This window comes from Bacillus sp. 7_6_55CFAA_CT2 (assembly GCF_000238655.1).
Classification (GTDB): domain Bacteria; phylum Bacillota; class Bacilli; order Bacillales; family Bacillaceae_G; genus Bacillus_A; species Bacillus_A cereus.
The window spans coordinates 13801-63008 of the sequence record NZ_JH414715.1 but is presented as its reverse complement, the minus strand read 5'-3'; the positions used below and the strand labels follow the sequence as shown (position 1 = coordinate 63008).

The window sequence follows — 49208 nt, the reverse complement described above, 5'->3', positions numbered from 1 at the left end:
TTCTTCTTTTATTACAAAACTTCTATTATACTAATACGCTTGATAAAAATACGATTAATGCTGTTAATACTACCGCTCCACTTGCTGATCCTACGAAGTCACCTTTTGTTACTTGTAATACTTGCTCTTTCATATCTTTCATTCTCCTCCCTTTTTCTTTTATTACAAAACTTCTATTATACTAATACGCTTGATAAAAATACGATTAATGCTGTTAATACTACCGCTCCACTTGCTGATCCTACGAAGTCACCTTTTGTTACTTGTAATACTTGCTCTTTCATGTCATTTATCCTCCCTTTTTATAAGTTATCTATATGTAATTTCTAAGAAATGTTTATTTCATAGTTTTTATGTTAACGTTACATTGAATTTAATAACGTAACGTTTGTAACATTAATGTAACATAACTATTATTACGTTGCAATATAATTACGTAAAATTTATTACACTTTTTTACGTTTTTTTATAATAACCCTCAAAAACCTTTATTTAATGCGTTTTTCACTAAGTTCACGTTTGTAACATTCGTGTAACATTACAGTCATAAAGTGAAATGTAGTCATATTCCTCTCTATTTTTGTTGCAAATTGTTTATTTAGTGCCACTAAACCTATCTAATCTTTACTTACTTTTAATATGAGATAAAATACCGTCTTTCCAAGATAAGTTTATATGTTTCCTCTATATAACTATGTATAATAAAAACAAAGAGGTGGTCATTTTGAAATTAATCGCATTAGATATGGATGGTACACTACTATCATCTAATCTTGAAATCTCCAAAGAAAACCTACAAGCAATCCAAACTGCACAAGAAGCCGGTCATATTGTAATGATCTGTTCTGGTCGTGCGAAAGAGGATGCTTTAAAGCTATTGGAAGAATATAAATTATCTCTTCCAGTCGGAGCAAGCAATGGGGCTATTGTTTATGTGGATGGAAAAGTAATTAACTCGCGTTGTATACAAAACGACAAAGTGTACAAACTTGCAAAATTACTAGAATCTGAAGGTTTCCCATATAAGCTATATACAAATAAAGGAGTTTATTCTCCATATACATGGCAAGATCAAGTGATGCAAGCATTCGAAGAAAATAAGCATGCGCTTGATGTTACATTAGAGGAACTTGAACGAATTACAGAAAAACAAAAGAAATCGAACCTAATTACTGATTTCAAAAAAATAGAAGATGTTGTAAATAACCAAGAACTAGAAATATCTAAATTCTTCATTTTAACGTTTAATGCAGCGCATCGCGCACAGCTATTAAGTATATTACAAGAAGATGCTGATATTATGGTTACAGCATCGGCTCCTACTAACTTAGAAATTATGGATAAGAATGGACATAAAGGAAACGGGATACAGCAGATGGCAGCTCATTTTAATATCCCAATTGAAGATACAGTTGCTATTGGTGATAATTTTAATGATGTACCAATGTTAGAAGTAGCAGGCTTATCTGTTGCAATGGGCAACGCTGAAGAAGATGTAAAAAAGCTATGTGATGTTGTAACACTAACAAACAATGAACATGGTGTTGCTCACGCAATCGAGCAATTTGTATTGAAACAAACTTCATCTAGTAGATAAAAAAAAGGGACTCTTTCAATCTCTGAAAGAGTCCTTTTTTATACGTGATGACAAGCAACAAAATGCTCTGCACCAACATTACGGAATTCTGGTACTGTTTTTTTACAAACATCCGTTGCAAATGGGCAACGTGTATGAAAACGACAGCCCGAAGGTGGATTTGCTGGACTTGGAATATCCCCTTCTAGTATAATTCGCTCTCGCTTCACTGTTGGATCTGGTATTGGAACAGCTGATAACAATGCTTTCGTATAAGGATGTAGCGGATTGGTAAATAACTCATCACGCGGTGCTGTCTCCACAATCGTACCTAAATACATAATTCCGATTTTCGTACATAAATGTTCTACTACACTTAAATCATGCGAAATGAATAAATAAGATAATCCCTTTTTCTCCTGTAACTCACTAAATAAATTAATAATTTGTGCTTGGATAGATACATCTAGTGCCGCCACAGGTTCATCAGCTACAATGAATTCTGGATTTAATACCATAGCTCTTGCGATTACGATACGCTGACGTTGTCCACCAGAAAACTCATGGGGATACCGGTCAATATGATAAGGAGCTAATCCACATAACTCCAATACTTCAATTACCTTTTCACGAACATTTTCTTTCGTCGCTAATCCGTGGGCCAACATTGGCTCTCCAAGCGCTTCTCCAATTCTCATTCTCGGATTTAATGAACTAAATGGATCTTGGAAAACGAGCTGCATATTAGGGCGATGTTTTCTTAATTCATCCTTGGATAAAGAATGAACATCTTTCCCTTTAAACTTCACTTCTCCCTCCGTTTTTTGAACGAGGCGTAAAATTGTTTTTCCTATTGTTGTTTTCCCGCTCCCTGATTCACCAACGAGACCAAACACTTCACCTTTATTAATAGTAAAACTTACTCCATCAACTGCTTTTACATGCCCAATTGTTCTACTAAATACGCCACCCTTAATTGGAAAATATGCTTTTAGGTTTTTCACCTCTAATAATGGTTCACTCATTGTTCCGCACGCTCCTCATATAACCAGCAAGCTACTTTATGATTTTCATCATTTACATTTAGATTTGGGGCTTCTTTTTCACATATTTCCATACAATGCTCACAACGCCCACTAAAGTAACAAAACTCACCTAAACCAACTAAATTCGGAACTTGCCCTGGAATAGAATATAGTTTATCTATTCGTTTTCCCATTACTGGTTTTGATTTCAATAATCCTTTCGTATAAGGATGTTTTGGATTTTGGAATATCTCTAGTACTGGGGCTTCTTCAATAACTTTCCCGCCATACATAACGACAACATAATCAGCCATTTCCGCTACGACACCTAAGTCATGTGTAATTAATAAAATCGACGTTTTAAATTCTTCTTTCACTTGTCTTAGTAGATCCAATATTTGAGCCTGAATGGTAACATCAAGAGCTGTTGTTGGTTCATCTGCAATTAATAACTTAGGATTACAACTAAGCGCAACAGCAATCATAATACGTTGTAACATCCCACCGCTCAGTTCATGCGGATAAGAATGGACGATTTCATCAGCGCGGGCTATGCCAACTTTACGAATTAACTCAATTGCCTTCTTATATGCTTCATTTTTACTAAGTAATTCATGCTCTCTTAACGTTTCTACAATTTGCTCCCCTACAGTGAAGACGGGGTTTAGCGATGTCATCGGTTCTTGGAAAATCATTGCAATATCATTGCCTCGTAAACTACGAAGTTCTTTCTCTTTCATTCCTAAAAGACTTTTTCCTTCATATAAAATGTCTCCACCCACTACACTACCAGATTCAGCAATAAGCCCCATAATAGATAAAGCTGTTACACTCTTTCCGCAACCTGATTCTCCTACTACACAAACTGTTTCCCCTTCTCGAACCGCAAAGCTAACATGGTTCACAGCCTTTACTGTCCCCTCGTCAGTTTGAAAATGTGTTTGTAAGTCTTTCAGCTCTACTACCGCTTTACTCATATCTTCTCACCTACCGTCTCATCTTTGGATCTAACGCATCACGAAGTGCATCACCAAGTAAATTAATTGATACAACTGTTATAAAGATTGCAAAACCGGGCGGAATCCATAACCATGGACGCTTTTGGAAATCGATTAATGAGTTAGCTGCGCTAATCATGTTCCCCCATGATGGTGTAGGTGGAACGACTCCAAGACCTAAGTAACTTAGTGCGGATTCTCCCAAAATAGAACCTGCAACACCTAATGTGGATACAACAATTAAAATGGGTAAAACATTAGGTATTAAGTGATATATAATTTTCCGGTAATCTTTTATTCCTAACACATCCGCAGCTTGCATAAATGCTTGCTCCCTAAGTGATAAAATTTGCCCTCTTACAAGGCGTGCAAGCCCTGGCCAACCTACTAGACTTAAAATAATCATAATGACATACAAACGATAATCAGACGGTACTTTCCACTCTGATAAAATCGCACCCATTATAATAAGTAACGGTAATCCTGGCATTGACATTAAAATATCTGCAAGCCGCATAATAATATTGTCCACAATCCCACGATAAAAACCTGCAATCGCTCCTAATAAAGCTCCAAGTATAACCGATAAAACCATTGAAGCTAAACCAATGGTTAATGAAATACGTCCCGCTTGCATAAGCCTTGTTAAAATATCTCTTCCTAATTGATCTGTACCAAGCCAATGAGAAACACTAGGTGGTTTGTTAATGAGCGCAACTTGTATTTTCCCTGATGCATATGGAGAAAAGAACGGACCGATAAAACAAAATAAAAACATAAAAATTAATGCATAAAACCCTACAAGTGCCATCTTATTTTTCTTTATCTTTTTAAAAGCTTGTCGCCATGGTGATGATTCGCTTCTGCTCTTTTTTTCTTTTTTTTCTGTAATTACTGTAACAGTCTCCATTTCTTTCCCCCCTTACTTCAACCTAATTCTTGGATCAACAACTGCATATACGATATCTGCTAAAAAGTTTGAAACGATTGTTAAACAAGAAAGAAACATCGTAAATGCCATCAATACTGTATAGTCACGGAAATTTAATGCTTCTAATTGAATATTACCAATCCCTGGCCAGTTAAAAATTTGTTCAATAATAATTGCCCCAGAAAACAATCCCGGTAATTCAAATGCTAATAACGTAATTGCTGGTAATATTGCATTTTTTAATGCATGCTTATAAATAACCGTCTTCTCCTTCAAACCTTTCGCTCTTGCTGTTCGTATGTAATCTTGTCTTACAACCTCTAACATACTTGTTCTAAAATACCGAGTTAGCGAGCCGACCCCAAGAAGTGTCAAAATAAATACTGGTAAAATCATATGTTTTGCAACTTCTATCACGTAAGCAAATCCTGTTGAATTACTGCCAACATCAATCATTCCACCTATCGGTAATAACTTAAAGTCAACCGCAAACACCTTAATTAAAAACAAGCCGATAAAGAATGAAGGGAATGACATTGCTGCAAAAACACCGATTGTTACAAGTTTATCGAATAAAGAATGTTGTTTCGTCGCCGAGAATACACCGATAATAAGTGCAATTAGCCAAATAAAAAACAATGCAATAATTGCTACACTAAAAGAATTCCAAATAAATTTATTTAATAATGACGTTACAGGCTCTTGATATTGAAGCGAGAAGCCAAAGTCCCCTTGCAATGCATTACCTAACCAATGAAAATAACGCTCAACAATCGGTTTGTTCAACCCATATAATTCCCTCAGTTCAGCTGCTCTTTCCGGTGTAATTTTCGGGTTTGAATCAATATAATCCCCAGGAAGAAGTGCGAACAGGACGAAGATAATAATTGATGTACCAAGTAGTGTAGGAATCATTTGTAACAACCTACGAACAATATATGTTTTCACCCTTTTTCTCTCCAATCTTATGCTTAAAATAGAAGAACATTTTTTCAAAGCGGCACATTACTAACCGAATGAAAAAATGTCTTCTACTTATACATTCTTATCGTTATTTTTCAAATGATAATACTGGTAAGTTTGCACTAATACTGTTGTACTTTTCGGGATCAATTCCTTTTATATTCCCGTTATAACCAGTAATTGTTCTACGGTAGTTTAATAGAATTACTGGTGGATCATCACTTAATTCTTTATACAATTCTTTATAAATAGGTTTACGCTTTTCGATATCTACAGTTTCAATACCTTTTTGAATTAGCTCATCTACTTTTGCATTCTTATAACCAAGACTAGTTTCATTTGCAGTAGACAAATATTCACCAGCTGTTTCACTCGGGTCACTTGTAATCGGTGTCGAAACAGAAGCTAAATCATAATCTCCTTTGTTTACCTTAGAAAGCATCGTATTAAAGTCCATAAATTCAGGATTAAACTCTACACCTATTTCTTTATAATTCTCTTTCGCAATCGGAATTAATAAATCACTATCTTTAGCCGAACTTGGACCGAAATAAGAAAGTTTTAATTTTTGACCATCTTTTTCACGAATTCCATCCGAACCAACTTTCCACCCTGCTTCATCTAATAATTTTTTCGCTTTTTCTTTATCATATTCGTATTTATTAACTCCTTCTTCCGTATAAGCCCAAGAAGTTGGATGAATTGGTACATTGGCTACTGTACCATATCCTTTTAACGCTGTATCAACATATTTTTTGCGGTCTAATCCGTAAATAAGTGCTTGGCGAACCTTTTTATCCTTTAAGTAAGGCTTATTATTATTCATATAAATATAACTAAATGACGGCGCTGTTTCGATTTGGATATTTGCGAATTCTAAAGCCTTAGCCTGTTCAAGAACCTCATCACCGGTACCTAAGCCAGTATGGTCAACTTCTCCTGTTTGGAATAACTGAAGCTTCGTATCACCAGAAGTAATTTTATAAATAAAGTTTTGAATTTTTGGTTTACCCGCATAATAATTTTCGTTTGCTACAAAACGAACTTCTTGACCTGGAATATACTTTTCAAATTTATATGGACCCGCAGCTAATGGCTTTCCATATAAATCTTTTAAGTAATCTAAGCTTGTATTTTGCTTATAATCTTTTCCATAATAAGCTTTTGATAGTACTGTACCTCCTAAAACAAATATAGCTTGTGAATTCACTTTTTCAGTTGTAATTTTAATTGTTTGTTGATCAACAACTTGAATACCTTCAATTGAAGTTGCTTTTCCTTCTTTATATTCTTTACCACCTTTAACGGCATATTGAGAGATATCTACTTCACCTTCATATGCCTTATCATGTAAAAGCGTCAATGTGAAAGCTACATCATCCGCCGTTAATGGCGATCCATCACTAAATTTCAAATCTTTACGTAAATGGAATGTATATGTTAACTGATCAGAAGAAACGTCCCACTTCTCAGCTAATTCTGGAATTGGTTTCCCTTGTTTATCGGTTGATACGAGAGATGCAAAAATAACTGAAGTTACGTTTCCATCCCAACCATTTTGTTGAAAGTATGGTAAAAATACGCCGCCTGGCTTACTAATACCAACTACTAACGTATCTTTTCTATTCTTCGCCTTGTCTGGCACTTTCGTTTTATCTGTCGCAGCAATCTTTTCAATTTTCACACTTTTTAAATCCTGCTGTTTAACCGGCTCTGTAGAAGCCGCATCCTCCTGTCCCCCACAAGCAGATAACACAAGCGAACTACTCAGTAATACCGAAAATACACCAGCCCATTTTTTTGTCTTTTTCTTCATTGTTCCCACCCTAACTTTTCTTTTTTTAATAATTAAACCTTATGAACTGCTTGCCTTATGTATGCCTCCCACAGCAACATTTTATAGCCAATCGGAAAAGTCGGTTTTAATCGTAAAAAAATAGATGTTTTTGAGGGGTAACAATCTTATTCCGACTTTTCCGGTAGACTTTATGGTTATTAGCTTATATCTTCAGTTATATTTTGTCAATTCTTTCTAAATAAATATTTCAAGAATTTTTTTAAAATTATTATTCTATCTTTAATTTAGGTAAACTTAATAAAACTCCGTTATAGTCACCTTCTTATAATCCTTGAATTCGTGCATGATGTGTAGACACCATTTTGCTATTATTCAAGAAGATTACAGGCGGGGCTTCGCTTAACTCTTGATATAATTTTTTATAAATTTCCTTTCGCTTTTCAATATCCAACGTTTCTAATGCTTGCTTAGCTAATTCATCTACTTTCTGATTATAATATCCATCATAATTTCGTTTACTTGTTGAAATAAACTCTTCAATCGCTCTCTTTTATTTCTTATAAAAAAATTAAAAATTCACTTCTATTCCTTCAGCATGAAACATAGAATACTAATAACCAATTACCAAAAAGGGGGCGAAAATATGGACAACCTATTCCAATACGTCCTGCACTACGTATTATTAACACTTATGATAGTCGGAGCGCTATTACTATTCCCGTTCTTCCCAAAGTTCGTCCTCTTTTTAGCTTTTTTTATCATGCTCGGGATCGCTATTATAATTTCAACGAGAGAAGATGCCACGCAAAAAGAGAGCAGAGTTCAGCGCGTAAAGCTGTAACTTTGCTCTCTTTTTGTTTTCATTCACTAGTCTCTGTTACACATATTTATCCCGCTATTTGCCGTGCAGTAAGACCCCCACCTCAAAATTCAGCGAAAGCAAAATAAGTTAGGTCAGGGTCGGGGTGCCCGTAAAAGCCCTCACTTTATCTCTCGGGAAATAATTAGCCTTTGTTTTTGTAATTACTCCTATCGAAAAACCACTAATGACATTTATTTTTCACCTTATCATTTTCATATGTTTCACAAACTATGCAAATTGAGGAAAATGGATTTATCTAATTTACTGTTTCACGTGAAACACATCGCTTCATTTAACCTTTAAAGCAAAATATCATTATGAAAAAAGCCACTTCCTCCAGCAAAACTGAAAGGAAGTGGCTTTCTACTCATTACTCCACCATATTCTCTAATTCATTATATAAATCTGCTCGTAACAACTCTTTCTTCGTTTTTTCCTCATACAATTGTTCAAGCATTTCAACATCAACTACTTGTTCCATCTTACACTCAAGTGTATATATATCTTCTTCTACATGCATTAACTCTGTTTCGATCTCTTCAACATTCCTAGATTCTTTCTTTTTTACAGGAGCTGTTTCCACACCTTTTCTTCCTTGGTGCTTCTGCTTTGTTACTTGTTTCTCGAGCTTTTCCTCCCACTTTTGACGAGCCCATGCATAGTTCCCTGCAAACTCAAATAATTTACGCTCATCAATCCAATACGTCTTTTCAAATAACTTATTTAAAAAATAACGATCATGTGAAACAGCTAAAATCGTTCCATTATATTGTTCAAGAGCTTCCTCTAAAACTTCCCTTGATTCAATGTCGAGGTGGTTTGTCGGCTCATCTAAAATCAAAAAATTGATATCTTGATACATAAGTTGCGCAAGTCTTAACCTCATTTTTTCTCCACCACTCAGCTGCGTTACTTTCTTAAACACCGCTGGACCATAAAATAAAAACTTAGCTAATATATGTCTCGCTTCTCCCTCTGTTACAGCTACATATTCTCTAAAAGCCTCTAATACATTACTCTTCATATTTCCGTACGCATGCTGTGATAAATAACCGATTTTCACACTACTACCAATTCGAATTTCTCCCGCGTCTGGTTCTATTTCTTCTAATAATAATTTTAGTAGCGTTGTCTTTCCTGTACCATTACGACCAACGATGGCCGCACGCTCTTGAAAACGAACATGTAAATTCACTTCGTTAAATAAGGGGTGGTCAGCAAATCCTTTACTCACTTCTTTCATTACAACAACATCTTTCCCACTTCTCTCTTGGCCTTCAAACTGAAGTCCCATTTGTTTTCGCTCTAAAATAGGTTTCTTTAGTTTTTCCATGCGCTCGAGTGCACGTTCCATACTTCTCGCTCTCTTATGCAATCCTTCATTCGGAGGATTCGCCTGATTTGCCCATTCACGTAGTCGCTTAATTGCTTCTTTCATTTTCTTTATTTTCTTTTGCTGTTCTTGATAAGCTTGAAACTCCTGAAGCAACCGTTCTTCCTTTTCCTCAACGAACTGAGAATAGTTTGTATGATACACGTGAATCTCTCCATCTTCTAAATCAAAAATCTTCGTTACAACTTCATCAAGGAAATAACGATCGTGTGAAATAACCATAACTGTTCCATTATATTCTTTTAAAAATTTCTCTAACCATTCAACTGCAAACAAATCTAAATGATTTGTTGGTTCATCTAATAGAAGTAAATCTGGTTTCTGCAATAGCATATATGCAAGGCTTACTTTCGTCTGTTCTCCTCCACTTAATTCCGTAAATACTCTTGGAAATAAGTCTGTTACTTGTAAGCCATTTGCTACCTTCATTATATTTGCCTCTATTTCATAACCACCGAGAAATGCAAATTTTTCTTGAATTATTCCGTATCTCTCCATTAGCTTTTTCAAAGAAGATTGTTCCTGCTCCTCCGCCATATTTTTTTCTAGAGCATGCATTTCTTTTTCTAATTCCTTTTCTACTTTAAAAGCGGAACTCAATACATCATATACAGTCATGGCCTCATCAAACTTCGGAATTTGTGCGACATGACCAATACGTGTACCTTTCTTCATATGAATGGCTCCTGCATCCAAACTCTCCATTCCCGTTAGAAGCCCAAAGATTGTTGTCTTCCCACTACCGTTACGACCAACTAACCCAACACGTTCACCATTCTTTATTTCAAGCGATATATTTTCAAATATGATGTTTCCACCAAAAGATTTCGTTACATTATTTACACTACAAATAGTCATTTTCCGTACTCCTTTCAATATAAAAAACCATGAGAAAGAAACATTCCCCATGGTTTTCGGCATAGAAAAAGGAAGCCAAATAGCTCCCTTTTCACACGTTTATTAAAAATGGGTGAAGAGATTTCTATCGTTCAATAGTCACTATGCAATTGTTAAAAAAGGGCATACGTATCCCGTTAACAACTACATCATGAAAAATCGCACGACAAAAATAGATAAAATCTAAAAATTTGGCACGCGCAGCTAAAGAACGTTTCATCTCATTCACCCCTTTCGTACGGAATTTAATACTTACTTCTTTATTATACTTTCCAATTTCATGTTTGAATAGTCATTTTTCTGAAAATAATGAAGATAGACTAAACATTTCAATAAGTGACATCAAATCTTACAAAACTGTTATGTTCACGTAATGGAAAGCGATAGTACGAAAAGATGCCTCCCTATACAATAAAGATGTAAAACAAGAGTGACAAACACAAGGAGGAAACAAACATGATGAAAGAAATCGTAAAAGCAATCTTTGAGGTATTAGTGAACGGACAAGCAGTTGTAAAAGAACTAAATGAACTATAAAAAGGAGTGAAGAAATATGATGAACATGGTGAAAATGATTTTACACGCTTTAGTCGATGCAAAAGCAGTTAGCCAAGAATTAAACCAACAATAAAAAGGGGTATATGAATATGAAGAAAGCCATTATTATAATTGCAAGCACAGCAATCACTTTATACACAATAAAAAATAGAAAAAAGAAAAACAATGAAAATGTTCTATATTATCCATACACACTATTAGAGAAAAAATAAAAGACAAGGTACCCTATCGTAATGAGGATATCTTGTCTTTTATTTTTTCCATATTGTCTTTAGAGGATTTCCTTCTCCTTTTCCCGAATGTATTAAGCGGGATTTTTACACATATTTTAAAGGGGCATATATACAAATGGATACACAACAACTATATTTTTTAAACGATATCGGTAAACAAAAACCAGAAAGTATTCGGAATAGAAGCGCTGCATGTCCATTTTGCGATAAAGAACATTTAACGGATATTTTAGCAACTGATGGTTCTATTATTTGGTTAAAAAATAAATTTCCTACATTACAAGATACATTTCAAACGGTGCTGATTGAAACGGATAATTGCGAAGATCATATCGCAACATATACAGAAGAACATATGCGAAAATTAATGCAATTTTCTATTCAACATTGGTTACACTTACAGAAGAACGAAGAATTTGCATCTGTAATTTTATACAAAAATCACGGTCCATTTTCAGGTGGAAGTTTGCATCATGCACACATGCAAATTATCGGAATGAAATATGTAGATTATCTTGAAAATATTGAAGAAGAAAATTTTCAAGGGGTAATTGTTCAAAAAAATGAACGCATTGAGCTTAATATTTCAGAGCGTCCCATTATTGGCTTCACTGAATTCAATATAATCATTGATAATATTTCATATATAGATGAAATGGCAAATTACATTCAGCAAACTGTACGTTACATACTGATAGATTTCCATAAAGGATGCAGTAGTTATAACTTATTCTTCTATTACTTAAATGGAAAAATCATTTGTAAAGTTGTACCTAGATTTGTCGTTTCACCATTGTATGTAGGATATAAAATACCGCAAGTTTCTACAAAACTAGAAGAGGTGAAAATACAACTCACGCAGTATTTCACGAAAGAAAAGGATGAAATTATTCATAAAAAAACAGAGTAGGTATAGAAAACCTACTCTTTTACCCCGCATTAACGAGCAGTAAAACTTCCACCTCAAAATCCGGAAAACGCTAGAATTTAGGCGGAAGATTAACTGCTCGTAAAAGCCCGATTGGTGAAGACTAATAATCAGCGGGGGATGAACAGACTCCCCCACTGATTAAAGTTTCACTTTATTACACCTTTATTTCGATAGTACACATCTTCTAGTCCGATGTTATACTTCATGTTATTATCCGTCCACTCTGGCCCTAAATTCCCTGGCCATCCAGATGTATTCGCTATATATTTCAGTAATGCAAAATCAGTCAAACCTTTTTGCACCCCACGCTTATATCCTTTCATTAAATGCGGCATTGCAATTTGCGCATTTGTACGTGGATCTTTCAGCTCATCATCAGTTAAATGTTCTGGTGCAAGCCCGCCGCCGCGGTGTAGTTGAAACAATCCAAATGAAGTTCCATTATCTCCAACACTTCTTGGATTTAATCGACTTTCATGCTCGGCAATTGCAAGAGGTATCCATTCCGGAAGATTTACTTTCTTCGCTTCCTCTATAATGATTTGTTTCATCTGTTTTGCTTCTTCTGAATCAACATAGCTTGTTCCATTCACTAGCTTATCCATTCCTTCAGACTTTCCTTGGAAATATAAATATACTCCAAGAACAACTAAAAATCCTACAAAGAATTTCTTCACTACCTCTACCTCTTTCTCCGCTGAAATTTGTCCCCTTTCAGCCTTCCCTTTACAATTACCTACATTCTATTACTCTTTTATCATAGCAAATAACTATACGTATTATCATCATGCTTTAGACCGATTTTGTGAAAAAACAGCTGGTAAATACGTGCAAAAATGTAACTTTCATAGACTATAACGCATTTATTGTATATAATTGTAAACTGAACTCTATATATAGAATAGGAGCGTACAAAATGAAAAAATGCCTAACACTCTTGTTCAGCATTTTACTACTCATCCCTACCTACACCTCTGCACAAACATCATCAAAACCAAAAGTACTTGTTTTGTATAGTACACAAGACGATAAAGTTTCAAATAATGTCCAAATCCTTAATACTCAATTAGGACATTTTACAAATGATATAACCGTAAAAAACTTAAAAGAAGCAACTTCAATTAATAACGTATCCTCCTATACACATATTGTTTATATCGGTGAAACAAAAGAAGCGTTTTCTGATGAAACGAAACAATTTCTAGAAAACTTCTCCGGCCCTGTATTAGTATTAGGACAAAATGTTGAACAATTATCTAAGCGTTTTTCTTTCATTACATTGAAGAGTGACAATATACGAGTTAATAAAATTGAATATCCAGAAAAGAAGCTAAAAAATACCTTAGAAGAGGAACGATTAATTCAATCATTTGATACGAATGGAACTGTGCTTGCTAACGCTTTAAGCTCAAATAACACTAACCCACTAATCGTTCAGCATGAAATATCTTATTATGTTGCAACACCTAACCTCTTTGACTGGATGTCTCATTACGTCGGTGAAATGTTATTTTCTTATTTCAGCCAAAAACCAACGAAAAATAAAGTTGAAGCTTATTTACGTCTTGAGGATGTTCACCCAGCAGCAGATATAAATCAATTGAAAGAAATTGCTGAATTACTAAAAGAGAAAAAGATGCCTTACATGATTACTGTTATTCCGGTATATAAAGATCCAGATACAGGAAAGATAATACATTTAAAAGATAAACCAGAACTAGTTGATCTTTTACGCTCTATGCAAGATGATGGTGCAGCAATTATTATGCATGGTTATACTCACCAATTTTATGACAGTGAAACAGGTGAGGGCTTTGAATTTTGGGATGTCAAAACAGATCAACCAATTCGCCAACCGAAGCATGAAAAACCGAAGACAAAAGATGACTTTCCAAATATAGAGGCATATAACCAATATAGTAAAAAAAGGGGAAGAATTCGAGGAAAAATATACGAAAAATCATATTGAAAAAGGAATTCAAGAACTTGTAGATGCTAAACTATATCCTGTTGCCTTTGAAGCACCTCATTACACGATGTCTCAAAAAGGATATGAAATATTATCAAGGTACTTTTCAACTTATGTAGGACAACTACAGTTAAATGATACAACTTGGAAATCCATGCACTCACCATATTATACAAGTACTCCGTCATTTTTACATGGAATGAAACTATTGCCTGAAACAGTCGGATTTATTGAAGAAGATACGCCACAAACTATTGCTAAAATGAAAGAACGTGCTCTATCTGTTTCTAAATTATCCGATGGGATTATTGGGGTATTTTATCATCCTTACTTAGGTGTGAAACCATTAAAAGAAGTATTAAAGGATCTAGAAAGTATTCCAAATATAGAGTGGATTGATTTACAAAAGGAAAAGAATGAAGTAAAAATGAAAGATATTCATATTACGACAAATAAAGACGGCATTCACGTTGAAAAACCAACCAGTGCGAATGACATAATTGATTATATAAAGCAATATGGCTTCTTCCTTATACTGGGGTTCGTTATCATTGTCTTTCTTTTATTATTAAAACGTGCGAAGAAATTAGAATCCTAATACAAAACCACCAAGCATTCTGCTTGGTGGTTTTTTTAACTTAAACCAAAACGTGGCATGTTATTAATAACCCATTGATTATTTTCATAAATAAATTCAACTTCTACTTTTTCCGTTACATTATCATAGTCATTATACGTTTCTACCTGCGCTTTTATTTTCCCATCCTTTAACTCGGCAGAAATAATTTTTGTAAATTTAGTTGCTGCTTTTGACCCTGGATCTCCAATAGCATAGTGCATTTTTCCATTTAACTCTTTAATATATTTACTCTTCATATACTGTGCTATAAATGATTTTGAAAAGTACGTAGATAGCGTAGTCTCTAAATTATCTTTCTTATTATAAATAGGGTTCACTAATTCCCCGTATGAAAAATCCCCTACTCGTTTTGGGTTTCCTGTTAGTGCAGCCATTTGAACATTAGTCAGTTCCTTCTGTGCATTCCATACTTTCTGTAACATAACGTTATCTGCTAGCTTCTTATCTTTTACTTCATTTGATTTCTTTGTATCCAAATTCATGATAGTTCCATTATCCGTATAGAGATACATATCTCCTGCTACAAAATATAAATAGGATTTAGTTGGTTCAACCGCTTTATTATAAATTACCTTTTCATTTCCACCATTTATTTTCTTCTTATATACTCCATCCTTTTTTAAATAATAAAAAGTATCCCCTTTCACATTCATCTGCAAGGCATCCTTTACCAATAACTTTTCATTATTTTGTTGAACGTCTATTTCATATATGCCATGCTCAGCTTCATTTGTTTCAAAAGGTAACGAAAAGTCGACAACAGCATATAATTTTTCATTATTATACGTAGCACTAGATATTGTTGCATAATTTTCTTTTGACCAAGTTTTATTATCTTTTGTCATTTGTGTTCCACGATTTTTATTCCAATGTAGAATACTATCATCTATCGTTCGAGACCAACCAGAATTTTTAAATGCCGCTTCTTCTTCCTGTCCCGTCTTCAAATTGATTTTTGCGATCCCTACAATATCAAAACCACCATGCTCAGAATATTTTTTCGGATAAAATAAAGTTTGATCTTTTATATAAACATAATTTGTATCCGCTTTTAACGTATCTAACTTTTTATTTGATATATCATACTTCATTAAAGAAGATAATCCCGCATTCTTCTCTTCATCCGTATGAATAAAATATAAAGCTTTGTTTTTTATATTTATGTAAGAAGCATTTACACCTTCCACTACACGTTCCGAAGTCTGAAATTGATCTTTCGTACGATAAATGCCTCCTGTATTTTTATCACCATTTACCGCATAGTAAACCCATCCATTACTCTCTGCCATCTTCCCTTTATTAGAACTGTTTCCAACCGAATTCCCGTTTTTTTCAGTTTCTTTCATCTGTTTTTCAACTACTGGATCAATTTGTTCTTCTTTACTTTCTTGCGTTGCGTTGGGATTTATAGCCTTCTTTTCTGCTTCACAACCAAACGCTGCAACTGAAAGTGCACCGATCATCATTGTAATAGCTATTTTTTTATGTGCTTTCCCCATTTTCTCCCCTACTTCTTTCATCAAATTAAACATATCATAAATTATAGAAAAAATTAGAAAAAATATCCATAATAAAAAGAATAAGAGTACCTCTCCTATCCTTTCAAATAAAGCGAAACCTTAATCAGTCAGGGTCTTAATCCCCGGCAAATAGCGGGGTAAAATCGAATGGTATTTTCATATATTGTTTCTGCAACCTGATCAACAGATATGTTTTTTATAACACTAATTTCCTTTAATACATCTCGAATCATTCTCGGGTGCGTCATAACATCGTCTTGAAATTCCCACGGTCCATCTGTTTCTACCATCACATATTCAAGCGGATAATACGAAACAATTTTTCTAATCTTCTCCTTATGTAAAACATCCGGTGTAATCGAAATATAATAACCATTCTTCATCATCCGTTTCATTGTTTCATCACTTCCTTTAAACCAATGGAAATGTGCACGTGAAACTTTATATTTCTCTAGCAAATCACATACAGTGTCAGCATCTTCATAAACTGCGTGTAATATAATCGGCAAATTATACTTACTAGCTAGTTCTATAAATTTTTTCAATACAGCTATGTATGGATCTACAGCAATGCTTTCATCTTCTTTCCTCAAATAATAGGGCAAACCTACTTCACCAATCGCAACAATTTCCTCTGCGTTCTGTTCAATAAGTTTATAAATCTGTTCACACTCTTCTTTATGAATCTGTTGCTCTGGATGAAACCCTATCGCTGGATATATAAAGGGATACTTCTTAGCTAAAGATAACGTTTCCTTACAAGATTGATAATTCATAGATACAGCAATAAACCCCTTTATTTCATTACTATTTTCCACCTCTTTCAGTAATCTGTTCTTCTCTTCATCCTTATATTGATCAACATGTATATGACTATCAATCCATTTCATCTTTATGCCCCCATAAAAAAAACAAGAAAGGACTTCCTTTCTTGTTTTATCATCTATATTATTTAACAATTAAGTTTGTTATGATATCAAATAATCCAATACACACTACGGCAACAGTAAAGTAGCTACAGAAATCTTTAATTGGTAACTTCACTACTTCTTCTTTACGCATCCCATTTTTCTCCCTTCTTACTAGATCCCTAATTATTTTTCTATCTGTATCTATTATGCAAAAAATATGACAAATTTACTATCGAATTAACTTACGTAAACCTTACAATGTTGTAAGGTTTAAAAAAGGATCCTCATCTTTATTCAGATGAGGATTATTAAAAATTAGTTGGTTTTTCATTCTTCATTACAAACAGAAAGTAATACATTAAGACTTTCTAGTTACACTATATGAAAATTACTATCTTTTAACTATCGAATTACATTACAGAAGACTTACATGTTTGTAAGTTATGTGTAATGTAATTCGATAGTTTCCCTTACTTATATTTCGTACAATAAAGTTAGAAAGTAAGCCAAATAAGAAGAACAATCACATAACCAAATTGCATTGCTAGTAGCTACTCTTCTTATACCTTTCACCCATGCTACTACAATGTACCCCCTTCCCCTTTATATAATAAAAAAGCCTTAGTCTATATGGACTAGCTTTTTTGCTAACCCCTAAAATACCCTTACCTAGTATTTTTATTTTCGACAAAAAATAGCTGGGGGTATATTTCACTATCTCATCGTTAAAAGTTTACTCTTCGCATTTATAGGAATATTTGCAACCTCAATCTCTTCAATCGATTCACCGTAACGTCCTTTCGCAAAAACCTTTAATGCTTCATCTCTCTTTAACATATGCTTAACCGTTTTCTTTATTTTCTGCTCTCTACCACGTTCATCGAATGCAATAAATTCATATTCATACCACTCATCACCAATATGCTGACCAATTGTATTCACAACCGTATAGTATTCTTTCGTCTTATAAAATGGATTATATTTATCGATAACCGGTCCAAGTTTCGTAGGCAGTAACATTACTACTATCACTATCATCGCTATTATAGTAGTGATCATTTTTTTCTTCATAATAAACATTCCTCCTCTGCAGGATATATATACATCCATTTTAAAAAGGGGGAATAAAATCTACTATTGAATCTCATTACATTACACTTACATTTTTGTAAGAATTAAAAAAGGTGAACGAATTTACTCGTTCACCTTTTAGCTTGCTTTAAAGCCACCGCCAAGTACATCACGTACATCATGTATAACAACGAAAGCATCTTCATCTACCCGGCTAATAACTTGTTTTAACTTAACAAGCTCTTGTTTATTAATAACAACATATAAAACTTCTTTATTTTTACCAGTATATCCGCCGCGCCCTTCTAATACAGTAACACCGCGTGTCATATTTTTCGTAATAGCTTCACGAATTAAATCTGGTTGATTCGAAATAATCGTAACAGCCGTTTTTGTGTCCATTCCTTCTACAATGAAATCAATCACCTTCGCTCCAATGAACACAGCTACAAGTGTATACATTGCCTTTTCTTGCCCTATTATAAATACAGAACCAGCAATTACAACAATATCAATAATTAGTACGCCTTTACCTACACTCCAACCTAAATATTGATTTGCTAACCGAGCTAAGATTGCTGATCCTCCCGATGTACCTCCGGCTTTGAACATACAGCCTAATCCAATACCCACAAATAAACCAGCAAATAAAGCCGCTAATAATGTATCACTATTTACATGATACTCAATATGTTCTGTAACGTATAAAAACAAAGATGTTTCTACAATCCCTAAAATTGTATAAATCATTGTTTTCTTATCAAAAAATTTATAACCAATAGCTAGTAAAATTGCATTTATAGCAAAGTTCACAATTCCTGGTGACCAATCAAATAAGTAGTACGTAACAACCGTTAAACCAATAATTCCACCTTCCGATAAACGGTTTGGAATTGCAAAGTAATTAATACCAATTGCGAATAATAATGAACCAATTGTAATTAGTGTTATTTCCTTTATACGTTGATTAACCATAGTTCATACCCCCCCCATTTGACATTGTATCACTATCTCCTAGAGGTTTAGAAGTGGTTTTTTATTCCGCATTTTCCCTCTTAAAAATTGAAATATTATGTTTAAACAGAGGGTTGATTAATTATTCATATTTGCCCTAACTGCACGGACAAATTGCTCCACATTCCCTTTCTGAATATACTTAGCGCGAATGCTTTCATGACTACAAGTAAATTCAAAATACGGATGAAAATCTATGTTATCTATATGCAAATATGAATACTCTTTAAATATTGAAGAATAGTACGGGAATTTCCCGTAAAAAAGGAGACGTCTAGTAGTGGCAACAAAAACCCCATGTTGATACGATAATATAAAATTATCCTTCTTAAATATCCCTACCACAAAAGCCAGAATCTTTTCATCATCATCTACATACTTTTTCATACTCGATAAAAGTTCATTCATGCATATTCCTCCAAATTCTATTCATTGCATTAACACTTGAAAAGAATCCATGGATTATTACAAACCGGTTTAACTCCTTTATAAAGTATGAAACGCGTTTCCTGTCAAAGATATTTCAAAAAAATAATCCGTTATGCGATTATACACATAACGGATTAAAATTAAACCGTAGAGCGTTCCACAAGTTCGTATGGAATTTCCAGCTTTTCTTGTTTAGAACTCTCGTCATTCACTTTTCTATGCAACATTTCAAAAGCAGTTTTCCCTATCTCCTTTAAATTTTGATCAATAGTTGTCAATTGTAACACTTGCGAGATAGGTTGATTATCAAAGCCAATAATCGCTAAATCCTCAGGAACTTGAATCCCTAATTTTTCAACCTCTGTCATAACCCCAATCGCAACTTCATCACCTGCTACTATTAATGCTTCAGGAAGATCCTGCATCTCTTTTAACTTATGAGCCACTTTTACACCATCTTCTAGTGTAAAACATTCTGTAAAAATCCATTCTTCATTAACCTCTTCGTCTATAGATTGTAATTGCTGTTTATAAACATCAAAACGCTTTTGACTACTCGGCCCTAATTTTCTTCCCGTACAATAACCAATTTTTTTATAACCTTTCTCAATCAAATAATCCATTCCTAATTGAAAGGCCGCTGAATGATTCGTATATACACTTGAGATGTTTGAAATATCATTGTCTTCACAAGCAATTATTGCGCCGTAAGAAGCATACGGTTCTATCGTTTCCCAATCATTTGCACGTGAACAAATAATAAGACCATCCAATTGTTTTGTTTTTAACATATGTAAACTTTTCATTTCTTCTTTTTTATTATAATTCGTTTGGCAAAGTAGCACCCTGTAATTATGCGCTAACGCAGTCTCCATCATTCCGCTCACCATCGCATCAAAACACGGATGATTAATATAAGGTAAAATCACACCAACAATATTCGTTTTTCCTTTTGATAAATGAACAGCATTTGCGTTTTGCGAGTAATTCAATTTCTCAACTATCTCTATAACCGCTTTCCTTTTTTCTTCACTTACATATGGGTGATCATTCAACACTCTCGAAACAGTCGTAACTGAAACTCCCGCCATCTTTGCAATATCTTTAATATTAGCCATACACTCACCTCTACCTTTAAGTTAATGAATCTCATGAACATATGTCAAATCTTCTTATCATTACACCTTCATTCGTTTCTCTTACAAAAGTGTAATTTTTCTGTAAGCTAATTCGATAGTGAATTTCCGCAACATTTCATACAATTAAGTCAGAGACAAGGTAACAACTATTCGAAAAGGAGCGGATTAATATGATGAACAAAATGAAAACGAACAATTTCTTACATACAATGGGCATGATATTTTCCGCTCTTATCGACGCAAAAGCTATTGCTTCTACATTAAACAAGTAAGGAGAATATATTATGAATAACATCACTTTTAACAAATTAGATTTTTTAGGACTAGCTAGTGGCTCGCTTCTTCTTACTGCTTTTATTTACGCCGCTACGCTTGTATAACTTTGTGTCCCCTTTCCCCTTTATTATAAATAGTAATAGAAAAGACGACCGTCTATGCCCGGTCGTCTTTTCTTATTTTTGATTTGATTGCAAAGCTTCTTTTAACTCCTCAAACTTCTCATTTAATTGATCTGTCATCATTTTCATAACGGTTTTTCGATCTATTTGTTCTCCACCCTCAATTTGAATTGGATCTCCAAAAATCAATTGTGCCTTTTTCCCCTTTATTAATTCTTTTACACTTGATGGACCAACATAAGCTGCTGGTACTAACGGAACATTAGAACGCATCGCAATTGTCACAGCACCCGCTTTTAATGAAACATCTTCCGCTGATCTTGTTCCACTCGGAAAAATCCCTACTACCTTTCCTTCTTTTAATAAACGTGATGGAATTTTAAGTGTACTTGGTCCTGGATTCGCACGATCTACAGGGAATGCATTTACATTTTTAAAGAACCAATTTTTGAATTTCCCTTCAAATAATTCTTTTTTTGCCATGTAATGAATTTGAGTTGGGTACATCCCTGTAGCTAACATTAATACATCCATAAAACTTGTATGTGTACACGCAACAACATACGGACCACCTTCTGGTAGCTTTTCTCTTCCTTGCACTTCTACTTTCCCAGCTGTTTTAAATATATATTTCAACAAAAATGTAATTGGTTTATACATTTATTTCGTTCCTTTCTAAACATCCGAAGTATAATCATATTCTTACAACAATTATAACACTAAGTTTTAGGAGTTGGTAATAAAAATAAGTATGAATTGTTAAATTTCAATTCTTACAAAAGTGTAATTTTCTTGTAAGCTAATTCGATAGTTACTTCTTACTATATTTCATACAATTAAGTCAGAAACAGGGCAACAATTATTCGAAAAGGAGTCGATTAATATGATAAACAAAATGAAAACGAACAATTTCTTAAATACAATAGGTATGGTATTATCGGCTCTTTTCGATGCAAAAGCTGTTGCTTCTACATTAAACAAGTAAGGAGAATGTATTATGAATAACATCACTTTTAACAAATTAGACTTTTTCGGATTAGCTAGCGGCTCTCTTCTTCTTACTGCTTTTATTTACGCTGCTACGCTTGTATAACTTTGTGTCCCCTTTCCCCTTTATATAGAAAAAGACGACCGTCTATGCCCGGTCGTCTTTTTATTTTTTTCTTTCTTTCAACTCTTTTAAAAGCTGTATCAGCTCAGCTTGTTGTTTTATCTTTTTACGACCATTTCGATTAATTGCTGCAAGCTCACAGGCAACTCCGACGGCGAAGAAAAACAATAAACTTTCTAACATGTGAAATCCTCCATTTGCCTATTAAACAGCTTGACGTAATTGTTCTTCTTGTAAAACTCTATTATTTATATTTTCTTCTTTTCTCTGGCAAACGTTATTGCGAATAAGTGCTGCAATAACAAGTACAGTCCCTATAATATCAAACATTGTGATCTGATACCCTTGCATCATCATAATAACTAAAGTCGTAATTGGTACAAAATTAATAAATAAAATCCCATTAATGGATGATAAAATTTTCACACCGTAGTTCCAAGCAAGTAGCGCTACAATACCTGGCAATGTCATCATAAATAACAAATCATATTTTACAATAGAAATCGTTCCCATACTAGGAACTGAAACATATCCAAGCCACGTAATAATTACCGTTATAATTCCTGTAACAGTCGTACCGAATACACACGTCAACGTAGAATAACGTAATGTTGACCAATCACTACACGTTTGACCACCCATCGTATAAATAACCCAACCTATAACACCAATAAATATAAATGCTATTGGGAACATATTATCTTTCAATGTTACAAAGAAACTCATGTCACCTTTTGTAATAACAAACACAGCTCCTACAAAAGCAATAACCATACTCGTTATCGTATACTTCTTCGGTTTTATATGCTTATATCCCCATAAAATACAAATAGAAATCATCGGCATAAGTGCTTCCATAATGGAAGCTACCATTACACCCGACTTACCCATCAACATTTGCCCTAAAAATATGAGGACATTATATACTGTAAATGCCATCGTTCCAAAAAAGACGAGTAACTTTCCTCTTCCCTCTAAACGAAATGCCTGTTTTCCTTCTTTCATTAACAACAATACAATCAGCATTATCGCCACTGCTCCATAGCGAATAAGCGAAAAATAAAATGGATCTATGTATTCTAGCGCATGATCAGCAACTGGAAACATCGCTCCCCATGACATACTCGCAATTAAACACGCTACAGCCCCTATTATCATTTGACCTCTTCTCACCGCAATCCCCCGTTTCTTTCTATTTGCACAAAGAGAATTGTAAAAGAAAAAATATATCACGTAAAATGATTCAAAATGATGTTAACTATCATTTATAATGATAGTTAACATCAAGGGGGATTACAAAATGGAATTACGAGACTTACAAATCTTTAAAAGCGTTGCCGATCAGGGTAGTGTAAGTAGCGCAGCAAAGGAATTAAATTATGTACAATCAAATGTAACTGCACGTATTAAACAACTAGAAAACGAATTAAAAACCCCACTCTTTTACCGCCATAAACGAGGAATGACTTTAACAGCTGAAGGAAGAAAAATGCTCGTTTATGTTAGTAAAATTTTGCAAGATGTCGACGAACTAAAACAAGTATTTTTAGATAGCGAAACACCCTCCGGTATATTGAAAATCGGTACAGTCGAAACAGTAAGTACACTGCCTACCATTTTATCTTCTTACTATAAAAGCTATCCAAATGTCGATTTATCATTACAAGCGGGTCTAACAGAAGAATTAATTAAAGAAGTACTTGATCATCAATTGGATGGCGCCTTTATATCAGGTCCTATTAAACATCCACTAATCGAACAATACGATGTTAGTACAGAGAAATTAATGCTTATAACACAAAATAAAGCCTTTCATATAGAAGAATTTACAACAACGCCTCTACTCGTTTTTAACCAAGGATGTGGATACCGCTCCAAACTAGAACGTTGGCTTAAAGATGAAGGTTTGCTACCAAAAAGAATTATGGAATTCAATATATTAGAGACAATATTAAACAGCGTTGCACTCGGCCTCGGAATTACACTCGTACCACAGTCTGCTGTCCATCATCTTTCTAAAGCAGGTAAGGTACATTGTCATGCAATCCCTGAAAAATACGGCAGTATTTCAACGGTTTTCATACGCCGTAAAGATAGCTATATGACGAATTCAATGCGTAGTTTTTTAAAAACAATTGAAGAACATCATCATATCAATATGCTGTGAAAGACATTCTTACATGAATGTCTTTTTTTCTTACAAAAGTGTAAGTCTTTCGTAAGCTAATTCGATAGTTGCAAGTGGACATATTTCCTATAATTAAGACATAAGCAGGGCAACAACAATTCGAAAAGGAGCGGATACGCATGATGAACAATATGAAATCAAATAAATTTTTAAATACAATGGGCATGGTGCTATCCGCACTTGTCGATGCAAAAGCTGTTGCAACTACATTAAACAAATAAGGAGAGATTATAATGAACAACATTACTTTCAACAAATCAGACTTCATCGGACTTGCAAGTGGAGCTACTCTTCTTACGGCTTTCATTTACACACTTGCTCAAGGTCTTGTTTAACACTTTGTTTCCCCAAACCCCTTTATATAGAAAAAGCTGCTCGTCTTATAGACAAGCAGCTTTTTAGTTTGTTTCATATATAATTTGACCTGTTTTCGTAATATCATATCCGCCAATCGCATTTAATTCATTATGAAATTCTTCCGATTGCAGAATGTCTTTCACGACTTCAATCAGCTCTTCATTTTCTTTATTCTTCAAAATTACTAAATCATACTGTTCTTTCATGATTGGAATAAAGTCCACATTTACAATTTGCGAAAACTTTTCTGAACCTACTCCTACATCAGCTTTTCCATTTGCAACTTGCGTGGCAACACCAAGATGATTCGATTCTTCCCATTCATATCCACTAATATCAGCTTTATTTAATTTTTGGATTCGTAATTGTTCATCCACTAACACTCTAATACCAGAACCCTTTTCTCGATTTACAAACTTTATAGTGGATCCGGATATGTCGGCCCATGTCTTTATTTTCTTCGGATTTCCTTTTTGGACATAAAACCCTACATTTCTGGACAATAAATTAATCATAATACATGGCTGTCCTACTAAAATGCGTTTTACATAAGGAACATTATATGTACCCGTTTCACCATCAAACAAATGCAAACTAACGATACTTCCTTCTCCTTGATACATTTTCACTAAACTTGTTAAGCTACCTTGATAGGCCCTTAAAACATTAGAACTTAGCAAACGATTTTCTATACGTTTAGCTAACATATCTAACGTTAGTTCTTGACCACTAATAATACACGTGTTCAAGATACTACTACCATCGTTTTTTACAGGATTAACTTGTACCTTTCCTGTTTTCATTTGCTTTATATATTGATCTAAATCTGCTGCATCAATGCGCATCTGTCTACCAACTCTATAAGAAGGAAGTTCTCCTTTTTTAATTAAGTCGTATACAGTTAATTTTGATACTTTTAATCGCTTTGCTACTTCTTCCGTTGTGTAGGAATGATGATCCATAGACGATTCCTCACTTTCTCCTTTCATTGTAACAAAGAAAAGAATATTTCTCCTATTTTTTAAAAATAGATATATGTTCAAATTACATTCAATTATAACTAGTTATATTTAGAGATAATTAGTTATAATTAGATGTATCAAAACGAAAGGGGATTTTTTTATGAATAAATTTACATTACGTTCCATCGGGGCACTTATACTTTCTTTCCTTCTTATATTTAGTGCTGCTTGTACAAGTGGGGAAAAGCATACAAAGTCAGCTGCTAAAGAGGAGAAAACAGTTGAACTGACTATCTCAGCTGCTGCAAGCTTACAAGATGCATTAAAAGAAATCGAAAAACAATATAAAGAAAAAGAGCCAAATATCAAACTTTCTTTTAACTTCGGTGCTTCTGGAGCACTTCAACAACAAATTGAACAAGGTGCACCTGCTGATTTATTCTTCTCTGCAGCAGAAGATAAATTCCAAACCCTTGTAAAAAAAGGATTCATTAGTGAAAAAGAAGGGAAAAATCTTCTTGGAAATGAACTAGTTCTAGTCATCCCTAAAGATAGTTCACTTACAAAATTTCAAGATTTAAAAGATGAGAAAATCAAAAAAATTGCACTTGGTACACCTGAATCTGTACCTGCTGGCAAATATGCAAAGGCTTCTCTAACACACGAAAACCTTTGGAATGATGTTCAAAATAAAGTCGTATTTACAAAAGATGTTCGCCAAGTGTTAACATATGTAGAAACAGGGAATGTTGATGCTGGCATCGTATACAAAACAGATGCTCTCATTTCGGATAAAGTAAAGATTGGTGAGACAGCAGCAGCTACTTCTCATGAGCCAATCCACTATCCTTTAGGTGTTATAAAGGAATCTAAACATAAGAAAGAGGCGACTTCATTTTATGAGTATTTGCAGTCAAAAGATGCACAATCTATCTTTAAGAAATATGGATTTACAGTTCTGTCGTAATCACTATGAGCATTGATGCTATTTTATCGCCTGTCTTTCTATCTTTAAGAGTAGCTGCGTGCGCCACTATTCTCGTTACAATTTTAGGGACAATTGTCGGGCGAGCACTAGCTCGCTCCTCATGGCGATATAAAGTACTATTAGAAACCATATTTTTATTACCAATGGTACTTCCACCAACTGTTATCGGCTTCTTTCTCATTATCATCTTTGGAAACAACAGCCCGATCGGAAAGTGGGTTGAATCATTATTTCAGCAGTCTATTATGTTCACATCTACTGCTGCGATTATCGCTTCTACAGTTGTTGCATTTCCGCTTATGTACCAATCAGCGAAAACGGGATTTTCTATCGCAAATGTACAAATTGAAGAAAGTGCTCGTGACCTTGGCGCAAGTGAATATCAAGTTTTTCTGCACGTTACACTTCCACTCGCATTTCCTGCCTTACTAAGCGGGATGATTTTGAGCTTTGTCCGCGCGCTCGGTGAGTTTGGTGCTACACTCATGTTTGCCGGGAACATTCCTGGTAAAACACAGACAATCCCAACTGCAATTTACATGGCTATTGATGCAAGTAATATGCAACTCGCCTGGACACTTGTAGTTATTACTATCGGTATGTCACTCGTATTTCTACTATGTATTCAACTTATTAATAAAAGAATTACTAACTCTTAAAGCAGCTTTTGTCGAAGCTGCTTCTTTATTTCTTAGGAAATAAAATATACCAATGGGAAATAACTGAATTTTACCTCTTATTTAAATATACATTTTATTTGAATTCACTTTCTAAAATAGGCAATTTCCTGTTATTATATGGAGGTGTTTCAAAAAATGAAGAAATGAAAACGCATTTATATTGTGAATTCTTCATCCTGTTTTAGCGATCGGTAATCTTCTACTCTATTAGTGGGGCATTACCGATCGTTAGAACGATATGTAACTATATTGGTATAGCAAACCGAAGGGAGTCTTGTAATGGACATTTTATTAGCGCTTCTTCCTGCAATTGCATGGGGAAACATCTTATTAGTAAGCGTAAAAATGGGCGGTGGTGCATATAGCCAAACGGTAGGTATGACAATCGGTGCTCTATTCTTCGCAACAATTATGTATGTATTTACTCAACCAGCTTTAACAATGACAATCTTAATTGTTGGTTTTATTTCAGGTTTATTCTGGGCTTTAGGACAAGTAAACCAATTAAAAACAGTTGAAAAACTAGGTGTTTCAACTACTGTAACGATTTCTACTGGTATGCAACTTGTTGCAACTTCTATCTTTGGGGTTATCGCTTTCCGTGAGTGGACTACTACTACAACGATCATTCTGGGAACGATTGCAATCCTATTAATTGTAGTTGGTGTTGTATTCACATCATTAGATGATAAAGAAAATGCTCAGCCACCTGGACAATTGAAAAAAGGACTTCTTACTTTAATTGTTTCTACTTTCGGCTATCTTGTATATGTAATTATTATTCGTTGGTATAATATTGATGGTTGGTCTGCTATTTTACCACAAGCAGTTGGTATGTTTGTTGGTGCGGTTGTACTGACGTCTAAACATAAACCGTTTAACAAATATGCAATCCGTAATGCTTTGTCTGGTTTACTATGGGGAACTGGAAACTTATTCTTACTTCTTTCATTACCACGTGTTGGAGTAGCAACAAGCTTCCCATTATCTCAAACTGGAATCGTTATCTCAACATTCGGTGCGATTGTATTCTTAGGTGAAAAGAAAACAAAACGTCAATTGATCTTTATTGCACTAGGTAGTGTTTTAATTATCGGCGGCGCTGTATTACTTGGTATGACAAAAGCATAATCTTATATTCTATTAGTAAACCCCTGAAGCATATATGCTTCAGGGGTTTTTCAATTCTAATTATTTTCTAGATATAATTATTTGTATGTTCTTGCCCCTTATAATTGCTCTTCCACTCTAGCAAACCAGCTACACATATAAAGAGATTAATAACAGTTAATATTAGCATGAATTTCCGCCTTCTCATTATCCATTCCATCTACGGTAAGTCTTTTCTTTTTACAACATTCTCTTAAAGATGATATCGTTTTTATAACATATCTCTACTAGAAAGGAATAAAGAATATGCTAACTAAACATCGAATTTTATTTATTGGTGCCGGTCGTATGGCAGAAGCTATATTTTCCGGATTACTTAAAACAAGCAAAGAGTACATCGAAGAAATTATCGTCTCTAATCGAAGCAACGTAGAAAAGCTAAAACAGTTACAACATCGATATAATGTGTCTACTGCAACAGATTGGAAACAGCATGTTACATCTGTTGATACGGTTGTTTTAGCAATGCCACCTTCTGCTCATGAAGAGTTATTAGCTGAGCTATCTCCGTTAATATCAAATCAACTAGTCGTAACAGTCGCAGCTGGCATTGGACCATCTTATTTAGAAGCTAGACTCCCAAAGGGCACGCCTGTTGCTTGGATTATGCCTAATACAGCTGCTGAAATTGGAAAATCTATCTCCTTATATACAATGGGACAATCAGTAAATGAGATGCATCAAGAAACCCTGCAACTGCTTTTAAAAGGTATTGGTACTTCGCAACTTTGTACTGAGGAAGAAGTTCATCAGCTTACTGCAGTTACTGGAAGTGCACCAGCCTTCCTTTATTACTTTGCTGAAAGCTTAATTGAAACAACAAAAAGTTATGGAGTCGATGAAGAAACCGCAAAACATCTTGTCATTCAAATGATTTCTGGCTCTGCTTCTATGCTCGAACAAACGCAAAATCCAGCTAACCTCCGCGAACAAGTAACAACGCCAGGTGGTTCCACAGCTGAGGGTCTCAAAACTTTATACGAATATAATTTTTCAGAGGCAATTCAAAAAGCAGTAGAAGCAACAAACAAAAAAGCTAGGGGGAAATAATATGATTTTAACAAGTTTAAAAGACTATACAACATTACATAACGGTGTAAAAATGCCTTGGTTTGGTTTAGGTGTTTTTAAAGTAGAAGATGGTTCAGAAGTAATTGATTCTGTAAAAGCAGCAATTAAAAATGGCTACCGCAGCATCGATACTGCAGCAATCTATCAAAATGAAGAAGGCGTTGGACAAGCGATTCGTGAATCCGGTGTTTCACGCGAAGAATTATTTATTACCTCAAAAGTATGGAATAGCGATCAAGGATATGAAACAACACTTCAAGCATTTGAAACTACATTAGAGAAATTAGGTCTAGAATATTTAGATTTATATTTAGTACATTGGCCTGTAAAAGGGAAATATACCGAATCATGGAAAGCATTAGAAAAACTTTATAAAGATGGCCGTGTTCGCGCTATCGGTGTGAGTAATTTCCACATTCACCACTTACAAGACGTATTTGAAATTGCTGAAATTAAGCCAATGGTCAACCAAGTGGAATACCACCCACGTTTAGCACAAGAAGAGTTACATGCATTCTGTAAAGAACATAATATTCAGCTTGAAGCTTGGTCACCATTAATGCAAGGACAACTACTAGATAATCCAACATTACAAGAAATTGCGACAAAATATAATAAATCAACTGCGCAAATTATTTTACGCTGGGATTTACAAAACGAAGTTGTAACAATTCCCAAATCAATTAAAGAACATCGCATTATTGAAAATGCAAACATCTTCGACTTTGAATTAAGTGCTGATGATATGAAAGCAATTCAAGCTTTAAATGAAGATCGTCGCGTTGGTCCAGATCCAGATAACTTTAACTTCTAGTAGAAAAACCACTGCCCTATGCAGTGGTTTTTTCGTTTAATAAAACTGAAAATTTAAACTATATTTCATTTAGTTGACACTTCATTATTCAAGGTGTAAGATTTTGAATTATCAAAGAAACACAAAAATTAATAAAATTTATTCGTTTACTCATTGTATCAAGAGAGGTGGAGGGACTGGCCCTTTGAAACCTCGGCAACAGGTTCATTTTGAATACTGTGCCACTTCCTGCAAGCTTTATGCTTGAAAGATAGAATGAGGGACTTCGTTTATATACGGGTGCATAACTTGTACGTAAAAATCCCTCTTTCTCAATATGAAAAGAGGGATTTTTTATTTTTCATTTCCCTCATCATCATCCAAACTTAATTATTTAGGAGGAAAATCAAATGAAAAAGAAGTTTGTACCCGGTATTGCATCAGTTGTAGGAGTAAGTATTTTATTAACTGGTTGCGGTAGTTATAAAAACGAAGCAAGCGGAGCAAATGCAAAAGACGAGGCACCTAGTAAACAGGTTTTAAACTTATCTTCACCTACTGAAATACGAACAATGGATACGGCTCGTGCTACAGATACTGATTCTGGTCAAGTAATGAGAAACGTATTTGAAGGTTTGTATAATCTTGGTGAAGGTAACAAACCTGTTCCTGGTGTTGCAAAATCTCATGAAGTAAGTGGCGATAAAACGAAATACACATTCCATTTGCGAGATTCAAAATGGTCAAACGGCACTCCTGTTACAGCGAAAGATTTTGTGTTCGCTTGGCAAAGAGCCGTAGATCCAGCAACAGCCTCTGAATATGCATTTCTATTCTTTGATATTAAAAACGCAACAAAAATTAACAACAAAGAACTTCCAGCCGACCAACTTGGTGTAAAAGCAGTTGATGACCATACGTTTGAGGTAGAATTGGAGCGTCCTGTTCCGTATTTTATTAGCTTAACAGCGTTCCCAACATTTCTACCAATTAACGAGGAATTCTTTAAAGCACAAGGTGATAAGTACGCTTTAGAAGATAATACAATCTTGTACAACGGGGCTTTTACACTAAGCGATTGGAAGCACGAACAAAGCTTTAAATTCAAGAAAAACCCTACCTATTGGGATAAAGATACTGTCAAACTAGAAGAAATCAATTTTAACGTCGTAAAAGAAAAATCAACAGAAGTAAATTTATTCGAGTCAAAACAATTAGATCGTATAAAACTAACATCTGACTTCGTCGATAAATATAAAAAGGATGCTAACTTTAAAGAACGTCCAAACGTAGGCGTACAATTTTTACGTATGAATCAACAAAACAAAGTGCTTCAAAACGTTTCTGCACGCCAAGCAATTGATCAAACAATTGATAGAAAATCCTTTGTAAATACGTTATTAAATGATGGATCTACACCAACATTTGGTCTCGTTCCAAAAAACTTTGCAAAAGGACCTGAAGGAAAAGACTTCCGTACTGCAAATGGCGATTTAACAAAAGTTGATACAAAATCTGCACAAGAGTTATGGAAAAAAGCTAAACAAGAGCTTGGTTCTGAAAAGATAACATTAGAATTATTAACGAGTGATGCTGACCTTGATAAGAAAACTGGTGAATTCTTAAAAGGACAACTAGAAAAGAATCTAGATGGATTAACAGTAAATATAAAACCGCAACCGCGTAAGCAACAAGTTTCGCTTTTATTAAAAGGTGACTACGAAATCGGAATTGATGGCTGGAGCCCTGACTTTGCGGATCCAATTACATTCCTTGAGCTATTTACAACGAATAACCCTTATAACTTAGATCATTACTCTAATAAGGAATTCGATGAAACAATAGCAAAAGTGAAAACAACTTTAGCTGGTGATGAAAAAGCTCGCTGGGAAGCATTACTAGCATCCGAGAAAATATTATTTAAAGACTCTGTTATCGCTCCTCTTTACCAAAAAGGCGAATCTTATTTAGAACGTTCTTATGTGAAAGGAATTGTGCAAGTAGACTTTGCAGGGCAATTAAACTTCAAGTGGGCAAAAATTGAAAAATAAAGTGAAACTTTAATAAGTGGGGGTTTCTTCATCCCCACTTATTATTAGCCCACACCAATTGTTTTTTTAGCAAAATATATTAAAAATAGGTTCTCTCACACATGAGAATCCGCTTTTTCAATATATTATTCTAAGAAATTAACAATCTATTTTTATTATTGACATATAGTTCTTTCCAGTGTTAATATTCTAAATAATCAAAGAAACGAAATATTTCACCATCAAAATATAATGTCTACTACGTTGAAACATATAACGATAGATTATAGATCAACATGTATATACATATAGAACACCTGATTACCTATAAACAAATATTTATAATAGGTTTTATCTCCTTCTATAGCTACTTCAAGACATGGACATTATGACGTTACGAACAACACATTTAGGGAGGAACGAACAATGAAGAAAAAAGTTATACCTGTTGTTGCATCTGTTTTAGGGGCAAGTCTATTACTAACTGCTTGCGGGGGAAATAAGGATAATGCAAGCGGAGCGAAAGCAAACGATAAAGCACCTGATAAACAGGCAATTAACTTATCATTCGCTTCAGAAATTCCAACAATGGATGTTGCAAAAGCAACGGATGGGGAATCCATGAACGTAATGCGCAATGTTTTTGAAGGGTTATATGCAATGGGAGAAGATAATAAACCGGTTCCTGGTGTCGCTGAGTCGGTTGACATTAGTCCCGATAAAACAAAATATACATTCCATCTGCGTGATTCAAAATGGTCAAACGGTACTCCTGTTACAGCAAAGGACTTTGCCTTCGCTTGGCAACGTGCCGTAAATCCTGATACAGCAGCTGAATACGCATTCTTATTCTTCGATATAAAGAATGCGAAACAAATAAACCAAAAACAATTGCCAATTGATCAACTAGGGGTCAAAGCTGTTGATGACAAAACGTTAGAAGTGCAACTAGACCGTCCTGTTCCCTACTTCTTAAGCTTAACGACATTCTCAACATTCTTACCAATTAATGAAGAGTACTTAAAATCTCAAGGTGATAAATATGGTTTGGAAACAAATCATTTAATTTACAACGGTGCTTTCACATTAGAGAACTGGAAACATGAACAAAGCTTCCAATTGAAGAAAAACCCTAACTATTGGGATGCTAAAACGGTAAAATTAGAAGAAATCAACTTCAATGTCGTTAAAGATAAGTCTACAGAAGTGAACTTATATGATTCAGGACAAATTGATCGTGTTGCTTTAACTGCAGAGTTTGTTGATAAATATAAGAGCGATCCAAACTTCAAGGAACGCGCTGAAGTCGGCATTCAATTCTTACGATTAAATCAAAAAAATGAAACATTAAAAAATCAACATGCACGCCTTGCTATTAACGGCGCAATGAATAAAAAAGCTTACGTAGAAACAATTTTAAATAACGGCGCTGTTCCAGCTGAAGGAATGGTTCCTGCGAAATTCGCAAAGAGCCCAGAAGGCAACGACTTCCGTAAAGAAAATGGAAATCTAGTCAAGGATGATGTGAAAACAGCGAAAGAAAACTGGAAAAAAGCAAAACAAGAACTTGGTACTGACAAAGTAACAATCGAACTATTAACAAGTGACAATGCTTTAGCTAAAAAGACTGGTGAATATTTAAAAGGTGAATTAGAAAAGAACTTAGACGGATTAACAGTGAATTTAAAACCACAACCACGTAAACAACAGCTAAAACTACTATTAAGTGGTGACTATGAAATTGGTATTGACGGCTGGGGCCCTGACTTCGCTGATCCAATTACATTCTTAGATCTATTTACAACAGATAGTGCTTATAACTTCGATAAATACTCTAACAAAGAGTACGATGAGCTAATTCATAAAGTGAAAACAGATTTAGCTGGCGATGAAAAAGCACGCTTTGAAGCAATGAAGCAAGCTGAAAAAATTCTATTACAAGACGGCGCTGTCGCTCCTTTATACCAACAAGGTCGTTCTTACTTACAACGCTCTTTCATTAAAGGACTTGTAACAACTGACTTCGGTGGTGAGTTTAACTACAAGTGGACAGAAGTTGCAAAGTAACAAAAGTAAAAGGTATCCCATGAAGGATACCTTTTTACTTTTATACAACTTTAACTACAGAGCTTCCTCTTCCCTTTGCCATTCCTTTTATAGCTAAAATCATACCTGCTACTAATTGTATAACCAATACAATAACTAATAATGAAATAATATTTCTTTCTAAACTAACTCCTCCAAATATTATTGTATAATAGCCATTTCCTGCATATATTGCAGGAAATAATTCACCGATTGTTTGATATGTTTTAGAAAGCATTTCATGTGGTACAATTACACCCAAACTTACAAGTTGTAACGATAGTGAGATGATATTGAAAATCATACCTGCATCTCCAAAAACAGTTACAACCATTTGTGTTAATGAAAGAAAGGCGAAGAAGACTATTGTCAATAATCCTCTTTTCCTTCTTTTTGCATTGAACCAAAACTCATCATACATATAAACACAAACATCAAATATGTTCTCCACGTCAAAGAAGGTATATGCCCTGACCAAAGATAGCTAACTAAATAATTAACTCCCATAATACAAGACGATATTACTAAACTAATACTTATTAGTTTTACATATTTGAGCATATCTTTTCTCCTTGTTTTTTATTTTTCTACTTCTTCAAATTGTAGATTCACCGGCTCTTCTAAAAGTGTTTCATAAAAGTTCTCTGCCAAATCTGTTGAAGGAATTTTTTCATCTACTTCATCAAATCGAATACTATCTAGCCACACACAACCTTCTCCTGATAATAAAACACCAAATGCAATACCAAGTGCTTCTTCTTTTATATCTAATACAACCGAGTACGATTGCCAGTTATTCGTATTTTTAATGGGGCGATTTTGCATATTATCCATAGCGAGCGGTTCTGTATCTTTTCCATCTACTCGCATCCACAATCCTGCCCAATCTCTTACATTTTCACTCTTAATAAATGCTGTAAAACGTAATCTCTTTCCTACATATTTATCCGCTCGGAACATTTGCATTAGTGTTGAAAATCCTCCGTGCGTAACATTCTCTTTTGCTTTTATGTATGCAGATACTTTCCCCTGATGGACAACTTCATAATCTAAACCCATCTCATATTCAGCAGGATGACTTCCACTTAAGATCCATCCTTTCGGTATACCTTTTTGCATTGAAACACCCTCTCTTTCTATATAAAATGACTGAAAGTACTTTCGATATTTCTTTGGTGGCAATTGAAACATTCTTTTAAAAGCTCTCGTAAATGCCTCTTGTGAGGAAAAACCGTATTGCACTGCAATATCAATAACAGCTCTCTCCGTTGACACTAAAACTTGCGCAGCATGAGTTAACCTTCTCTTTCGAATATAATCTGTTACACTCATCCCAACATATCTTTGAAAGATGCGATGAAAATGGTACATCGATACTGCACTGTGAGATGCCACTCTTTCTGTTGTAAGCTCCTCATGTAAGTGATTCTCTATATATTCAATTGATTTTTTTATTATCTCTTTATATTCTTCATGCATTTTAGCCCCTCCTCACAACTTCAATTTACCATATACATACAAATCTTTTTTGATTTAAATTGCGGATTAGCCCTTGCAACTACAGAATAATAATTTATTTTCAACACATACATAATTACATGTTTTTGGGAAAAACTTGTATAGAACGAATTTACATAAGGAGGAATTTATAATGAGAATTCTACTATCAGTTTTATTAGCTCTTATGCTAGTACCTGCATTAACAGGATGTAAAGCTCCTGCAAAAGAAGACACAACTTCTAATAAAAAGACGACTGAAGAAGCAAAAAATGAGGCTCCTGCAGATTTAAAACTAAACTTCAATGAATTCGATTTAAAGGCAGACTACCAAGATACAAAGAAAGACTACGAAGCAGACTATAAAAATGTAGCAGCTGATAAGAAAATGGAAGCAAAAATTGAAGATCATAAAGCAGATGTAAAATTAACAGGAGACGAGGCTATCACAAAATTAAGCCCACTCTTACAAGAATTAAAATTTGATAAAAATACTGCTGACCAAGAAGTAATCGATCAAGTAGTGAACGTGTTCAAACTTGATAAAGACTATCAAAAATTTGATTTAGAAGTTGTCTTCTCTGATGGAACGAAAAAAGAATACAAAAGAGAAATAAAATAAAGAAGTAGGCGGTAGTAAGAAGAAAAAATAACCTTGCACAGGCAAGGTTATTTTTTCATTTCTGCTTGAAAACGTTTATAGTATGTTGATGCTGTTGCAAAATTAATTTCTATATCACGAATCAACGATGAATCTTCTTCTTTAGCTAACTTCTGTAATTTTTTCATTGCTTGCTCCGATTCATTCAAGAAACCAACATATACTTCATGTTCTTGCTCTTTCGACTTCGGCACACGAATTTCTTTACGTATATGATCAATATCTTCTAACATGCTCGTTGTTACCTTTTGCACATCTTCTTTATATGTAGCAGTCGTTATTTCCTTACCGCCCTTTTCTTTTGCTACTTCAAATAACTGCAGTGCTTTATTAATTTCTTTATTCATTTTCATATCGTATTTTTCATGTACTGCACGGTATTCTTTCATCTCTTCTGTTTGTTCTGTAGATTGCTCTACCTTTTCTTTCGGTTCTTTCGTATCTTTATTTCCATTACATCCTGCTAGAAGGAGCATTCCTCCCATTACGGCAATACCCAAAACCTTCTTCATCTCTTCTTCTCCTTTTATCTACAACTATTACTCATTATAGTTTCTTTTATCTCCACTTGTTATTATACCGAGAACATCCTACTTTTTACACTTAAGACGACACCGTAATATATATACCAACATGTTTGTCACAGTATCGTCACTTTATACAAATAATTTTTGCAATGCTTTACTACATCACCTTACAAAACTGTATGAGGTATTTCAAAGAAATGAAAAAAGAACTGATTCAAACATTCCCTTTGAATCAGTTCTTTTTTGTTAAGCCTCTAGATTTTGTTTTTGTTGCAGTTCAAACTGTTTCTCACTTCTTCTGGCCATAAATAGATAACATAACACTGCTCCTACTTCACAAAGCGCAATAACAATACCCATCGGTAATGCTGTATTACTTCCACCGATACCTACTAGCGGAGCAACAAGAGCTCCTGAAATAAACTGTAATAAACCTAATAAAGCTGATGCTGTTCCTGCAGCTTGTTTCTGATTTCTCATCGCTAATGAGAACCCAGTTGTTGATACAACCCCGACACTTGATACAACAAGGAATAACGAACATAAAACACCAATTAAACCTATTCCTAGTACGATTGTCAGTAGTAAAGATAGACCACCAACAGCTGCGATAATAATACCCGCAACAAATAATGTCTTCTCATTCACTTTCCCCGCTAAACGACCCGTTACCTGACTAGCAATAATAATACCGATGCCGTTAATCGCAAAGAATAAACTAAATTGCTGTGGTGATGCTCCGTATATGTTCTGCAACACAAATGGTGAGCCCGAAATGTATGCAAACATTGCCGCTGTTACTAATCCTTGTGACAATGCATATCCCATAAACAGACGGTCCTTTAACAATTTTCCGTACGTCGCCAAAGTCCCTGACAAACCACCCGTTTCTCTTTCTTCAGGAGGTAATGTTTCACGTAATACAAAAGTAGCTGAGATTAACATGAATACGCTAATTGCTCCAAGAACGATGAAAACACCGCGCCACGTTGTAAACTGTAACAATTGCCCCCCAATAATCGGTGCCAAAATAGGTGCTGCTCCGTTTACTAACATAAGCAGTGAGAAAAACTTCGTCATTTCAGAACCTGAGTACATATCTCTTACCATCGCACGTGATATAACAATCCCGGCTGATCCTGAAGCTCCTTGTAGGAAGCGCAATAATACTAATGTCCAAATAGATGGCGCAACAGCACAAAGTAAAGAAGAAGCAACATAAATAATAAGAGCAATAATAAGTGGTTTGCGTCTTCCGTAAATATCACTAATTGAGCCAACAAATAATTGCCCTACTGAAAGCCCAAGTAAACAAGCTGTTAATGTAAGCTGCGCTAGGGATGCACCTGTTTGCAAGTCATCCGTTAACTTCGGTAATGAAGGCAAATACATATCAATAGATAATGGCCCAATTGCCGTAAGTGTCCCTAATACAAGAATCATCCACAACCTGTTTGCCTTTACAGGTTTATATATTTCGTGATTAACTTCATTCACTTTTTCAATTCACCCTTTCCTATACACACTGAATCGTAACAATTATAGTTACATCATAAACATACGTCAAGTACAGTGCATTTTCCTCTTTCATAATGTAAAAAAAGCGATAGAAATTCTACCGCTTTACTTTTTCACATTGCTATTCGTAAATTTAGATACCGAGGCCATCGTCTCTCCCGTATCTAAATATGTAATTTGAATTGGATCTCCTACTTCTGTAAACATAGCATATGGAAATTTCTTCACTGGTATCATAAATACCTTTTGTTCATTCTCTAAAAGTACGTACACGATTGTATTTTCACCAGATTTTTCTTTATATACACGTTGTACAATACCTTCTTTTTGCGCTTCTTTTCCTGTTGAGGTTGGTCTAAATGTATCACCATTACCGCTCATTACGTTTTTATAATTCTCAAGCGCTTCTTTCTGCGAAGAACCTGTCGCAAATATTTTTGCATTAGCAGCATATACAACTGTATGCGCACGTACTAGGCCTCCGTCATCAACAACCGGAATAATCCAAGCTGGTTTACCGTATACGTTATAAATGACAGGCATTGTCCCATGCCATTTCTCTCTCTTAAAGGAATTATCCACTACTTCTGTAGCTGCTGAACCATCCATAATCCCCTTTACTTCTTTTCCATTATAATAATATAGCTTGCCTGTGCGTGCATCTACTAATGAATAGCCTAGAGCTGAATCTACTCCTTCTTTTGGAGAAGTAAAGTCTGTAAAATAATACAGTGTTCCATCTTTACCAAAAATCGGGGTCACGCCTTCTTTCGTTCCCCACTCAGTCGGAATTTTCATATCTGTTTGTGAAAATTTCGTATTCCAAAATCCGTGAATATATTTACCAAAGTACGTATTTAACGTAGATGCAGTCTCATGATTTAATACACCATCAACAAATTTAGGTGCCTTTCCTTTATCATATCTTTTCACTTCACCTGTTTGTGCATCTACTACGACAACACCTTCTACCTCAAATCCAGATCTTCCTGAAATAAATTCACCATACGTCATTGTATAATATGGTTTTCCTTTATCATCAACCTCAAATTTAGGTTTTCCTTTAAAGATTAAATTTGGTTCTGCTTGCCTTACCACACGCTCTAAATTATTACCAAAAAACATGCTTGGCACATATTTCATTTTATAACCGAGGTGCAGTTTCGCTTCCGCATCAGGATTCGTACCTGACATCGTTACATACCCTGGAATTGTCTCAGCTTTACGTGCTTTAAAAAAACCTGAAACTTCAATCGGCGCTACATATAAAGCTTCGCCGTTTACCATTTGTGGCGTTAATTCTCCTAGCTCAAAATAAGCTACTTTTGGAATATCACCAAATACTTTTTTCATCTTATTCTCCGCTGTCTTTGGCGGCACTGTAAACGGCTGGTCATTTTCAGTAAATGGCTCTGAAATATCTTTCTCTACCTTAACAACAGAATCATATTTCTTTTGCGAGATTACTATATCGTGCAAATAACCAAAGTAGCCGTAACTTGCGAGTAAAATAAACATTAGAAGTCCTTTTAATGTACCTTCTAATTTCCCTATTTGATCTTGTGAAAATAAAACAAGCCCAATTAAAATTGCTACTGCAACAGAATAATGAGTAAGAATCGAATCTACTCGATCATCAATTAGCCAAAAGTATTCATAGATTGCAATACCTATCCAAAATAAAACAGGAATAACTAAAATAGATGATTTCTTACCCTTTACAACCTTCTTATCTCCCTTCTTATCCACTGCTCGAAGCTTACTACTACTTCTTGTCCATGGAATCAAAAACAAAGTAAGAATAGCTAAAACTACAAATTTCATCAAAGGCACTGTCCCCTTTTCTTTTGTATTCCCTTTTAGTATAACAAATAAAGGGTATTAAGGTGAAAATAGGAATAGTTATATTTTTTTACTACTTAATACAATCCCGCTCACTACATATAAAATAGATGCAATATAAAAAATTGTACCAATTGTAAAGAAATCTACTAAATATCCCGTGGCAATAACCGCTACTGCTCCGCCAATGGATGTCCACACATGGTATTTTCCAATCTCATAACCAGCCTTTTCCTGCGCAACCTTTCGTGCTAACGAAGTCTTCTCAGTATTACGCTGCACAGCACCTAAAACGCCCATTACAATTTGAAGAATATACACATGCCAAACTTCCGTGGCAATTGGAAAGCAAAGCATTAAGATTGCCATGGACCAAGCGTATATGATTAATAATTTTTTATCCCCTACTTGATCAGATACCTTTCCCACTAGTGGATATACAAGTGCTGATGTTAAAGCAAATAAGCCATACGCCCAGCCAAATTGCGAGAAGCTATTTCCAACGTTTCGAAGCAATAATATATAAAAAGGAAATACCATACTTCCTGCCATCATGATGATACTTTGCGAAGCCACAAATCTTCTATATGTCATTTCGTATACTCCCTATAAAATAAATTCACAAATCTCTCTTCTGAATCTACTTCCTTCTTTTTCTTGAGAAATTCTTCAATGCGAGGATATGCCCTCTTTAACTGCTCTTTCGTTGGATAAGAATAATACGGCAAATAGTAACTACCATTATGCTTTAAAGTAACATCAATCATCTTTCGAATGACATCCTCTGTTTTCTTTATCTCACTCTCTGAGCGTCCCTGGTTAATCAAAAGAACCAGCGCAAACATATCATCTTTCGCATAGGACAAAACTGCATTTTCATTCTTTTCCACGTAACGAATCGTAATGTTGAGTAAATTAAACTCTTCTTCATTTAATACGTTACGTAAATCATCTATATACTCTGTGAAAGCATCTATAGGCACAAAGTATTCTTGTAACACTTCGGTCCTATTTGGATTTTCATATTCCATAAAAGCACTATCTGATCTCATAACATTATTACGCGTCTCATAATTTCCATCTGTACGTTCAAAATAACCTCTTTGTATATCCCAAAATGTATTCTTCCCCCAATCACTATAACGTGATAAACCAAGTAAAAATTTCGGTGCAGCTATAATATTTTCTTCCTTTAATTCACTGTACTCTTCTCTCATATTTTGATTTTGTGCCAAAGTATAATCTGTCACATACATCTCTTTTAAAAATGAATTTGGAGCAACAGAAATACGCGCTAAGTGCATACGAACATTCTCATCTCTTTTCACTTTCTCTTTGAAATAAGATGCGTATTCTTTATAATCTATCATTCTCGTGTGCATTTCATATAATTCATCATCTGTTAACTTCAGCGTCACATCTAAAATAACTCCAAATAAACCGTAACCCCCAATGACATATGGAAATAACTCTGCATTTTCTTCTCTACTTACATTACGTACCGTGCCATCTGCCATTAACAATCTAAATGAATCTACTGTATCAATCAGTGCCTCATGACGAATATCACGCCCGTGTACATTTACACTTAATGAACCGCCAACAGTAAAAATATTTTGAGACTGCATGACCTGTACCGCAAGGCCATAAGGATTTATTTTCTTCTGAATATCATTCCAGGTGACACCACTTTGAACTGTAATCCGCTTCTTCTCTGGATCAAATTCTAATATTTTATTATATCCTTTCATATCGAGCATCGTGCCATTCGGATAATATGTCTGTCCTCCTTGGCTATGTTGCATGCCTGCAATGGAAATTTTCTCTCCTGAAACTTTTGCATCTCGCACTAATTTTATTAACGAGTGCTCTTCCGTAGCACCTTCAACACGTTTTATTTTTGTCGGAAGCAATTTACCTACATCACTCATAATAGGATGATCAATTTGTTTTTTATACGTATGTACAGACGTTGCAAGCAAAACCGTATATGCGACAATGACCACTGCTATCTTTCTTTTTTTCAAAGGACACTCTCCTTATTAGCAACAAAAAGAGATACCCGTTCTTTCAGGTACCTCTCTTGACAGTGATTACTTTGCTGCTGGCAATTGTATTGGATCAAATTTATCATACGATGTAAACTTTGCATCCGTAATAATGTGCGCTTTATCCTCACCATTGCTACTCATAACCATATCTATCTTTGCTGATTCATATTTAAAATCTTTTGTAATAATATATTCCCCATCTATTTCTTCTATCTTTGCATTTTGGCCTTGTAGCATTTGTTTCTGCTTTTCATCCATACTAGCTAACATACTCTCTGTCTCTTGCCCTTTTAATGCAAACTTCAGCTTATAATTATCTCCACTTTTCTCCATCTTCACTTTATTTAAAATTTCCGATGGAATCTCTAAATTATCTACCATTCCTTGAGTCGCGTTCATTCCGTTAGCATTCAATTGTTCCTCTGGTACAGACATAATTTCACCCGTATTAGGATTTTTTAACTGACCAGCAATTTTGCCACCCACATCATAAACAACAACCTCTGTACCAGAAACATTCATTTCAGAACGAGAATTTTTTTTCTTCGGCTCTAGTTGCATTTTAGCCTTTATTACATTCATCTCTGTTCCTTCAGCCTTTATTCCCACATCATATGTCATCGTTACATTTTCTTCGTTTTTAAAAGCTTCATTCGCTTTATTAAAAACATCCTTCGCTGTTAATTCCTTTTCTTTCTGCACAGCTTCTTTTTTCGGTTCGTCAGTCTTTTTTGTTTTCTCATTACTACACCCTACTCCTAGACCGACTGCAAGTACTAAACTTGAAATTAAAATAAGTTTTTTCATAACGTCCCCTCCTTCCCAAAAATAATATCATCTCTTTTCCTATGAAATCTATATAATTCGTAATATTTATCTTTAAATTTATTTCCTATATAACAACATGTTTGAGAAAAAGTTTAAATATGATGTAAATAATAACAACTCATTTCAGGAGGTCATTATGAAAGCGATTATTTGTACAAAGTACGGACCACCTAATGTTCTCCAGCTTCAAAATGTAGAAAAGCCTAAACCTAAAAAAAATGAAGTATTAGTTAAAATTCACGCAACAAGTGTATCGACTGGAGATTGTAGAATACGTGGCTTTAATAGCCCACTCTTATTTTGGATTCCTATGCGGATCATATTAGGTTTCAGAAAACCGAGAAAACCTATACTTGGCGTAGAGTTATCCGGTGAAATTGAAGACATTGGAACAGATGTAACACAATTTAAAAAAGGAGATCAAGTTTTTGCATTAACAGAACTAAACCTTGGTGGTTATGCGGAATACACATGCGTGCATGAAAGTGGATTAATAGCATTAAAACCTACCAATGTGACATATGAAGAAGCTGCCGTTATTCCTTTCGGCGGAACTTCAGCATTGCACTTCCTTAGAAAAGGACAGATAAAAAAAGGGCAACGAGTACTTATATATGGCGCCTCTGGGTCAGTAGGGACAGCTGCCATACAACTTGCTAAATACTTCGGGGCGACTGTCACAGCCATTTGTAGTAGTTCGAATTTCGATTTAGTAACAACTTTAGGGGCAGACAACGTAATTGATTATATGAAAGAAGATTTTACTAAGCGGGGCGAGCACTACGATATTATATTTGATGCAGTTGGAAAATATAAAAAGTCTCTTTGTACAGATGCATTAATGCCTAATGGAAAATATGTATCTGTGAACGGAATGATGGCAAAGGTCAGTAAAGAAGATATGAACCTGCTAAAACAACTAGCTGAAACAGAAAAGCTAAAACCTGTTATTGATAGAACTTACCGATTAGAAGAAATTGCTGAAGCTCATATATATGTAGAAAAAGGACATAAAAAGGGGAACGTTTCGATTACCTTAAAATAAAATATATTCTGAAAATATTATTGACAATTCTTTTTGTAAGATTTACTATTAGTACCATATTCAAAACTACATACACATACTCTTATCAAGAGTGGCGGAGGGACTGGCCCGATGATGCCCGGCAACCGAGCTTATGACGTATAAGCTAAGGTGCTAATTCCTGCAAAACGAGTTTTCGTTTTGGAAGATAAGAGAGGAATCTATTTCGTCTATTCGGCACCTCTCTTATTTTTGGGAGGTGCTTTTTATTTTGGAACGTATATGAAGGGGGATTTATAGATGAAAAAGGTATTATTAAGCATTGTAAGCGGAGCAGTATTATTATTAGGCGCATGTAGCGTGAGTTCAGATAAAGAGGTAAAAGCATTAGACGAGAAAAAGATTACTGTCGGTGTAACAGGTGGACCACATGAACAAATTTTTGAAAAGGTAAAAGAAGTTGCAGCAAAAGATGGTCTCGAAATTGATATAAAAGTATTTAATGATTATGTAGCGCCAAACGTATCTTTAGATGAAAAAAGCCTTGATGTAAATAGCTACCAAACGAAATCGTATTTAGATGTATTTAAAGCTGAACGCAATATGAAATTAGCTGAAGTATTTTCAACAGTAACATTCCCTATGGGCGTATATTCTAAAGATATAAAAGATGTAAAAGACTTAAAAGAGGGCGACGCAATTGCTGTACCAAATGACCCAACGAATGAACTTCGAGCTTTAAAATTATTTGAAAAAGCAGGGGTTTTAAAAGTTGATCCGAAGGCTACAGAAAAAGCGACTGCAAAAGATGTAATTGAAAATCCAAAAAAATTAAAGATTGTCGAATTAGAGGCATCTCAATTACCAACACAACTAAGTGAAGTGAAAGCAGCTGCTATTAACACAAACTTTGCATTAGGTGCAAAATTAAGTCCAGCGAAAGATTCTATCTTCCGCGAAGGAAAAGATTCACCATATGTGAACTGGGTCGTTGTTCGTACTGAAAATAAAGATGATGCCGTTGTAAATAAATTAAAGAAAGCTTATCAGTCTAAGGAAGTAAAAGAGTTTATCGAGAAAAAATTTGATGGTTCAGTTTTACCATCTTGGTAGGAGCTGACGATAATGATTGAATTACAAAACATATCCAAAGTATTTACAACAAAAAAAGGGAATGTTGAGGCTCTTAAGTCTACTTCCCTTAAAGTAGAAAAAGGCGAGGTATTTGGAATCATTGGGTATAGTGGCGCTGGTAAAAGTACATTGATTCGATGTGTAAATTTATTAGAAAAACCAACGACAGGAAATATCATTGTAAACCAACAAGACTTAACAACATTATCGACAAAAGAACTAGCAAAAGCGAGACAAAGAATCGGAATGATCTTCCAAGGATTCAATTTACTTAAAACTGTTACCGTTTATGAAAATATCGCATTACCGTTACGGCTTGCTGGCATTCCAAAAGCAGAAATTGAAAAAAGAGTAGAAAAGTATTTATGCATTGTCGATCTTTTTAATCGAAAAGATGCGTATCCAAGCGAACTTTCTGGTGGTCAAAAACAGCGTGTTGCAATTGCTCGTGCGCTATCACATGAACCTGAAGTGTTATTAAGTGATGAAGCAACGAGCGCATTAGATCCCGAAACAACCGATTCTATCCTTGATTTGTTATTAAAGATTAACGAAGAAATCGGAATTACGATTTTACTCATTACACATGAAATGAATGTCATCCAGCGTATATGTGACCGCGTTGCTGTTATGGAACATGGATCTGTGGTCGAAAGTGGGACTGTAAAAGATATTTTCACAAACCCACAACATGTAACAACGAAGAAATTTGTAAATAGCGCATTTGCAGCGAAAATTCCAGAAGAGGTACAGAAAGAACTACAAAGTACTGGAGAAATTGTAACACTTTCATTTATTGGCACTACTTCAGGGGAACCTGCCTTAGCCGTTGCCACAAAACGTTTCCAAGTGTATCCGAATATTTTATCCGGTAATATTACGCAGTTAAAACATGAAACATATGGGAAACTAGTCGTTCATATGCAAGGGGAACAAAATGAAATCCACCGTGTTTTATCATTTTTACAAGGGCAAGGAATCATCGTAGAAGGAGGTAGAACAGACTATGGGAAACAAGTCCTTTTTGGATGAATGGGGTAAAGTCATATGGGAAGCAACAATCCAAACATTTCAAATGACATCTATTTCATTACTCATCTCGATCCTTATTGCACTGCCACTTGGCGTCACACTTGTTTTAACGAGACCTGGTGGGCAACGTGAAAATAAAATCATCTATCCTATTCTTAATACAATTATTAATATCATTCGCTCTCTTCCATTTATCATTCTATTATTCTTCATCTTACCTTTTACAAAGTTTTTAATGGGAACGTCCATTGGCGTGCAAGGTGTTATCGTACCGCTTGTCGTCTTCACAGCCCCTTATATCGCACGTTTAATGGAGACAGCTTTACTAGAAGTCGATCGCGGTGTCATTGAAGCCTACCAAGCGATGGGCGTTTCTACTATAAAAATCATTTGGCACGTTATGGTGAAAGAAGCACGTCCCTCCCTTGTACTCGGATTAACAATCGCAACGATCGGCTTAATCGGCGCAACAGCAATGGCTGGCCTTGTAGGTGCTGGCGGGCTAGGGGATTTAGCATACCGCTTCGGACATTTACGCTACGAGCCTGAAGTAATGTATGCAACTGTCTTTATTTTAATTATCCTCGTTCAAGGATTACAGTCTTTAGGGAATGGTGTTGCACGAAGATTGAAGAAAGATTAAAAAAGAAGGCATCTCACCCTGGTGAGATGCCTTCTTTTTTATCTTTTAAATCCACCTTCTGAATGAATAACTTGCCCAGTAATCCACTCGGCCTCTTCACTTACTAAAAATTTAATGAGTCTAGCTGCATCCCTTGGCTCACCAATTCTGCCAAAAGGAAACATCGGTTTTAACCCTTGTTTTATCTCTTCAGTCATCCATCCTGTATCGGTTGGTCCTGGATTAATTGCATTCACTGTTATTCCTAAATGAGCTACCTCTGCTGACAACGTACTAGTAAGAGCATCAATAGCTCCCTTCGTTGTCGCATAAGCTAGTTCTCCTGCCATAGGACCTTGAAATTGCCCCGAAGTAATATTAACAATTCTACCACCAGATTTCTTATCAAATCCCCGGGAAAATTGACTACTGAGCAATGTAGTCGCACGAACATTTACCATATAATGCTTATCTAATTCTTCAGCAGTCAACGTAGAGAAATCATTATTCGTAGAATATGCTGCATTATTAATTAATATATGAGGGTACCCTAATTGTTCAGTAACTTTATTTATAAGCTCTTTTGGTGCATCATTCTGAGTTAAATCTAACTCCATACTTGATACTTTAACACGGTTTTTTAGTAACTCTTCTTTTAATTGTATTTGTTCATTTTTATCAACGCCCCAAGGCATCTCTTTATCGTAAGCTATCCAATACGTAAAAAATATATCGTATCCTGATTCAGCTAATTCTTTACAAATCGCTGCCCCTATACCATCTAGACGACTTACCCCTGTAATAACTGCTACTTTATTTTTTAATTGGTTCATCATATACTCCTCCAAGTTTAAAGGACGCATATTTTATATAAGAGATATAAACTTTCCCACAAAAAAGACAGATACATAAAATAGGCACCTATCCTTATAAAAGGGATGTACAAGCCAAATATGCATTCCTTGAATGATTTACAGATAACTAAATAAACCCTCGCTTATGAGAGAAAAATTTATCTATCTAGTAGTTTCTAATCATTACAAGTTCATCCACATATTGAGTCTTTGTCTCCTTTACATATATCTCTATTCTTAGTTTATCAAAGCAGATAAAATGTTACAAAAAATAAAACAATTATTCACAACCTATCCTTGTTCACATTCTCTCCATTGTGAATCTTTTCACATTAGATATATAATAAACGTGTAAATACAATATTGGAGGGATTTCAATGGTTATCAATTTTTTAAGAACTGATAAACGTGCTACTTTCATATTATTACTTTTACGGCTTTACATAGGATATACATGGCTCGCTGCTGGGATAGGCAAAGTCTTCGGACAATCTTTTGACGCAAGCGGTTTTCTAAAGGGTGCTATTGCTCAAGCATCAGGTGACCATCCTGCAGTACAAAGTTGGTGGGCAGATTTTCTTCAACATTTTGTCCTTCCAAACGCAGACCTATTTAGCTTTTTAGTTCAATGGGGAGAAATTTTAGTAGGTCTAGGTTTGATTTTAGGCGGATTAACAAAAACAGCTGCATTTTTCGGAATCATAATGAATCTTTCATTTTTATTAAGCGGAACTGTTAGTGTAAACCCAAACCTGCTTATTTTGACTATGTTCATTTTAGTTGCAGGGCAGAACGCTGGATGTATTGGATTAGATGGCTATGTTTTCCCTAAACTTTTCCGTAAAAACAACCACGGAATATATAAATTAAGTAAAACTGCGTAGTAACAATTTACTTTTAAAATATAAATAAGAAAAAGAGCCTGAA

51 protein-coding genes, 2 pseudogenes and 2 riboswitches are annotated in these 49208 nt (G+C 34.8%); of the genes and pseudogenes, 22 read left to right on the top strand and 31 right to left on the bottom strand.

What is annotated here, in order from left to right; all coding sequences use genetic code 11:
* Window positions 1-25: 25 nt before the first annotated feature.
* Together HMPREF1014_RS26965 and HMPREF1014_RS26960 are read right to left on the bottom strand one after the other, a co-directional pair.
* A complete protein-coding gene (locus HMPREF1014_RS26965; protein ID WP_000654250.1) occupies window positions 26-142 on the bottom strand; it encodes a DUF3948 family protein in 117 nt (38 codons plus the stop codon).
* A 34-nt stretch (window positions 143-176) separates the two neighbouring features.
* Window positions 177-284, bottom strand: coding sequence for a DUF3948 family protein (locus HMPREF1014_RS26960; protein ID WP_000664237.1), 108 nt, complete (start codon window positions 282-284; stop codon window positions 177-179).
* Window positions 285-724: 440 nt separating this feature from the next.
* On the opposite strand from HMPREF1014_RS26960, the gene HMPREF1014_RS26955 reads away from it, so the two are divergent.
* Complete coding sequence (locus tag HMPREF1014_RS26955; RefSeq protein ID WP_000766422.1) at window positions 725-1597, top strand: Cof-type HAD-IIB family hydrolase; 873 nt, start codon at window positions 725-727, stop codon at window positions 1595-1597.
* 38 nt (window positions 1598-1635) lie between these two features.
* On the opposite strand, the gene HMPREF1014_RS26950 is transcribed toward HMPREF1014_RS26955, so the two are convergent.
* From HMPREF1014_RS26950 to HMPREF1014_RS30930, 6 genes and pseudogenes are all read right to left on the bottom strand, one after another.
* Window positions 1636-2601 carry an ABC transporter ATP-binding protein gene (locus HMPREF1014_RS26950; protein WP_001294484.1) on the bottom strand — a complete coding sequence of 322 codons (966 nt, stop codon included), beginning with the start codon at window positions 2599-2601 and terminating at the stop codon, window positions 1636-1638.
* Entirely contained in the window at window positions 2598-3578 is a 981-nt protein-coding gene (locus tag HMPREF1014_RS26945) for an ABC transporter ATP-binding protein (protein ID WP_000030767.1), read from the bottom strand. The genes HMPREF1014_RS26950 and HMPREF1014_RS26945 overlap by 4 nt, the downstream gene beginning before the upstream one ends.
* Before the next feature lie 10 nt (window positions 3579-3588).
* Window positions 3589-4509 (bottom strand): oligopeptide ABC transporter permease, encoded by a 921-nt coding sequence (opp4C, locus tag HMPREF1014_RS26940; RefSeq protein ID WP_000451080.1) that lies wholly within the window; start codon window positions 4507-4509, stop codon window positions 3589-3591.
* Between the two features lie 12 nt (window positions 4510-4521).
* Window positions 4522-5478 (bottom strand): ABC transporter permease, encoded by a 957-nt coding sequence (locus HMPREF1014_RS26935; RefSeq protein WP_000860748.1) that lies wholly within the window; start codon window positions 5476-5478, stop codon window positions 4522-4524.
* Window positions 5479-5581: 103 nt separating this feature from the next.
* Window positions 5582-7309 carry an ABC transporter substrate-binding protein gene (locus tag HMPREF1014_RS26930; protein WP_000730665.1) on the bottom strand — a complete coding sequence of 576 codons (1728 nt, stop codon included), beginning with the start codon at window positions 7307-7309 and terminating at the stop codon, window positions 5582-5584.
* Window positions 7310-7613: 304 nt separating this feature from the next.
* Window positions 7614-7832: pseudogene (locus tag HMPREF1014_RS30930) on the bottom strand (ABC transporter substrate-binding protein); the annotation flags it as partial.
* 102 nt (window positions 7833-7934) lie between these two features.
* Here HMPREF1014_RS30930 and HMPREF1014_RS26925 point away from each other — a divergent pair.
* The gene (locus tag HMPREF1014_RS26925; protein WP_000369263.1) at window positions 7935-8132 is read left to right on the top strand and encodes a hypothetical protein; all 198 of its coding nucleotides are present in this window, start codon (window positions 7935-7937) and stop codon (window positions 8130-8132) included.
* A 391-nt stretch (window positions 8133-8523) separates the two neighbouring features.
* Here HMPREF1014_RS26925 and abc-f read toward each other — a convergent pair whose 3' ends face one another.
* Complete coding sequence (abc-f, locus tag HMPREF1014_RS26920; RefSeq protein ID WP_000150886.1) at window positions 8524-10404, bottom strand: ribosomal protection-like ABC-F family protein; 1881 nt, start codon at window positions 10402-10404, stop codon at window positions 8524-8526.
* A 124-nt stretch (window positions 10405-10528) separates the two neighbouring features.
* The gene (locus HMPREF1014_RS32330) at window positions 10529-10663 is read right to left on the bottom strand and encodes an RAxF-45 family protein (protein WP_000830643.1); all 135 of its coding nucleotides are present in this window, start codon (window positions 10661-10663) and stop codon (window positions 10529-10531) included.
* A 421-nt stretch (window positions 10664-11084) separates the two neighbouring features.
* Here HMPREF1014_RS32330 and HMPREF1014_RS26910 point away from each other — a divergent pair, with 421 nt between their 5' ends.
* Together HMPREF1014_RS26910 and HMPREF1014_RS26905 are read left to right on the top strand one after the other, a co-directional pair.
* The gene (locus HMPREF1014_RS26910; RefSeq protein WP_001998915.1) at window positions 11085-11213 is read left to right on the top strand and encodes a hypothetical protein; all 129 of its coding nucleotides are present in this window, start codon (window positions 11085-11087) and stop codon (window positions 11211-11213) included.
* A gap of 136 nt (window positions 11214-11349) precedes the next feature.
* Complete coding sequence (locus tag HMPREF1014_RS26905; RefSeq protein ID WP_002004289.1) at window positions 11350-12144, top strand: DUF4931 domain-containing protein; 795 nt, start codon at window positions 11350-11352, stop codon at window positions 12142-12144.
* A gap of 167 nt (window positions 12145-12311) precedes the next feature.
* Here HMPREF1014_RS26905 and HMPREF1014_RS26900 read toward each other — a convergent pair whose 3' ends face one another.
* Window positions 12312-12842 (bottom strand): transglycosylase SLT domain-containing protein, encoded by a 531-nt coding sequence (locus HMPREF1014_RS26900; RefSeq protein WP_000713248.1) that lies wholly within the window; start codon window positions 12840-12842, stop codon window positions 12312-12314.
* A gap of 239 nt (window positions 12843-13081) precedes the next feature.
* Between HMPREF1014_RS26900 and HMPREF1014_RS26895 the strand changes: the two are divergent.
* A pseudogene (locus HMPREF1014_RS26895) lies at window positions 13082-14732 on the top strand (DUF2334 domain-containing protein).
* 35 nt (window positions 14733-14767) lie between these two features.
* On the opposite strand, the gene HMPREF1014_RS26890 reads toward HMPREF1014_RS26895, so the two are convergent.
* From HMPREF1014_RS26890 to HMPREF1014_RS26860, 6 genes are all read right to left on the bottom strand, one after another.
* Window positions 14768-16273 (bottom strand): DL-endopeptidase inhibitor IseA family protein, encoded by a 1506-nt coding sequence (locus HMPREF1014_RS26890; protein WP_000513543.1) that lies wholly within the window; start codon window positions 16271-16273, stop codon window positions 14768-14770.
* Between the two features lie 128 nt (window positions 16274-16401).
* Window positions 16402-17184 carry a TatD family hydrolase gene (locus HMPREF1014_RS26885; protein WP_000871061.1) on the bottom strand — a complete coding sequence of 261 codons (783 nt, stop codon included), beginning with the start codon at window positions 17182-17184 and terminating at the stop codon, window positions 16402-16404.
* A 735-nt stretch (window positions 17185-17919) separates the two neighbouring features.
* Window positions 17920-18276 carry a YxeA family protein gene (locus HMPREF1014_RS26875; RefSeq protein ID WP_000728422.1) on the bottom strand — a complete coding sequence of 119 codons (357 nt, stop codon included), beginning with the start codon at window positions 18274-18276 and terminating at the stop codon, window positions 17920-17922.
* A gap of 138 nt (window positions 18277-18414) precedes the next feature.
* Window positions 18415-19251 carry a YitT family protein gene (locus tag HMPREF1014_RS26870; RefSeq protein ID WP_000248040.1) on the bottom strand — a complete coding sequence of 279 codons (837 nt, stop codon included), beginning with the start codon at window positions 19249-19251 and terminating at the stop codon, window positions 18415-18417.
* 117 nt (window positions 19252-19368) lie between these two features.
* On the bottom strand, window positions 19369-19698 hold the full coding sequence (locus tag HMPREF1014_RS26865) for a PH domain-containing protein (protein ID WP_001004248.1): 330 nt from the start codon (window positions 19696-19698) through the stop codon (window positions 19369-19371).
* Window positions 19699-19859: 161 nt separating this feature from the next.
* The gene (locus HMPREF1014_RS26860; protein ID WP_001273904.1) at window positions 19860-20837 is read right to left on the bottom strand and encodes a LacI family DNA-binding transcriptional regulator; all 978 of its coding nucleotides are present in this window, start codon (window positions 20835-20837) and stop codon (window positions 19860-19862) included.
* 305 nt (window positions 20838-21142) lie between these two features.
* Between HMPREF1014_RS26860 and HMPREF1014_RS30915 the strand changes: the two genes are divergently transcribed.
* Window positions 21143-21238, top strand: coding sequence for a DUF3948 family protein (locus tag HMPREF1014_RS30915; RefSeq protein WP_001060007.1), 96 nt, complete (start codon window positions 21143-21145; stop codon window positions 21236-21238).
* Between the two features lie 72 nt (window positions 21239-21310).
* On the opposite strand, the gene HMPREF1014_RS26850 is transcribed toward HMPREF1014_RS30915, so the two are convergent.
* Window positions 21311-21916 carry a lysophospholipid acyltransferase family protein gene (locus HMPREF1014_RS26850; RefSeq protein ID WP_000277780.1) on the bottom strand — a complete coding sequence of 202 codons (606 nt, stop codon included), beginning with the start codon at window positions 21914-21916 and terminating at the stop codon, window positions 21311-21313.
* 337 nt (window positions 21917-22253) lie between these two features.
* Between HMPREF1014_RS26850 and HMPREF1014_RS30905 the strand changes: the two genes are divergently transcribed.
* On the top strand, window positions 22254-22349 hold the full coding sequence (locus HMPREF1014_RS30905) for a DUF3948 family protein (protein ID WP_001059995.1): 96 nt from the start codon (window positions 22254-22256) through the stop codon (window positions 22347-22349).
* A 60-nt stretch (window positions 22350-22409) separates the two neighbouring features.
* Here the strand turns inward: HMPREF1014_RS30905 and HMPREF1014_RS26840 are convergent, their stop codons facing one another.
* Window positions 22410-22550: a YrzO family protein gene (locus HMPREF1014_RS26840; protein ID WP_000894063.1), complete on the bottom strand. Its 141-nt coding sequence runs from the start codon at window positions 22548-22550 to the stop codon at window positions 22410-22412.
* 21 nt (window positions 22551-22571) lie between these two features.
* Window positions 22572-23540 carry a DMT family transporter gene (locus HMPREF1014_RS26835; protein WP_009327647.1) on the bottom strand — a complete coding sequence of 323 codons (969 nt, stop codon included), beginning with the start codon at window positions 23538-23540 and terminating at the stop codon, window positions 22572-22574.
* A gap of 127 nt (window positions 23541-23667) precedes the next feature.
* On the opposite strand from HMPREF1014_RS26835, the gene HMPREF1014_RS26830 reads away from it, so the two are divergent.
* Together HMPREF1014_RS26830 and HMPREF1014_RS26820 are read left to right on the top strand one after the other, a co-directional pair.
* Window positions 23668-24534: a LysR family transcriptional regulator gene (locus tag HMPREF1014_RS26830; protein WP_000423030.1), complete on the top strand. Its 867-nt coding sequence runs from the start codon at window positions 23668-23670 to the stop codon at window positions 24532-24534.
* A gap of 254 nt (window positions 24535-24788) precedes the next feature.
* The gene (locus tag HMPREF1014_RS26820) at window positions 24789-24890 is read left to right on the top strand and encodes a DUF3948 family protein (RefSeq protein ID WP_001060018.1); all 102 of its coding nucleotides are present in this window, start codon (window positions 24789-24791) and stop codon (window positions 24888-24890) included.
* Window positions 24891-24953: 63 nt separating this feature from the next.
* Here HMPREF1014_RS26820 and HMPREF1014_RS26815 read toward each other — a convergent pair whose 3' ends face one another.
* On the bottom strand, window positions 24954-25874 hold the full coding sequence (locus HMPREF1014_RS26815; protein ID WP_009327646.1) for a substrate-binding domain-containing protein: 921 nt from the start codon (window positions 25872-25874) through the stop codon (window positions 24954-24956).
* Window positions 25875-26034: 160 nt separating this feature from the next.
* Here HMPREF1014_RS26815 and modA point away from each other — a divergent pair, with 160 nt between their 5' ends.
* The 7 genes from modA (at window position 26035) to HMPREF1014_RS26780 (ending at window position 34673) form a co-directional block, all read left to right on the top strand.
* Window positions 26035-26841 carry a molybdate ABC transporter substrate-binding protein gene (gene modA / locus HMPREF1014_RS26810; protein WP_001032232.1) on the top strand — a complete coding sequence of 269 codons (807 nt, stop codon included), beginning with the start codon at window positions 26035-26037 and terminating at the stop codon, window positions 26839-26841.
* Between the two features lie 5 nt (window positions 26842-26846).
* A complete protein-coding gene (gene modB / locus HMPREF1014_RS26805; protein WP_000020526.1) occupies window positions 26847-27521 on the top strand; it encodes a molybdate ABC transporter permease subunit in 675 nt (224 codons plus the stop codon).
* A gap of 300 nt (window positions 27522-27821) precedes the next feature.
* Window positions 27822-28673, top strand: a complete 852-nt coding sequence (locus HMPREF1014_RS26800; protein ID WP_000353544.1) for a GRP family sugar transporter — start codon at window positions 27822-27824, stop codon at window positions 28671-28673.
* Window positions 28674-28958: 285 nt separating this feature from the next.
* A complete protein-coding gene (proC, locus tag HMPREF1014_RS26795) occupies window positions 28959-29762 on the top strand; it encodes a pyrroline-5-carboxylate reductase (RefSeq protein ID WP_000956278.1) in 804 nt (267 codons plus the stop codon).
* A 1-nt stretch (window position 29763) separates the two neighbouring features.
* On the top strand, window positions 29764-30597 hold the full coding sequence (gene pgoN / locus HMPREF1014_RS26790) for a glyoxal/methylglyoxal reductase (RefSeq protein WP_000604196.1): 834 nt from the start codon (window positions 29764-29766) through the stop codon (window positions 30595-30597).
* A gap of 152 nt (window positions 30598-30749) precedes the next feature.
* A riboswitch (SAM riboswitch) is annotated at window positions 30750-30854 on the top strand.
* 132 nt (window positions 30855-30986) lie between these two features.
* Window positions 30987-32627, top strand: a complete 1641-nt coding sequence (locus HMPREF1014_RS26785; RefSeq protein ID WP_000726474.1) for a peptide ABC transporter substrate-binding protein — start codon at window positions 30987-30989, stop codon at window positions 32625-32627.
* Between the two features lie 405 nt (window positions 32628-33032).
* Window positions 33033-34673: a peptide ABC transporter substrate-binding protein gene (locus tag HMPREF1014_RS26780; RefSeq protein WP_000730942.1), complete on the top strand. Its 1641-nt coding sequence runs from the start codon at window positions 33033-33035 to the stop codon at window positions 34671-34673.
* A 40-nt stretch (window positions 34674-34713) separates the two neighbouring features.
* Here the strand turns inward: HMPREF1014_RS26780 and HMPREF1014_RS26775 are convergent, their stop codons facing one another.
* From HMPREF1014_RS26775 to HMPREF1014_RS26765, 3 genes are read right to left on the bottom strand one after another with little or no spacing between them, the layout of a single operon-like run.
* A complete protein-coding gene (locus HMPREF1014_RS26775) occupies window positions 34714-35064 on the bottom strand; it encodes an ABC-2 transporter permease (RefSeq protein WP_000156941.1) in 351 nt (116 codons plus the stop codon).
* Window positions 35061-35252, bottom strand: coding sequence for a hypothetical protein (locus HMPREF1014_RS26770; RefSeq protein WP_000922552.1), 192 nt, complete (start codon window positions 35250-35252; stop codon window positions 35061-35063). The genes HMPREF1014_RS26775 and HMPREF1014_RS26770 overlap by 4 nt, the downstream gene beginning before the upstream one ends.
* 18 nt (window positions 35253-35270) lie before the next feature.
* The gene (locus tag HMPREF1014_RS26765) at window positions 35271-36170 is read right to left on the bottom strand and encodes a helix-turn-helix transcriptional regulator (protein WP_000544203.1); all 900 of its coding nucleotides are present in this window, start codon (window positions 36168-36170) and stop codon (window positions 35271-35273) included.
* Between the two features lie 172 nt (window positions 36171-36342).
* Here HMPREF1014_RS26765 and HMPREF1014_RS26760 point away from each other — a divergent pair, with 172 nt between their 5' ends.
* Window positions 36343-36810 carry a YusW family protein gene (locus HMPREF1014_RS26760; RefSeq protein WP_001221553.1) on the top strand — a complete coding sequence of 156 codons (468 nt, stop codon included), beginning with the start codon at window positions 36343-36345 and terminating at the stop codon, window positions 36808-36810.
* A 47-nt stretch (window positions 36811-36857) separates the two neighbouring features.
* Here the strand turns inward: HMPREF1014_RS26760 and HMPREF1014_RS26755 are convergent, their stop codons facing one another.
* The 6 genes from HMPREF1014_RS26755 to HMPREF1014_RS26730 all read right to left on the bottom strand — a co-directional run bounded on the left by HMPREF1014_RS26755 (window position 36858) and on the right by HMPREF1014_RS26730 (window position 43594).
* Window positions 36858-37361 (bottom strand): hypothetical protein, encoded by a 504-nt coding sequence (locus HMPREF1014_RS26755; protein WP_000756516.1) that lies wholly within the window; start codon window positions 37359-37361, stop codon window positions 36858-36860.
* A 261-nt stretch (window positions 37362-37622) separates the two neighbouring features.
* Window positions 37623-38882, bottom strand: coding sequence for a multidrug effflux MFS transporter (locus HMPREF1014_RS26750; RefSeq protein ID WP_223153447.1), 1260 nt, complete (start codon window positions 38880-38882; stop codon window positions 37623-37625).
* 117 nt (window positions 38883-38999) lie between these two features.
* Window positions 39000-40718 carry a DUF3981 domain-containing protein gene (locus tag HMPREF1014_RS26745; RefSeq protein WP_000674048.1) on the bottom strand — a complete coding sequence of 573 codons (1719 nt, stop codon included), beginning with the start codon at window positions 40716-40718 and terminating at the stop codon, window positions 39000-39002.
* A gap of 78 nt (window positions 40719-40796) precedes the next feature.
* Window positions 40797-41330: an MFS transporter gene (locus tag HMPREF1014_RS26740; RefSeq protein ID WP_000222367.1), complete on the bottom strand. Its 534-nt coding sequence runs from the start codon at window positions 41328-41330 to the stop codon at window positions 40797-40799.
* The gene (locus HMPREF1014_RS26735) at window positions 41327-42763 is read right to left on the bottom strand and encodes an FAD-binding oxidoreductase (RefSeq protein ID WP_000746284.1); all 1437 of its coding nucleotides are present in this window, start codon (window positions 42761-42763) and stop codon (window positions 41327-41329) included. The genes HMPREF1014_RS26740 and HMPREF1014_RS26735 overlap by 4 nt, the downstream gene beginning before the upstream one ends.
* A 66-nt stretch (window positions 42764-42829) precedes the next feature.
* Window positions 42830-43594, bottom strand: coding sequence for a DUF6612 family protein (locus HMPREF1014_RS26730; RefSeq protein WP_000733612.1), 765 nt, complete (start codon window positions 43592-43594; stop codon window positions 42830-42832).
* Between the two features lie 157 nt (window positions 43595-43751).
* Between HMPREF1014_RS26730 and HMPREF1014_RS26725 the strand changes: the two genes are divergently transcribed.
* The 4 genes from HMPREF1014_RS26725 (at window position 43752) to HMPREF1014_RS26710 (ending at window position 47448) form a co-directional block, all read left to right on the top strand.
* Window positions 43752-44660 (top strand): NAD(P)-dependent alcohol dehydrogenase, encoded by a 909-nt coding sequence (locus HMPREF1014_RS26725; RefSeq protein ID WP_000643864.1) that lies wholly within the window; start codon window positions 43752-43754, stop codon window positions 44658-44660.
* A 79-nt stretch (window positions 44661-44739) separates the two neighbouring features.
* Window positions 44740-44854: riboswitch (SAM riboswitch) on the top strand.
* Window positions 44855-44939: 85 nt separating this feature from the next.
* Window positions 44940-45752: a MetQ/NlpA family ABC transporter substrate-binding protein gene (locus HMPREF1014_RS26720; protein ID WP_000756992.1), complete on the top strand. Its 813-nt coding sequence runs from the start codon at window positions 44940-44942 to the stop codon at window positions 45750-45752.
* Between the two features lie 12 nt (window positions 45753-45764).
* Window positions 45765-46805, top strand: a complete 1041-nt coding sequence (locus HMPREF1014_RS26715) for a methionine ABC transporter ATP-binding protein (RefSeq protein ID WP_000571621.1) — start codon at window positions 45765-45767, stop codon at window positions 46803-46805.
* Window positions 46780-47448, top strand: a complete 669-nt coding sequence (locus HMPREF1014_RS26710) for a methionine ABC transporter permease (protein ID WP_000527151.1) — start codon at window positions 46780-46782, stop codon at window positions 47446-47448. Before HMPREF1014_RS26715 ends, HMPREF1014_RS26710 begins: the two co-directional genes overlap by 26 nt.
* A gap of 38 nt (window positions 47449-47486) precedes the next feature.
* Here HMPREF1014_RS26710 and HMPREF1014_RS26705 read toward each other — a convergent pair whose 3' ends face one another.
* Complete coding sequence (locus HMPREF1014_RS26705; protein WP_009327645.1) at window positions 47487-48263, bottom strand: SDR family oxidoreductase; 777 nt, start codon at window positions 48261-48263, stop codon at window positions 47487-47489.
* A gap of 395 nt (window positions 48264-48658) precedes the next feature.
* Here HMPREF1014_RS26705 and HMPREF1014_RS26700 point away from each other — a divergent pair, with 395 nt between their 5' ends.
* On the top strand, window positions 48659-49165 hold the full coding sequence (locus HMPREF1014_RS26700) for a DoxX family membrane protein (protein ID WP_000236363.1): 507 nt from the start codon (window positions 48659-48661) through the stop codon (window positions 49163-49165).
* The last annotated feature ends 43 nt before the right edge of the window (window positions 49166-49208 follow it).

Coding starts and splice junctions, on each gene's coding strand:
- HMPREF1014_RS26965 (WP_000654250.1), bottom strand. CDS start 142: ATGAAAGATATGAAAGAGCAAGTATTACAAGTAACAAAAGGTGACTTC.
- HMPREF1014_RS26960 (WP_000664237.1), bottom strand. CDS start 284: ATGAAAGAGCAAGTATTACAAGTAACAAAAGGTGACTTCGTAGGATCA.
- HMPREF1014_RS26950 (WP_001294484.1), bottom strand. CDS start 2,601: ATGAGTGAACCATTATTAGAGGTGAAAAACCTAAAAGCATATTTTCCA.
- HMPREF1014_RS26945 (WP_000030767.1), bottom strand. CDS start 3,578: ATGAGTAAAGCGGTAGTAGAGCTGAAAGACTTACAAACACATTTTCAA.
- opp4C (WP_000451080.1), bottom strand. CDS start 4,509: ATGGAGACTGTTACAGTAATTACAGAAAAAAAAGAAAAAAAGAGCAGA.
- HMPREF1014_RS26930 (WP_000730665.1), bottom strand. CDS start 7,309: ATGAAGAAAAAGACAAAAAAATGGGCTGGTGTATTTTCGGTATTACTG.
- HMPREF1014_RS26925 (WP_000369263.1), top strand. CDS start 7,935: ATGGACAACCTATTCCAATACGTCCTGCACTACGTATTATTAACACTT.
- abc-f (WP_000150886.1), bottom strand. CDS start 10,404: ATGACTATTTGTAGTGTAAATAATGTAACGAAATCTTTTGGTGGAAAC.
- HMPREF1014_RS32330 (WP_000830643.1), bottom strand. CDS start 10,663: ATGAAACGTTCTTTAGCTGCGCGTGCCAAATTTTTAGATTTTATCTAT.
- HMPREF1014_RS26910 (WP_001998915.1), top strand. CDS start 11,085: ATGAATATGAAGAAAGCCATTATTATAATTGCAAGCACAGCAATCACT.
- HMPREF1014_RS26905 (WP_002004289.1), top strand. CDS start 11,350: ATGGATACACAACAACTATATTTTTTAAACGATATCGGTAAACAAAAA.
- HMPREF1014_RS26890 (WP_000513543.1), bottom strand. CDS start 16,273: ATGGGGAAAGCACATAAAAAAATAGCTATTACAATGATGATCGGTGCA.
- HMPREF1014_RS26885 (WP_000871061.1), bottom strand. CDS start 17,184: ATGAAATGGATTGATAGTCATATACATGTTGATCAATATAAGGATGAA.
- HMPREF1014_RS26875 (WP_000728422.1), bottom strand. CDS start 18,276: ATGAAGAAAAAAATGATCACTACTATAATAGCGATGATAGTGATAGTA.
- HMPREF1014_RS26870 (WP_000248040.1), bottom strand. CDS start 19,251: ATGGTTAATCAACGTATAAAGGAAATAACACTAATTACAATTGGTTCA.
- HMPREF1014_RS26865 (WP_001004248.1), bottom strand. CDS start 19,698: ATGAATGAACTTTTATCGAGTATGAAAAAGTATGTAGATGATGATGAA.
- HMPREF1014_RS26860 (WP_001273904.1), bottom strand. CDS start 20,837: ATGGCTAATATTAAAGATATTGCAAAGATGGCGGGAGTTTCAGTTACG.
- HMPREF1014_RS30915 (WP_001060007.1), top strand. CDS start 21,143: ATGAATAACATCACTTTTAACAAATTAGATTTTTTAGGACTAGCTAGT.
- HMPREF1014_RS26850 (WP_000277780.1), bottom strand. CDS start 21,916: ATGTATAAACCAATTACATTTTTGTTGAAATATATATTTAAAACAGCT.
- HMPREF1014_RS30905 (WP_001059995.1), top strand. CDS start 22,254: ATGAATAACATCACTTTTAACAAATTAGACTTTTTCGGATTAGCTAGC.
- HMPREF1014_RS26840 (WP_000894063.1), bottom strand. CDS start 22,550: ATGTTAGAAAGTTTATTGTTTTTCTTCGCCGTCGGAGTTGCCTGTGAG.
- HMPREF1014_RS26830 (WP_000423030.1), top strand. CDS start 23,668: ATGGAATTACGAGACTTACAAATCTTTAAAAGCGTTGCCGATCAGGGT.
- HMPREF1014_RS26820 (WP_001060018.1), top strand. CDS start 24,789: ATGAACAACATTACTTTCAACAAATCAGACTTCATCGGACTTGCAAGT.
- HMPREF1014_RS26815 (WP_009327646.1), bottom strand. CDS start 25,874: ATGGATCATCATTCCTACACAACGGAAGAAGTAGCAAAGCGATTAAAA.
- modA (WP_001032232.1), top strand. CDS start 26,035: ATGAATAAATTTACATTACGTTCCATCGGGGCACTTATACTTTCTTTC.
- modB (WP_000020526.1), top strand. CDS start 26,847: ATGAGCATTGATGCTATTTTATCGCCTGTCTTTCTATCTTTAAGAGTA.
- HMPREF1014_RS26800 (WP_000353544.1), top strand. CDS start 27,822: ATGGACATTTTATTAGCGCTTCTTCCTGCAATTGCATGGGGAAACATC.
- proC (WP_000956278.1), top strand. CDS start 28,959: ATGCTAACTAAACATCGAATTTTATTTATTGGTGCCGGTCGTATGGCA.
- pgoN (WP_000604196.1), top strand. CDS start 29,764: ATGATTTTAACAAGTTTAAAAGACTATACAACATTACATAACGGTGTA.
- HMPREF1014_RS26785 (WP_000726474.1), top strand. CDS start 30,987: ATGAAAAAGAAGTTTGTACCCGGTATTGCATCAGTTGTAGGAGTAAGT.
- HMPREF1014_RS26780 (WP_000730942.1), top strand. CDS start 33,033: ATGAAGAAAAAAGTTATACCTGTTGTTGCATCTGTTTTAGGGGCAAGT.
- HMPREF1014_RS26770 (WP_000922552.1), bottom strand. CDS start 35,252: ATGCTCAAATATGTAAAACTAATAAGTATTAGTTTAGTAATATCGTCT.
- HMPREF1014_RS26765 (WP_000544203.1), bottom strand. CDS start 36,170: ATGCATGAAGAATATAAAGAGATAATAAAAAAATCAATTGAATATATA.
- HMPREF1014_RS26760 (WP_001221553.1), top strand. CDS start 36,343: ATGAGAATTCTACTATCAGTTTTATTAGCTCTTATGCTAGTACCTGCA.
- HMPREF1014_RS26755 (WP_000756516.1), bottom strand. CDS start 37,361: ATGAAGAAGGTTTTGGGTATTGCCGTAATGGGAGGAATGCTCCTTCTA.
- HMPREF1014_RS26745 (WP_000674048.1), bottom strand. CDS start 40,718: ATGAAATTTGTAGTTTTAGCTATTCTTACTTTGTTTTTGATTCCATGG.
- HMPREF1014_RS26740 (WP_000222367.1), bottom strand. CDS start 41,330: ATGACATATAGAAGATTTGTGGCTTCGCAAAGTATCATCATGATGGCA.
- HMPREF1014_RS26730 (WP_000733612.1), bottom strand. CDS start 43,594: ATGAAAAAACTTATTTTAATTTCAAGTTTAGTACTTGCAGTCGGTCTA.
- HMPREF1014_RS26725 (WP_000643864.1), top strand. CDS start 43,752: ATGAAAGCGATTATTTGTACAAAGTACGGACCACCTAATGTTCTCCAG.
- HMPREF1014_RS26720 (WP_000756992.1), top strand. CDS start 44,940: ATGAAAAAGGTATTATTAAGCATTGTAAGCGGAGCAGTATTATTATTA.
- HMPREF1014_RS26715 (WP_000571621.1), top strand. CDS start 45,765: ATGATTGAATTACAAAACATATCCAAAGTATTTACAACAAAAAAAGGG.
- HMPREF1014_RS26710 (WP_000527151.1), top strand. CDS start 46,780: ATGGGAAACAAGTCCTTTTTGGATGAATGGGGTAAAGTCATATGGGAA.
- HMPREF1014_RS26705 (WP_009327645.1), bottom strand. CDS start 48,263: ATGATGAACCAATTAAAAAATAAAGTAGCAGTTATTACAGGGGTAAGT.
- HMPREF1014_RS26700 (WP_000236363.1), top strand. CDS start 48,659: ATGGTTATCAATTTTTTAAGAACTGATAAACGTGCTACTTTCATATTA.